The following is a 57,671-nucleotide window of genomic DNA, read 5'->3' on the forward strand; positions in this document are numbered from 1 at the left end:
GGCACTCCCTCTGCCACTCAACCTCGTGTTTTCCGGGGCCGACCGCGACCCGGCCCCGGCCAAAGGCTGTACAGCGTGGATGGCCGGGCGGTCCGCGCACCCTGTGTGATCACGGCGAAGTGGTGAAGAGTGCTGAGCGGCGGCGCGGTGCCCGGGTGGGCGCCGCCCCGCCGCTCGGCCGCCGCTCGGCCGGCGCCGACCGACAGGACCGTCGGGTTACAGGTCGGCCGGGGTGTAGGTGAGTTCGTGGGCCTTCGCGACCGGCTCGTTCGTCAGCGCGCCCGCGTGCGTGTTCAGGCCCTTCGCCAGGTTCGGGTCCGCCCGCAGCGCACCCTCCCAGCCGTCCTCGGCGAGCCGCAGCACATACGGCAGCGTCACGTTCGTCAGGCCGTAGGTCGACGTCCTGGGCACGGCGCCCGGCATGTTCGCCACGCAGTAGAACACCGAGTTGTGCACCCGGTAGGTCGGCTCGTCGTGCGTCGTCGGCCGGGAATCGGCGAAGCAGCCGCCCTGGTCGATCGAGATGTCCACCAGCACGCTGCCCGGCTTCATCCTGGCCACGAGGTCGTTCGAGACGAGCTTCGGGGCCTTCGCGCCCGCCACCAGCACGGCGCCGACCACCAGGTCCGCCTCCAGCACGGCCTGTTCGAGCGAGAACGCGTTGGACGTCACCGTGCGGATCCGCCCGCCGAAGTCGCTGTCGATCTGCCGCAGCCGGTCGACGTTCGTGTCCAGCACCTCGACGTCGGCGCCGAGGCCCAGCGCGATACGCGCCGCGTTCAGGCCGGCCACGCCGCCGCCGATCACGACCACCCGCGCCGGATGCACGCCGGGGACACCGCCGATCAGCACGCCGCGGCCACCGCCGGGCTGCATCAGTGAGTACGCGCCCACCTGCGGAGCCAACCTGCCCGCGACCTCCGACATCGGAGCCAGCAGCGGCAGCGTCCCGTTGGGCAGCTGCACGGTCTCGTACGCGATCGACGTCGTGCCCGCCGCCATCAGCGCCTCTGTCAGCGCCCGGTCCGCGGCCAGGTGCAGGTAGGTGAACAGCACCTGGTTCGACCGCAGCCTGCCGTACTCCTCGCTGATCGGCTCCTTGACCTTCAGCACGATGTCGCCCTCGGACCACGTGTCGTCGGCAGTCGGGAGGATCTTCGCGCCAGCAGACGCGTACTCCTCGTCCCGGACCGCCGAACCGAGTCCGGCGCCCGTCTCGACGTAGACCTGATGGCCGCGCGCGGTCAGCTCGTGTGCCCCCGCCGGGGTCAGTGCAACCCGGTACTCGTGCTTCTTGACTTCCTTCGGGACGGCGATGCGCACGGCTTCCTCCTCGGTGGCGGGCGCCCGCCCGCTGGGCCGGCGCACGTCGGTTCCGCTTCCTTGTGGGAACGGATGGGAATGGTGTCTCCGACCACGGTGAACCACCCGGACGGCGGTGTCATCGTGCTGCGAGGACAATTATCCGCGGACAGTGTGGTTTTCCGATGACAAATAATTGACCTCCAGTTGGCTCGAGGTCGCAGGCTGGTCGTCATGCGAGTGGTGTGGTGGACGAAGCCCGGCGGGCCGGAAGTGCTGCAACCGGGAGAGGCGGACCTGCCGGCGCCGGGGCGCGGTGAGGTGCTGATCGACGTCGAATACGCGGGCATCACGTTCGTGGAGACACAGTTGCGTGCCGGGCTCGGGCCGTTCGCGTGGGAACCGCCGCTCATTCCGGGCAACGGTGTCGGGGGTGTGGTGTCGCGGATCGGCGGCGCCGTCGATCCTGCGCTCGTCGGTGCCCGCGTGGTGAGTGGGCTGTCGGGTAGCGGCGGCTACGCCGAGCACGCCGTCGTGGCGGCGGACCGGCTGCTGCCGGTGCCGGACGGCGTGTCGATGTCGGACGCGGTCGCAGTGCTCGCCGACGGCCGCACCGCGATGCTGCTGCACCGCGGTGCGGATCCGCGCCAGGGGGAGCGGGTGCTCGTCGAGGCGGCCGCGGGTGGAGTGGGCGGTCTGCTCGCGCAGCTCGCGGCCAACGCGGGTGCCGTCGTGGTCGCTGCGGCGGGCGGCCAGCGGAAGACCCGTCTTGCGCGCGAGGCGGGCTCGTCCCATGCCGTCGACTATCTCGATCCACAGTGGACGGATCAACTGCGGGAACGGATCGGTGGGGTGGACGTCGTCTACGACGGGGTCGGCGGGGACATCGGGCGCGCGGCGTTCGGTCTGCTCGCCCCGGGCGGCCGCATGCTCGTCCACGGCATGGCGAGTGGAGTCATGACCGACATCCCTGCCGAGGAGGCCGAGGCGCGAGGCGTCACCGTCACGGGCGGACTCGACGTCACCCCGGAGACGCTGCACGAGTGTGCACGCGATGCCCTTGCGGAAGTGGCCGCGGGCCGGCTGCGGCCCCGGATCGGCGCGATCCATCCGCTGGAACGTGCGGCCGACGCACACGCCGCCATCGATGCGCGGACGGTGATCGGCAAGACCCTGCTCGCGGTGAATCCGTGACCACGTCGCCGCGGTAGGCCGTGCTCGTCACGACCAGCGCAGGGTGAGCAGCTGCGCGATGAGTGCCAGTCGGACGTCGGGGTCGTCGAGGTCGAGACCGGCGAGGTCGAGGAGCTTGCGCATGCGGTAGCGGAGCGTATTGGGGTGCACCTGTAGCGCTGCGGCCGCACTGCGCGGATCCCCGGGATAGCGCAACCAGTGGTAGAGCGTGTCGACGTACTCGGTGCCCTGTGCCTGATCGTGCTCGAGGAGGACGCGGAGGGGGCCCAGGCCGGTCACGTTCGCGGCGCGGGCGGCGGTGGCCGTCCGGTGCAGAATGAGCGGGGTCCACACCTCGTCGAACGTGACGGTGCGCCCCGGCACGACGCCCGATCGCAGCAGGCCCAACGCTTCGTCGGCCTCGGCCCGTGACGCAGGCATGTCGCCGAGCTCGTAGGCGCCGCCCGCGGCCGCGTGGAGTTCGCCGGCCTTCGGGCCCGCCTGCATGTCGTCGAGCGCCGTTCGCAGCTGCGGCCAGGTTCCCGCGCCCCCGTGTTCCGGTACGACCGCGTACAGCAGGCCGGCGTGCTCGGCGGCGACGGGCTGACGGCCGACGCCCTGCGACAGCCGTTCGAGCAACGCCAGCCGCATGCCCTCGCCGTCGAGTGTGTCGCCGCCGGGAGTGTCGATGACGACGACGCGGTGCGGTTGCTCGGTCAGGCCCAGCTCGGCGACGGCCTTGCGGGGGCCGGCCTCGCCGTGCAGCAGTTCCCGCAGCACCTCGGCGTAGGCGCGGCGGCGGACATCGGAGTGGGCCCGGCGCCGCAACAGGTGCAGCGCTACGACGGGTGCGGTGTCGGCGAACGCGGCGGCCCGTTCGTCGGGGACGGGGCCGTCGACGACGGCCCACATCGATCCGAGCAGTTCACCGCCCATGCGGACCGGCGCGATGAGGCGTGGCAGGGTGCCGTCCTTCTGTCCCGGAACGAAGATCGTCTGCCTGCCGCGGGTGAGGTCGCGGAAGACACCACGGGACCGGAAGCGGGCGAGTACGTCGTCGGGGATGCGTCTGCCGACGATCGTGGCCACGCGCGCGGGGTCGGTGAGGTCCTGCCGTGCCGAGTAGGCCAGCACGCGGGAATTCGTGTCCTCGATGGTCACGGGCGCGTCGACGACGGAGGCCACGGCGTCGGCGAGCCGGAACAGGTCACCTGCGGCCGGGTCCGCCTCGAGCGTGTCGGACTCGTCGGCCTCGGCGTCCAGCACGGTGCGCAGCAGCCACACGAGTTGGGCCCACGCGGTCGCCTCGTGCACCTCGATCAGGCCGATGCCCGCGCGCTTCGCGGCACCGCGCACGGCGGACTGCTGCGCGATCGGTGCTTTGACCAGCACCGCCGTCGCCTCGCGGCCGGCGGAGTCCTTCAGCAGCGCCACGGCCGCGCCGGCGTCCGGTACGGCGACGCCCAGGACGAGATCGCCCGCCCCGGGAGTGGTCGCGGCGGCCGGTTCGGCGATGACGACGTCGGCGACCACGGCCGACTCGTCCGGCAGGTGCAGCGCGTGGAGCAACGTCGGCCCGACGCGGTCGACAACCGTGCGGACGGTGATCATCGGCCGGCGGACCTGCTGCTCGTCATGGGTCGGCAGCCTACCGTGAGAGCCTGCCTTCCCGACCCGAGGAGAGGAGCGGACATGGGTGTGCGCGGAGTGGCGAAGGTGATCGTCGGCGTGAGCGATCAACAGCGGGCGAAGGAGTTCTGGGTCGACAGGCTGGGCTTCACGGTCACGACGGACGCGCCGTACGACGACCAGGGAACCCGCTGGCTGGAGGTGACGTCGCCGGACAGAGAGACGATCCTGATCCTCAGTCCGGATCCGCAGGCCGAACACCGCAGGGAGTCGGGTGACGAGCGGCCCAACACGAACGTGTTCTTCTACGCCGACGACATCGAGGGCACCTACGCCGAGCTGTCGGCCAAGGGCGTCGAGTTCCCGAGCCCACCGTCCCGGCAGCCGTGGGGCTGGTGGGCCACGTTCGTCGATTCTGAAGGCAACCGCTTCGCCCTGCAGGAGCGCTGACCGGGACCTCGGCTGGCCTCGACCGGCCTAGCCTGACCGACCGTGAGCGGACACGCCAGGACCTCAGTCGAGGAGCGCCTCGGCGATCCACGGCTCCACGGGCAGGTCGCGTTCCAGGCACGCGGTCGACAGCCGCATGGTCCAGCGCAGCGCCTGCACGATGAGGCTCTCCACCTCGTCAGGGGAGGCGTTGGCGAGTGCGATCTCCAGCTGCTGGCTGGCGTCGTCGGTGTTGCCGTGGACCTCGGCCAGCAGTGTGCGGACGGCCGTGCGCACGGGCGGCTCGGCGTCGTCGATCGCGACCTCCTCGCCCTCGGAGTCGAATACCTGCACCTTGACGGGTGCGGCGCCCCCGTCGCCGAGGGTCGTGACCATCTCGCTGCAGGTGCCGAACAGCAGCAGCATGAGCGCGCGCGTGTCGTCGGTGGCGAGCGCTTCGAGCGCTGCCGCTTCGATCGCAGCGGCGTCATCGCCGAGACGCATGGCGAGCAGCGCCCGCTGGGCGGTTTCGACGAGCCGTGACGGCGTTCCTTCCTCGTGCACGGGTGTCATCAAACACCAGACGCGCCGTGATCGTCGTGCGCCCGCAGGGGTGATCATCGTCGCTGCGGCGTTACGAGGGGTTCTACTTCGCTGCGTAGAGCGCACCGAGGGCGAGCCGGGTGAGCAGTTCGGCCAGGTCCTCGTGGGGCAGGTGCCGGTTGTGCGGCGTGGAGTTGATGAGGCCGAAGACGGCGTGCGCCGCGGATCGGGCGTGGGGTTCATCCAGGCGGGGGACGGCCGCGCGTAGCGCCGTGACCCACACCTCGACGTACTGCCGCTGCAGCCTGCGGACACGTCTGCGGTCCTCGTCGGCGAGGCTCGCCAGGCTGCGTTCGTGGACGGTGATCAGCGCGGGTTGCTGCAGCGCGAAGTCGACGTGGAAGCGCACGAGACCGGCGAGGATCGTGTCGACGTCGCCGGCCCGGCGGACGCGTTCGGTGCCGCCCGCGAGCAGGTACTCGCTGATGCCCGTGAGCATTTCGCCCAACATGGCATCCTTGCTGCGGAAGTGCCGGTATAGTGCCGGACCGGTGATTCCGACGGCGGCGCCGATGTCGTCGATGCCGACGCCGCGGAATCCGTGCTGAGCGAACAGCTCGGCAGCTGCGGCGAGGATCTGATCCCGCCGGGACGGCTTCCCGCCGCCGGGCGACGTCGCTGCACTGGGGATCATGATGTCACTGTACGGGATGAAGTTAGCGAATGCTAACTTCATCCCGACTTCCGATATGAGCCGTGCGGGGTAACTCCGGCTCTTTCCCTCCTTTCCGGACCGTTTCCGCTGGTATTCGTCTACCGGCCAACGGAAAACGGAAAGGCGGCCCCAGATGGTCAATTGTTCCCGTATCGTCGGCACGGCGGTGATCGCGTCGCTGGCACTGGTCGGTGGTGCGGCCACCGCGGGTGCGGCGGAAACGACCGCCTATGACAGTTACGTCGCCCTCGGCGACTCCTACTCCAGCGGTGTCGGCGCGGGCGACTACGGCGATTCGGGCGGCTGCAAGCGCAGCGCGAACGCCTACCCGCAGCTCTACGCGGACGCCAACGGCATCAGTGACTTCCAGTTCGCAGCCTGTCTGGGGGCGCGCACGGACGACGTGCTCGCGCAGGCCGATTCGCTCTCCTCGGGTACCGACGTCGTCACGGTGTCGGTCGGTGGCAACGACGCCGGGTTCGTCGACGTCATGATCGACTGCACGACGAGCTCCGACCAGGGGTGTGTCGACCGGGTCGACGAGGCCAAGGAATACGTCGAGACCACGTTGCCCGGTCTGCTGGACGGCGTGTACGACAAGATCAGGGCCAATGCGCCGGACGCCGAGGTGTTCGTGCTCGGGTACCCGCAGTTCTACGAGATCGGCGGCTCCTGCAACGCCGGCCTGAGCGACACCAAGCGGGCGGCCATCAACTCGGGTGCCGATGCCCTCGCGGAAGCGGTCTCCGAGCGCGCCGCAGCCGCCGGCTTCACGTTCGTGGACGTCCGTGACGAGTTCGCCGGCCACGAGATCTGCTCGGACGACTGGTGGTTGCACAGCGTGAAATGGCCGATCGACGAGTCCTATCACCCGAACGTGGCCGGTCAGGAGCACGGTTACCTGTCAGCGTTGGCGGGTGCGGCCGGCTGACGTCGATTCCGGCGGGGTTTTCCTGTCGAACGCCTGGACCTCAGGGTTAGTAGCCTCTAACATCGGACACGGTGTTAACGGCTGCTAACCCTGAGGTGTGTCATGGAAGGTCCGACGCTCGCCAGCCACGCTGACCCGAACAGCGAGGCGTACTCCCGCAATGTCGCAGGGCACGGTGAGTTGGTCGAAGATCTGCGCAAGCGGCTCGCCACCGCCCGGCTGGGCGGCGCGGAGAAGGCGCGCGCCCGGCATGTGGAACGCGGCAAGCTGCTGCCGCGCGACCGGGTCGACGCGCTGCTGGATCCGGGGTCGGCGTTCCTCGAGCTGTCGCCGCTCGCGGCGACCGGGCTGTACGACGACGAGGCGCCTGCCGCGGGCATCATCACCGGCATCGGCCGGGTCTCCGGCCGCGAATGCGTGATCGTCGCCAACGACGCCACCGTCAAGGGCGGAACGTACTACCCGATGACGGTCAAGAAGCACCTGCGCGCGCAGGAGGTGGCGCTGGACAACAACCTCCCGTGCATCTACCTCGTCGATTCCGGAGGGGCGTTCCTGCCCCGACAGGACGAGGTGTTCCCCGACCGCGAGCACTTCGGCCGCATCTTCTACAACCAGGCGACCATGTCGGCGCGCGGCATCCCGCAGATCGCCGCCGTTCTCGGATCCTGCACGGCGGGTGGTGCCTACGTACCGGCGATGAGCGACGAGGCCGTGATCGTGCGCAACCAGGGCACGATCTTCCTCGGCGGTCCGCCGCTGGTGAAGGCCGCGACCGGGGAGGTTGTCACGGCCGAGCAGCTGGGCGGTGGGGACGTCCACTCGCGACAGTCCGGTGTCACCGACCACCTCGCCACCGACGACGCCGACGCACTGCGCATCGTGCGCTCGATCGTCTCGACCCTCGGGCCGCGGGAACCCAAGCCGTGGGACGTCGAGCCCGTCGAGGAACCGGCCGCTGATCCGCGCGAGCTGTACGGCGTCGTGCCCACCGACTCGCGCACGCCGTACGACGTCCGCGAGGTGATCGCCCGCGTCGTCGACGGCAGCGGGTTCGCCGAGTTCAAGAAGGAGTACGGCACGACTCTCGTCACCGGGTTCGCCCGCATCCACGGGCACCCGGTCGGGATCATCGCCAACAACGGCGTGCTGTTCGCCGAGTCCGCGATGAAGGGCGCCCACTTCATCGAACTGTGCGACAAGCGTTCGATTCCGCTCGTGTTCCTGCAGAACATCACGGGCTTCATGGTCGGAAAGGACTACGAGGCGGGCGGCATCGCCAAGCACGGCGCGAAGATGGTCACCGCCGTTGCGTGCGCCAGGGTCCCCAAGTTCACCGTGATCATCGGCGGCTCGTTCGGCGCCGGCAACTATTCGATGTGCGGCCGGGCGTACTCGCCGCGGTTCCTGTGGATGTGGCCGAACGCGCGGATCTCCGTGATGGGCGGCGAGCAGGCGGCATCGGTGCTCGCGACCGTGCGGCGGGACACCGTCGAGGGGCGCGGCGAGGAGTGGTCCGCCGACGAGGAGGAGTCGTTCAAGGATCCGATCCGAGAGCAGTACGAACAGCAGGGCAACCCGTACTACTCGACCGCGCGGCTGTGGGACGACGGCGTCATCGACCCCGCCGACACCAGGACGGTGCTGGGCCTGGCGCTGTCGGCGTCGGCCAACGCACCGCTGGACCCGGTCGGCTACGGCGTCTTCCGGATGTGACCGGTGACGGGCCGCAGGAGGCGAACAGCGCCCACTCGGAAACAGGCAGCGTTCGCCCGGAAACAGGCATTGTGAGAGAGGACGGTTCGACAGGCATGTTCGACACGGTTCTGGTGGCCAACCGCGGTGAGATCGCCGTCCGCGTCATCGCCACGCTGCGGCGCATGGGCATCCGGTCGGTGGCGGTCTACAGCGATGCCGATACCGGCGCCCGGCACACCCGCGAGGCGGACGTGGCCGTGCGTCTCGGTCCCGCGGAAGCGGCCCGGAGCTACCTGTCCGTACCGGATGTCGTGAAGGCCGCGGTCGACACCGGCGCACAGGCGGTACATCCCGGCTACGGCTTCCTCGCGGAGAACGCGGAGTTCGCGGCCGCGTGCGCCGATGCGGGGATCGTGTTCATCGGTCCACCGACCTCGGCGATCGACGCGATGGGGGACAAGATCCGGGCGAAGGCCACCGTGTCGGCCGCGGGCGTCCCGGTCGTCCCCGGCAAGTCCGATGTGGTGGATTACGCGGCGGCTGCGGACGAGGTCGGCTATCCGGTCCTGCTCAAGCCGTCCGCCGGTGGCGGCGGCAAGGGCATGCGGCTGGTCACCGAGCCGGGCGAACTGGCGGGCGCCGTCGAGGCCGCCCAGCGTGAGGCACGCGGAGCGTTCGGCGACGACCGGCTGTTGATGGAGCGCTTTGTCGACACGCCCCGCCACATCGAGATCCAGGTGCTGGCCGATGCCCACGGCACCGTGCTGCACCTCGGCGAGCGTGAGTGCAGCCTGCAGCGCAGGCATCAGAAGATCATCGAGGAGGCTCCGTCGCCGCTGCTGGACGCCGACGCCCGTGCCCGTATGGGCGCGTCCGCGGCGGAGGCGGCGAGATCGGTCGGCTACGTCGGCGCGGGCACGGTCGAGTTCATCGTGTCGGCGACCAACCCCGACGAGTTCTTCTTCATGGAGATGAACACGCGGCTGCAGGTTGAGCATCCGGTGACCGAGGAGGTCACCGGCGTCGACCTCGTCGAGTGGCAGGTGCGGGTGGCCGCGGGTGAGCCGCTCACGATCGGCCAGGAGGACGTGCGCTTCGACGGCCACGCGGTCGAGGCCAGGGTTTACGCCGAGGACCCGGCCCGCGGCTTCGTTCCCACGGGTGGCACCGTCCTGGGCCTCGTCGAGGGGGCCGGGCCGCACGTGCGCGTCGATTCCGGCATCGCCGAGGGCACTCGGGTGGGCTCCGACTACGACCCCATGCTCGCGAAGGTCATCGCGTGGGGCCCGGATCGCAGCGCCGCACTGCACCGGCTGGACCGGGCGCTGGCCGGAACCGCGGTCCTCGGGTTGCAGACCAATGTGGAGTTCCTGCGTCGCCTCGTGTCCGATGAGGACGTGCGTTCCGGAAATCTCGACACCGGCCTGGTGGAGCGGAAACTCGAGGAACTCACCGATTCCGGCGTGCCCGAGGAGTTCTTCGTGGCCGCCGCCCTCGACCGACTGCTCGCGCTGGAACCGACCGGTCCGGTGGTCGATCCGTGGGACGTGCCGAGCGGATGGCGGATGGGAGCCGCCGCCGGTGTGACCTTCCTGCTGCGCGCGGGCGATGCGGAACGGCTGGTGCGGGTCGAAGGGCCCACCTCGGGTGCGCGGGTGACGGTGGGTGACGCCGAACCGGTCGCTGCCTCGGCGAGCCGTTCCTCCCGCGGCCTCGACGTCCACTGTGGATCGCGATTTCGGCGGTACACGCGTGCGGAGGCGCCCGACGGCACCGTGTGGCTGAGCTGCGACGGCGTCGCGGTGGCGGTCGGGGAACGGCCGAACCTGCTCGCCGCGCGAGCCGACGACGTCGACGCGGGACCGGTGACGAGTCCCATGCCGGGCACCGTGCTGGTGGTCAAGGTCGCCCGCGGCGACGAGGTCACCGCCGGCACTCCGTTGCTGGTCGTCGAGGCGATGAAGATGGAGCACACGATCACCGCGCCGGTCGACGGCGTCGTCACCGAACTACCCGTGCGGGCGGGCCAACAGGTCGCGCTCGACGAAAAGCTTGCACTGGTCACCCCTCAGGAGCAGACATCATGATCGACTTCCGGCTCGGCGACGAGTACGAAGCGCTGCGCAAGACCGTCCACGACTTCGCCCAGGCCGAGGTGAAGCCGGTGATCGGGGACTTCTACATCCGTGAGGAGTTCCCTTACGAGATCGTCGCGAAGATGGGCGAGATGGGCCTGTTCGGGCTGCCGATCGCCGAGGAGTACGGCGGTATGGGCGGCGACTACTTCGCCCTGTGTCTCGCACTCGAAGAGCTCGCCAGGGTGGATTCCTCGGTGGCGGTGACGGTCGAGGCGGGCGTGTCGCTGGGGGCCATGCCGATCTACCGGTTCGGCACCGAGGAACAGAAGCGCCGCTGGCTGCCGTCACTGTGCAGTGGTGAGGCGCTCGGCGCGTTCGGGCTGACCGAACCGGGTGGCGGATCGGATGCCGGTGCGACGAAGACCCGCGCCGTCGTCGATGGGGACCGCTGGGTCATCAACGGCAGCAAGTCGTTCATCACCAACTCGGGTACGGACATCACCAGCATCGTCACCGTCACCGCCGTCACGGGCACGAAACCCGACGGCGGCAAGGAGATCTCGGCGATTCTCGTGCCGTCGGGTACACCGGGATTCACGGTGGCGCCGAAGTACTCGAAGGTCGGCTGGAACGCGTCGGACACGCACGAGCTGGCGTTCGACGACTGCCGCGTGCCGGTGGAGAACCTCCTCGGCGAACGCGGCCGTGGGTACGCACAGTTCCTGCGGATCCTCGACGAGGGTCGGATCGCGATCGCGGCGCTGAGCGTCGGCCTGGCCCAGGGGTGCGTCGACGAGTGCTTGCGGTATGTGGGCGAGCGGGAGGCGTTCGGCAACAAGATCGGCGCGTACCAGGCGATTCAGTTCAAGATCGCCGACATGGAGGCGCGGGTGCACTCCGCGCGGTTGGCCTACTACCAGGCGGCGGCGAAGATGCTTCGTGGCGAACGGTTCAAGAAGGAAGCGGCGATCGCCAAACTCGCCTCGTCGAACGCCGCGATGGACAATGCCCGTGACGCCACGCAGATCTTCGGTGGCTACGGATTCATGAACGAGTTCCCGGTCGGCCGCTTCTACCGGGACGCCAAGATCCTCGAGGTGGGTGAGGGGACGAGCGAGGTGCAGCGGATGCTGATCGCGCGTGAGCTCGGCCTGGAGTGACGCCGGGTCGACGTGTCGCCGCTGCGGGCGTGTCGTCGCACTCGACCGGTCGTGATAGAAATACCGGTATAAGTATTCGTGTTCGGCGGCGGGCGTGCGAGTCCGTGGTGGAGGCAGGCGATGGTGGAGCTGAAGACCCCCGGTGAGATCGAGGCGATGAGCGTGACCGGCACGTTCGTCGCCGAGGTGCTGGCCGACCTGGCGCAGCGTGCCGAACCCGGTGTCAACCTGCTCGACCTCGAACACCGCGCCCGCGACATGGTCAAACACCGCGGTGCCGAATCCTGCTACTGGGACTACGCGCCGTCGTTCGGCAAGGGGCCGTTCCGCAACGTGATCTGCCTCGCGGTGAACGACGCGGTGCTGCACGGCCTGCCGCACGACTACGACCTGCGCGACGGCGACGTGCTGACGATGGACATGGCGGTGTCGATCGACGGCTGGGTGGCCGACTCTGCGCGTACGGTGATCGTCGGCACCCCGCGGCCCGGTGACTTGGGGCGCGGGGACGTGCGGCTCATCGAGGCGACCGAACGCGCGCTCGACGAGGCGATCGCGGTCGCTCGGCCGGGCAACCGGCTCGGTGACATCTCGGCGGCCGTCGGCGAGGTCGCGTCGCGGTACGGCTACCCGGTCAACACCGAGTTCGGCGGGCACGGTCTCGGCCGCACCATGCACGAGGACCCGCACGTGCCCAATGCGGGGCGTCCCGGCCGAGGGATGCCGCTGCGCGCGGGGCTGACCATCGCGATCGAGCCGTGGTTCGCCGCCGGCACCGACCGCATCGTCTACGACCCGGACGGCTGGACGATCCGGTCGGCCGACGGCTCGCGCACTGCACACAGTGAGCACACGATCGCCGTCACCGAGGACGGGCCGCGTATCCTGACGCTCACGAGCTGAACCCGAGCCGGCTGGAGGTCCCGGTGATCGCGATTCCGTCGCAGCTGGCGTCGGTGGCTGCGAACGTCACCGACAAGTTCGCCAAGGGCGGCGTGGCCGACCTCCGGCCCGTGCCGCGGGTGCTGATCGACCGCGGCCCGAACCGGTCGGTCTACCGGATGACGGGACAGCAGCCACCCGCTTCGGGTGACCCGGTGCTGCTCGTCCCGCCACTGGCCGCGCCCGCGCTGTGCTTCGACCTGCGGCGCGGCTGCAGCCTTGCCGAGCACCTCACCGACGCGGGCAGGCGCACCTACCTCGTCGACTACGGCAGTGTCGCGTTCGCCGATCGCAACCTTGGCATCGAGCACTGGATCGACGACGTGCTGCCGCGCACCATCCGCAAGGTCAGCGACGACGCGGGCGGGCGGCCCGTGCACGTCGTCGCCTGGTGTCTCGGCGGCATCTTCTCCGTGCTGACGGCCGCGGACCGGCCCGAGTTGCCGATCGCGTCTCTGACCACGATCGCCTCGCCGTTCGACTACACCGCGATCCCGCTGGTGGCCCCGTTCCGACCGCTCGTGGAGTTCACCGGCGGGCACATCCTCACGCCGTTCTATCGCATGTTCGGCGGCGCGCCGTCGGCCGTGGTGACGCAGGTGTTCCGTGCGACCGGGATCGACAAGGAGATCACGAAGCCGCTCGCCATTCTGCGCAACCTCGACGACCGCGACTACCTGGCGCAGATCGAGGCGGTGGATCACTTCATGGCCAACATGCTGGCCTACCCGGGTCGCACGTTCGGACAGATTTACCACCGGTTCTTCCGCGCGAACGACCTGTCCGCGGGCACGTTCGCGCTCGACGGCCGCACGATCTCACTGTCGAAGCTGGACGTTCCGACGCTCGTCATCGCCGGCGAGAACGACAGCATCGCGCCGCGCCGTGCGGTGGAACGACTGGTCGGTCTGCTCGAGAACACGCCGGAGACGCGTTTCCGCGTCGCCCCCGGTGGGCACCTCGGTGTGCTCACCGGGCGACGTGCGCGCAGTACGACCTGGCGCCACGTCGACGAGTTCGTCGACGAACACGCGAGTCCTCGGTAGGACGATCCGTCACTCGGACATTCGGCGGCCGGGTATGGTGCAAATGGTCCGGGTACGGAAGGTCTGAGCCGAGGTTGCCGACGGGAAGGGGTGGCGCAGTGGCGAACGGCAGGAGGGCCGTGGTGGCTGACGACGAACTGCCGATTCCGCAGGAGCTGCTCGACGCACCCGGATACGTCGCACGCAGGCTCTACCAGGCGTATCTCGCTGCCTGGGTGCGCATGGTCGACGCGAGTATCACGGGCCCGCAATTCGCCGTGCTCGTGGCCGTCAACGATTACCCGGGCGAGGATCAGCGATCGTTGGGACACGTCGCCGCACTGGACCGATCGACGATGGCCGACGTCGTGCGCCGTCTCGAGGTGCGCGGACTCATCACGCGGGAAACGGCCGAGAACGACGCGCGCCGCAAGCTCCTGTACCTGACCGAGGAGGGTCGCGAGCAGTTGGCAGGCGTGAACCGCCGTGCTCGTGATCTGGACAAGAAGCTCGTTCAAGGTAACGACGTCACCGTCACCGAGCAATGGCTGGCCGAGCTCAACGCCCTTGCCGAGCATTGGGAATCCCTGGTCGAGGACTGACCTTCGGCTCCGCCGCCGCTTCGCCGGTCGCGGCCGTCGAAGATCGACGTTGGCCGGATCTTCACGTCGTGGCCGGTCCACGATGCCGGATCGATTCCGCGGGCCGCTCGCGGATACGTCCGTGCTACCCGCCTGTTTCCCGCGTATTAAACCTTCGTCCCCCTATTGACTTTCGGAGTTAGTCCGTGTTCGGATCAAATCAGTCCGAACGCGGATGGTTTTTCCGGCCGCGTGGCCACGGCGATGTGGAGGCGTTGTGCACGCTAGTCAGTCCTATGAGGTCACGATCGTTGGCGGCGGGCTCGGCGGCCTGACCGCCGCACTCGCCCTGCGGCAAAAGGGTCTCCGGGTGACAGTGCTGGAGCAGGCTCCGCAGCTCGGCGAGGTGGGTGCAGGAATTCAGACCGCGCCCAACGCCAGCCGGGTGCTCACGAGTCTGGGACTGCGCAGGCAGCTGGAGGCGATCCACACGGAGCCGCTCGACCAGGTGCGCCGGCGCTGGCAGGACGGCAGCGTCATCGGTCTGACCTCGCTCGGCGAGCATTGCAAGCGGACCTACAACGCTCCGTATTGGCACTACCACCGGGCCGACCTGCACAAGGTTCTGCTCGAGGCTTGCCTCGACGAGCAACGTCCCGGTCCTGCTGTTGCGGTACACACCGGAAGTCGCGTGACCACAGTGGACACAGAACGGCGACATCGGCCCGTTGTGCTGACCGAATCCGGTCAGCGGTACGAAAGCGACGTCGTGGTCGGCGCGGACGGTATCCGCTCGGCGGTACGCGATCTGATCGGAATGCCCGACACTCTCGAATTCTCCGGTGAAATGGCCTACCGTGTGCTGATTCCGGGCGACAAGATCGCTGCTGACCCGGCGACACGGTGGCTGGTGGATCGGTTCCAGAGCACCATCTGGTACGGCCCCGGCAGGCATCTTGTGCATTACATGATCCGGGGCGGCGAGTATCTCAATGTGGTCGCCCTCGTGCCGTGCAGTGACGAGGTCGCCGAGAAATGGAGCGCGCCCGTCGGATCGGACGAACTCGTCAATGCGTTTCCGGGTTGGGATGACCGAGTGCCTGCGATGTTGTCCAAGACCGAAGGTGACGCGATGGCTTTCGCCCTCTACTACCGGCGGCCGGATCCCGTGTGGATCGACGGTCACGTCGCGCTACTCGGCGATGCGTGCCACGCGATGCTCCCGTATCAGGCTCAGGGTGCCTCGCAGGCGATGGAGGATGCGGCCGTGCTTGCCGAGGAGCTCGGATCGGTGCCGGTGGCCGGCGTCGAAGAGGCGCTCACCCGATATGTGTCGCGGCGCGCGAAACACGCGGCCATGGTGCAGGATGCCTCACTCGAGAACAAGCGGTTCTATCACCTTCCCGATGGGCCGGATCAGCGGGAACGGGACGCGAAGCTGAAGAACTTCACCGGAGAGTCCCACGTTTCCTACCAATGGTTGTGGAGCGGAACCCCGTTGAACGATCCGGACGCCGAATCGTTCGCCTATCAGTTCCCCCGATGAGCTGCTTCCCCTGAGGAACGTACTGCCGGCGGTAAGCGGCGCCGATGCACACTTCCCGTCCCCACTCACGGAAGAAAAGGCAGGTCTGCAATGAAAACGGCCGAGCAGATCGTTCAGGACCTACCCTGGAAGTGGTCCGTCCAAGGAAAGATCTTCATCATCGGCGGCCTCGGGTACATGTTCGATGCCTGGGACGTCATCCTCAACGGCTTCCTCACGCCCCTCGTCGGGGACCACTTCGGACTGACCACCGGCGAGCGGGGCTTGGTCGCCACGGCCAACCTCGTCGGTATGGCGGTTGGGGCGGTCATGTGGGGCACCATCGCCGACCGCATGGGTCGCAAGAAGGCGTTCAGCATCACGTTGGCGCTGTTCGCGCTGTTCTCGGTACTCGGGGCAGTTTCGCCGAACTACGAGATCTTCTTGCTGTTCCGGTTCCTCGCGGGCGTGGGTCTGGGTGGGTGTATCCCGGTCGACTACGCGTTGGTCGCGGAGTTCTCGCCGCGAAAAGTGCGCGGCAAGGTGCTCGCCGCGATGGACCTCTGGTGGCCGATCGGCGGCACGCTGTGCGGCCTTTCGGCGACTTTTCTCTCGCCGCTGGACGGTAACTGGCGCTGGATGCTCATGATCATGGTCGTGCCGGCGCTGTTGTTGTTCTGGATTCGGCGTGGGATTCCTGAGTCGCCGCTGTATCTGGCGAATGTCGGCAGGGAAGCCGAGGCTCGCGTCGTGGTCGACCGGCTCGTCGCGCAGACCGGGGCGACGGCACAGGATTACTCGGTCACCGCGGACGAGCCGAAGAAGGAGGGGCCTGGTGGCGTGCGCGCCGCGCTGGGTCAGTTGCGGATGATCTGGACCTTCAACCCGAAGATCACCTCGGTCGCATGGGTCCTGTTCATCACGGTCATGACCGTCTACTACGTCGCACTCACCTGGATGCCGTCGATCCTGAAGGAGGAGGGCTACGACACCTACGCCGCGTTCGCGAACACGACCCTGATGACCGGCATCGGCATTCTCGGTGTGACCACCTCGGTGTTCCTCGTCGAATGGATGGGCCGCAAGTGGGTGCTGGGTTTGTCGGCACCCCTGGCGTCCGTGGTGCTGGTGGCATTCTCGCTGACTCTCGGTATGGAGACCGTGGGCTTGATCTGGCTCGGTATCTTCGGATTCGTCGTTCAGCTCGCCATCCCGGTGCTGTACGCCTACGTCTCGGAGCTGTACCCCACTCACCTCCGTGCGAGTGGATTCGGCTGGGCGTCCTCGATGAGCCGGGTCTTCAGCGGATTCATTCCGCTCATCTTCGGCAGCCTGCTCTGGCCGGTTCTGGGGCTGACGAACACGTTCATCCTGCTCGGTGCGGTCGTCGTGGTCGCCGTGGTGTGGATGGCCGTGGCTGCGCCCGAGACGAAGGGCAAGGAATTGGACCGGGTCGAGGAGGAAGCGCCGGATCCCGACCCCACGCCGGCGGCCTGAGCGAGATCCCGCACGCAGGGAGGAGCGGACACAAATGAAGCCACCGCCGTTCACGTACCACCGGGCACGCGACGTCGCGGGTGCAACCGACCTGGTCGCCGAGCTCGGAGAGGATGCCAAGTTCCTCGCGGGCGGGCAGAGCCTGATCCCGATGATGAACTTCCGGCTCGCGAGACCGGAGCACCTCATCGACATCGGCCGACTGGGCGAGCTGTCCTTCGTGGATGTGGGCCCGGAGTCCCTGCGGGTGGGATCGCTGAGTACCCACCGGGCGGTGGAAACGGCCGATCTCGGTGCGGGTTTCGAGGTCGTGCGGGACACGATGCGATGGATCGGTCACCTGCCGATCCGGACCAAGGGAACCGTCGGCGGGAGTCTCGCGCACGCCGATGCGACCGCGGAGTGGTGCCTGCTCGCGGTGCTGCTGGACGCGGACATCGTTGTCGCCGGCGCCGGTGGCCGACGACGCACGATCGCCGCGAGTGAGGCGTTCCTCGGTTTCTACACGACGGTGCTGGAGGAGGACGAATTGATCGTGGAAGTCGCGTTCGGCAGGCCGGCACCACACGCCGCCGTTACAGAGTTCGCCGAGCGCAAAGGCGACTTCGCGCTCGTTTCCGCCGCCGTCGACCTCGACGTCAGCTCCGGCACCGTGTCCGGCGGCCGGGTGGCGCTCGGCGGAGTAGGCCCCGCCGTGGTGCGGGTCCCGGAAGCGGAGCGGGTGCTGCATGCGGGCGGACGCGCGGGCACCGACCTGTTCGAGACGTGTGCCCAGGCGGCCGCGCAGGCCGTCGAACCGCCGGGGGACGACGATGCGGGCACCGGGTACCGCAAGGCGCTGGTGCGCAATCTCGTGGTCCGTGCGTGTGAGGAGGCGGTGGCCCGGTGACATTCGGAACGGCGACAGGAGACGGAGAGCGGGGAGCGGGTTTCCGCGTCGACGGCACGTGGGTCGGTGCTCCGGTGACGCGCAAGGAGGATCCACGGTTGCTGACCGGTGGCGCGCGGTTCGTCGACGACATCCATCTTCCGCGGATGTTGCATGCGGCGTTCGTGCGCAGCACGGTCGCGAGTGGACACGTCACGTCGGTCGACCTGTCACGGGTACTGGAGGTACCGGGCGTCGTGGCCGCGTTCACCGCCGAGGATCTCGACCTCGGGGACATCACGCCGCGACTCGATCGGCCGCCGGAGGAATACACCGAGACGTCGATGCCGATCCTGGCGCGCGATCGGGTGCGTTTCGTCGGCGAACCCGTGGCGGTGGTTCTTGCGGAGGACCCGTACGCGGCCGAGGACGGGATCGAGGCTGCCGACGTCACCTACGACGTCACGCCGCCCGTGCTGTCGGAGGAGCAGGCCCTTGCCCCGGAAGCGAACGCGGTGCATGAGCAGGCGCCCGGCAACGTGCTGCTGGACGTGTCGATGTTCGCCTCCGACGGCATCGACGACGTCTTCGCCGAAGCGCCGTGTGTGGTGCAGGTGCACACCCGGACGGGCAGGCAGAACGCGTTGCCGTTGGAAACCAGGGGTGTCGTTGCCGGCTGGGATTCGCGGGCGGAGCAACTGCTGGTGCAGACCTGCACGCAGGTTCCGCACCAGGTGCGCACGGTGCTGGCTGGTTCGCTCGGCATGGCCGAGAGCACGGTGCGGGTGCTCGTGCCGGACATGGGCGGTGGCTTCGGCATCAAGTGTGTGGTGGGCCGTGAGGAGATCGCCGTCGCCGCCGCGTCGATCCGCGTGCGCAGGCCGGTGAAGTGGATCGAAGACCGCAAGGACGCGTTGTCGGCGTCCTTCCTCGCCCGCGAGCAGCGCTACGACGCACGGGCTGCGTTCGACGAGACCGGGCGCATCCTCGGCCTGGACGTCGACGTGCTGTGCGACATGGGTGCCTATTCCTGCTATCCGTTCACCGTCGGTATCGAACCGCTGATGGCGTCGTCCGAGATGCCGGGCGTGTACCGGGTGCCCGCCTATCGGGTGCGCGGGCGTGCCATCGCGACGAACAAGGCGCCGACGGCCCCCTACCGCGGGGTGTCCCGTCCGCAACACGTGATGGTGATGGAGCGGCTCGTCGAGCGTGCCGCCAGGGAACTCGGACTCGACCCACTCGAGGTGCGCCGCCGGAACCTGATCACGGTGTTTCCGTACACGGGTGTCAACAACGTGACCTACGATCCGGGCTCATACCTCGAGTCACTCAACCTGTGCGAGCGCGTGATCGCCGACGAGGGCTGGTACGAAACCCGGCGTGCCGCCGCGGATCAGGGAAGGGTCCTCGGGATCGGCTACTCGTGTTTCAACGAGCGCACCGGCTACGGCTCCGACGCGTTCGCCAAGCGCAAGATGCAGGCCGTCCCGGGCTTCGACATCTCCGAGATCCGGATGGACACGGCCGGCGCAGTCGTCGTCACCACGGGCACGATGAGTCACGGCCAGAGCCACGAGACGACCATGGCGCAGATCGTGGCCGACAAGCTGGGCCTGCCCCTGGACAAAGTGAAGATCCAGCAGGGTGACACGGACCGGGTGGCCTACGGTTGGGGCTCGTTCGCCAGCCGGTCGATCACCATCGGCGGGACGGCGGTGGCCCTCGCCGCGGGCAACCTGGGCGGAAAACTGCTCGATCTGGGTGCACACCTGCTCGAAACCCCGCGTGACAACGTCGAACTCGGTGACGAGGGAGTGCGGCAGCGGGACGATCCCGCCCGTGGTCTGTCCTATCGGGACATCGCCGACGTGGCCTACCTGAAGTCTCACCTGCTACCGAAGGAGACCGAGCCGGGACTGCAGGCGAGCGCGAGCTTCGACGGCGTCGGTGACGGTACGTTCTCCAATGCCAGCCATGGTGTGGTCGTCGAGTTGCATCGTGACACCGGCCGCGTGGAGATCCTGCGTTACGTGTGTGTCGAGGACTGCGGGGTGGCGATCAACCCGCAGGTGGTCGACGGTCAGGCCAGGGGCGGTATCGCCCAGGGTATCGCGGGCGCACTGTTCGAGAAGGTCACCTACGACGAGAACGGGGAGCCCTCGGCCGCGAGTTTCCTCGACTACAAGGTGCCGACGGCCTGTGAGATCCCGGACGTCGGGATGCACCACATCGAGACGCCGTGCCTGTTCACCGACAACGGCGCGAAGGGTGCGGGCGAGGGCGGCACGATCGGCGCGCCCGCGGCCGTGCTCAACGCCGTCAACGACGCACTGCGCCCGACGGGCGTGGAGCTCAACGACACGCCGATCACCCCGCAACAGGTATTCGACGCGCTGACCGGCGCACTGGAGGTCGCCCCGTGACCGAACCCGACAAGGTCCTGCTGACCCTGAAGGTCAACGACGCCGTTCACGAGGTGGCGGTCGAGGCGCGCCGCACGCTGGCGGACACGTTGCGGCACGACCTCGAATTGACCGGGACTCACGTGGCGTGCGAACACGGCGTGTGCGGTGCGTGCACCGTGCTGGTCGACGGGGACCCGGCTCGTTCCTGTCTCATGTTCGCCGCACAGGCGGAGGGCAGCGAGATTCGCACCGTGGAGTCCCTTGCCGGTGACGACGGATCGCTGTCCGACCTGCAGACCGCGTTCTCGGCGAATCACGGACTTCAATGCGGCTTCTGCACACCGGGATTCCTCATGCTCGCGGAAGGATTCCTCGCCGAGCGGCCGGATGCCGACCGCGAGGAGATTCGGGAGGTCGTGTCGTCCAACCTCTGCCGCTGCACCGGTTATCAGACCATTGTGGACTCGATCCAGGACTGCGCCGAGCGCAGGCGCAACGCGAAGGAGGCCAGCGCATGATCCTCGAACACGAGATCTCGGTAGCGGCACCGCCGCGAGAGGTGTTCGCCCTGCTCGGCGACGTCGAGCGGGTGGCCGGATGCGTGCCCGGGGCGGCGATCGAGGGGCGGGATGCGGACACGGGCGGCGAGGCGTATCGCGGCCGTGTGAAGGTGAAGGTCGGCCCGATCTCCGCCGAGTACGCAGGGGTGGTGCGGTTCCTGGACGTCAATGACGCGGAACTCTCGCTGCGGCTGCAGGCACGCGGCGCCGACGCACACGGCAACGGCGACGCCGAGGCCGAGGTGCTGGTGACGTTGGCCGAGTCCGGCAAGGGCACCACGGTCTCCCTCAAGACGGACCTGGTGATCCGTGGCAAGATCGCGCAGTTCGGCAAGGGCGCGATCAACAAGGTTTCGGATCGCATTCTCGAACAGTTCGCGGTGAATCTGTCGGCTCTGCTGGCGGGGGACGAGCCGCCGGGACGGCAATCGGGAACGGGCGGCGTGGGTCCGCAGCAGCACGTCTCCGCGGCGCCCACGGCAGCGGCATCCGGCCCGTCGGAACTGGACGGACTCGCGTTGGTCGCCGGACCCCTCACGAAGTACCTGCCCGTGGTGGGCGCGTTCGCAGTCGGGATAGCGCAGGGCTGGCTGCTGGCCACCGTCCGTTCGCAGGCCAAGCAGCTCAAGGAGGTACGCCGTGTACGGAACTGACACCGACGAGACGTACGCCGAGGCGGGTTTCGGTGCACCGGTCCGCCGTGGTGGGCGACCGGCGATCATTGTGGTGGACCTGACGAACGGGTTCACCCGTGACGAGTACCCGACGGGTGCCGACCTGACCGAGGTGGTCCGTGCGACCGGGGCGCTGGTCGAACGTGGGAAGGCGAACGGCGTACCGGTCGTGTACACAACGATCGCCTACACGCCCGCGGAAGCGCGCGGTGACGCATTGCCGTGGCTCGACAAGGCATCGGGCATGCGGTCACTGGTGGAGGGCGGCGCCGAGGTCGCTATCGACGACCGGCTTCCGTTCGGCGAGAACGACTACCTGGTGACGAAGAAGGGCGCGTCGGCCTTCTTCGGGACGTCGCTTGCCCCGATGCTGGCGGCGGCCGGATGCGACACGGTTCTGGTGTGCGGTGCGACCACGAGCGGCTGTGTGCGCGCGACGGCGGTCGACGCCGTTCAGTCCGGCTTCCCCGTGCTCGTGCCACGGGAGTGCGTCGGTGACCGTGCCCCGGGCCCGCACGATGCGGCCCTGTTCGACATCCATGCCAAGTACGGCGACGTGATCGATCTCGCCGATGCCCTGGACTACCTCACGAACCCGGAACCGGTGAGCACATGATGACGCGACGCCTTCTCGCCCAATCCGCCTTGGCCGACCTCGCGGACGTTCCCGCCACGAGCCGGTGGGTGGTGACACGGGACGGCCTGCGCCTGCACGTCCTGGACTACGGCGGCGACGGGGTGCCCGTCGTGGTCCTGCCGGGCATCACCAGTCCGGCGATCACCATGGACTTCGTGGCCCGTCGGCTCACCGATCTCGTGCGCCCGGTCGTGGTGGACGTGCGCGGTCGTGGCTTGTCGGACGACGGGCCGTCGGCGACGCTGCGCGACTACGCCGACGACACCGCCGCGATCATCGACGCGCTCGGTCTGCGTCGGCCGATCCTGCTCGGGCACTCGATGGGCGCGCGGATCGCGGCGATGATCTCGACCACTGTGGATGTCGAGGGCGCGCTGCTGGTGGATCCGCCGATGAGCGGGCCCGGTCGTGGACCGTATCCCACCACGCTCGAGGTGTTTTTGACCCAGCTGGAACAGGCACAGCGAGGGACCGACGCCGACGAGGTGGCCGGATGGTGGCCCACGTGGCCACGGCGGGAACACGAGCTGCGGGCTCGCTGGCTGGCCAGCTGCGGGGTGGACGCGATCACGGCGACGCACCACGGCTTCGAACACGAGGACTTCTTCGACACGTGGCCTTCGGTGACGGCCGCGCCGGTGCTGCTGTACGGGGCGAAGAGCCCCGTCGTGACGGCCGACGGGGCGCGTGAGGCCGCGGAGTCCAATCCGGACGCCCGATTGATCGAGATTCCGGACGCCGGGCACATGGTGTTCTGGGACAACCCGGAGGGCGCACTGAACTCGGTGCGCACCGCCCTGCAAGCCATGACGAGCGCAAGTTCGCCGACACGATGAATGTGGAGGACCAATGAATCCCAACCAGCTCAACGACATCTGCCTCCGGCAGCTCACGTTCAGCGGGGTGCACGAGGCGGAGACCGTCGCGGTGCTCTCCCGCGGAGCGGAACGTGCGGACTACGCGGACTCGTTCATGTTCGCCGCGCAACAGCTCGGCGCGAGCACGTACCACATGCGACTTCCCGATGCGACGGACGCGGCGGGAGCATGGGCCGTCGGCGAATCCGGGCTGGCGGGCAACCCGCTCGCGGTGGACGCACTCAAGCAGGCGGACATGCTGGTGGACCTGACGTTCCTGCTGTTCAGCAAGGAGCAGTTCGCGATCCAGGACGCCGGTACCCGGATCCTCACGTGCGTCGAACCGGCCCCGTTGCTGGCCAAGCTCATGCCGACCAAGGAACTGCGCGAACGGGTGGAGGTCGGCGACGAGATCCTCAAGAAGGCCTCGACGATGCGGATCACGAGTCCGCACGGGACGGACGTGACGTACCAGCTAGGCGTTTACCCGACGATGACCGAGTACGGCTACACCGACACCCCGGGCCGCTGGGACCATTGGCCCGCAGCCTTCGTGTTCACCGGCGGCGCCGACGACGGTGTGGACGGCACCATCGTGCTCGCTCCGGGTGATGTGCTCCTTCCCTTCAACACCTATGTGCAGAACCCGGTGAAGCTGACCATCGAGAAGGGGTTCATCACCGACATCCGGGGCGTCGACGGTGCTTCGAGCCTGGATGCGGACCTGCTCGCGGCGTACATCAAGTCGTTCGACGACCCGCGTGGCTACGGCATGTCGCACGTCGGTTGGGGCCTGGACGAGCGTGCGCAGTGGCACGGACTGACGCAGTTCCCCGGCGGCATGGGGATGGAACTGCGGAGCTTCTACGGCAACGTGATGTTCTCCATCGGACCGAACAACGAGCTCGGCGGACCGAACGACACGCCCTGTCACTTCGACATCCCGATGCGCGGCTGCTCGCTGTTCCTCGACGACGAGCCGATCGTGGTGGACGGCGACATCGTTGTGCCGGACATGCGGCCGGGCGGGAAGTGCTCGCCGTGACAGATCACCACATCGGACTGATCGTGCCGAGCTCCAATCTGACGATGGAGACCGAACTGCCCCGGATGATGCGGGCGCGGGAGGAGGCCGATCCGTCGGAGCGGTTCGTGTTCCACAGCGCGCGGACCCGGATGCAGCAGGTCACCGAGGAACAGCTGCGGGCGATGAACGCCCAGTCGGAACGCGCGGCCGCCGAGCTGGCGGACGCGCGGCCCGACGTGGTCGCCACGGCGTGTCTGGTGGCGATCATGGCGCAGGGCCCCGGCTACCACTGCACCGCCGAGGAGGCGATCACCTCGGCCATGCACGCCGAGGGTGCGAAAGCTCCGGTGGTTTCCAGCGCGGGTGCGTTGCTCGACGGCATCGACGCTCTCGGCGCGCAGCGGGTCGCCATCATCACGCCGTACCTGAAACCGCTCACGAAGATGGTCGCCGACTACATCGAGGACGCCGGCATCGAGGTCGTCGACGCGCTCAGTCTCGAAGTCGCCGACAACCTCGCCGTGGGCAGACTGGATCCGGCGGACCTGCGGGAACACTGGAAGAAGCTGGACTTGTCGAACGCGGACGCGCTGGTGTTGTCGGCGTGTGTGCAGATGCCGTCGCTGTCGTCGATCCAGGCGGTCGAGGACGCGGCGGGGCTGCCCGTGCTCTCGGCGGCGACGGCGACGACCTATCGCATCCTGACCGAACTCGGCGTGCCCGCGACGGTGCCGGGCGCGGGCAGGCTGCTCGCTCAGACGTCGAGCTGACCGAGGTTCGCCAGCTGCTGTTCGAAGGGGACGAAGTCCGAGAAGCCGTCGCTCGCGCGGCGGCTTCTCGGCGTTCCGGCCATGGCGTCGGCCAGTTCTCCCGCCGCACGGTCGATGCGCGTGTGGAGTTCGCTCGCGTCCTCGCCGCCCCAGTCCTGCGACGCCGCGTACACGCCGGTGGGCATCACCGTGGCGCGCAGGTAGGACAGCAGCGGGCGCAGGGCGTGGTCGAGGGCCAGCGAGTGGCGGGGCGTGCCGCCGGTGGCCGCGATCAGCACGGGCAGCCCAGCCAAGGCGCCGCCATCGATCACGTCGAAGAACGATTTGAACAGCCCGCTGTAGGACGCGCTGTAGACCGGGGTCACGGCGATGACGCCGTCGGCGCCGGTCACGGCGTCCAGTTCGGCCTGCAGTGCCGGACTCGGGAAGCCCGTCACCATGTTCTTGGCGATGTCGACGGCCACGTCGCGCAGTTCGACGACGTGAACCTCCAGCTCCTCGCCGTCGCCGTCGCCGAGCTGTTTGGTGAGCGACTCCGTGAGCCGGTCGGCCAGCAGCCGGGTCGACGACGGCGACGTGGTGCCCGCGGACACGATCGTGAGTTTCATCGGGCCTCACCCGCAGTCACGGTCTCGGTGTTCTTGGCGGCCAGCAGCGACGCGTGCGTCGGGGCGTCCGGCACGTGCGCTGGGCGGTTCTTGGCGAACTCCTCGCGCAGGACCGGCACGACCTCCTCGCCGAGCATGTCGAGCTGCTCGAGCACGGTCTTCAGCGGCAGGCCCGCGTGGTCGACGAGGAACAGCTGGCGCTGGTAGTCACCCACGTTCTCGCGGAACGTCAGCGTGCGGTCGATGACCTGCTGCGGGCTGCCCACCGTGAGCGGGGTCTGCTCGGTGAATTCCTCCAGCGACGGTCCACCGCCGTAGACAGGGGCGTCGTTGAAGTACGGCCGGAACTCGTTCACGGCGTCCTGCGAGTTCTTGCGCATGAACACCTGCCCGCCGAGCCCGACGATCGCGCGGTCGGCGGAGCCGTGACCGTAGTGCTCCCAGCGCTGCCGGTAGAACTCGACCATCCGGCGCGTGTGCTCGAACGGCCAGAAGATGTGGTTGTGGAAGAAGCCGTCCCCGTAGTAGGCGGCCTGCTCGGCGATCTCGGGGCTGCGGATCGAACCGTGCCAGACGAACGGCGGCACGCCGTCGAGCGGCCGCGGGGTCGACGTGAAGCTCTGCAGCGGTGTGCGGAACTTGCCCTCCCAGTCGACGACGTCCTCGCGCCACAGCTTGTGCAGCAGGGCGTAGTTCTCGATGGCCAGCGGGATGCCCTGGCGGATGTCCTTGCCGAACCACGGGTAGACCGGTCCGGTGTTGCCGCGGCCCATGATCAGGTCGACTCGGCCGTCCGCGAGGTGCTGCAGATAGGCGTAGTCCTCGGCGAGGCGCACCGGGTCGTTGGTGGTGATGAGCGTCGTCGCCGTCGAAAGGATGATCCGCTCGGTCTGCGCCGCGATGTTGGCCAGCAGCACGGGCGGGTTCGGCGGGGCGGCGAAAGGCGGGTTGTGGTGCTCGCCGGTGGCGAAGACGTCGAGCCCGACCTCTTCGGCCTTGCGCGCGATCCGCACCGTGGCCTTGATCCGCTCGTTCTCGGTCGGTGTCGTGCCGTTGGTCGGGTCCGTGGTGACGTCCCCGACGGAGAAGATCCCGAACTGCATCGCTGTCACCCTGCCTCAGGTAGTTGTGCGTTCAACTAACCACCCTAACGGCAGGTGGTCGGGCACTATTCCCGCCCCCGCGAGCACCCGAGACGTGCAGCTCCGCGCTCGCTCGTATGGGTGAGGAGCGGTGTTGCGGAGCTCGTCGCCGCCCGGCCCCTGATTGCCTTCACGGCAACCAGAGGCCCGGGGACGAGGGTCGGGTCGGCTCACACGTGGGCGGGTTGGGCGTCCTGCGGGGTGATGATGAAGTCGGGCTCACGCCGCTTGTTCGGCATGGCGACCAGGGTGCCGACCGCAGCCACCGCCGCGAGTCCGGCCGCGGCGAGCATCGCCCAGTTCATGCCGGTCATCCACGCGTCGGTGGCCAGGCCGACGAACCGTTCCGTCACGGCCGGACCCGCCTGCTGCTCCAGCGCGGGCGCCACGCCTTGCACCGCCGCGGGGAAGCTGGTCTCCGCGGCCGCGGCGGCCTCCGGCGGCAGCCCCCTGGTCGCCTCACCGATACCGCTGCTGTAACCCCGTGCGATCAGCGAACCGAGCACGGCAATGCCGATCGAGACGCCGAGCTCACGCACCGTGTCGTTCATCGCCGACCCCATGCCCGACCGGTTCTTCGGAACCGACGCGATGATCAGGTTAGTGGCGGGCGGCATCACGAACACCATCCCGAAGATCACCACGAACAGGGGCAGCAGGATGCCCCAATAGCCGGTGTCGCCGTCCCACGTCGAGCAAAGCAGGAACCCGGCCGCGATGATCGCCAGTCCGGACCCGACCGTGAACCGCGATCCGATCGCTGCCGCGACCTTCGGGACCAGTGGCGACAGCAGCAGCATCGGCAGCATGATCGGCAACGTCGCCAACGCCGACTGCAGTTCGCTGTACTCGAGCACCAGCTGGAACAGTTGTGCCAGCAGGAAGAACGATCCGCCGAGCGCGAAGAACGCGATCGTCACCGCCGCCGACGACGACGAGAACAGCGGGTTGCGGAACAGCTTCATGTCGAGCATCGGGTGCGGCGTGCGCTGTTCCCACCAGATGAACAGCCCGATGCCGACGACCGCGGCCGCGACGGCCACGAGCACGCCCGGCTGGGTCCAGCCGTCGTGCGGGCCCTCGATGATCGCGTAGACGAGCCCGAGCACGCCCACCGTCGACAGCATTCCACCGAGCCAGTCGATCGGTGTCTGCTTCTCGTCCTTCGACTCGTGGGACAGGATCTGATTCGCGACGAAGGCAACGAGGCCGAACGCCACGCTCATCAGGAACGCCGACCGCCAGCTCCAGAACTCGAGCAGTACGCCGGAGAAGACCGTGCCCAGGCCGGCACCCGCACCCGCGACGCCGGTCCACACGGCGATCGCGCCCGCTCGCTGGCCGCGGGGGAACGTCGTGTTGATGATCGACAGTGTCGAGGGCATGACCATCGCGGCACCGATGCCCATCACGCCGCGCGCGACGATCAGTTCGGCGCCGCTGTCGGCGATGAGCCCCGCGTACAGCGACGGCACCGTGAACAGCACCATGCCGATCTGCAGGACGAGCTTCCGGCCGTAACGGTCACCGATGGCACCCGCGGTGAACAGCAGCGCCGCGAACACCAGCGAGAACAGGTCGACGATCCAGGTCTGCTCGGCCTGGGTGATGCGCAGGTCGCTCGTCATCCCGGGCAGCGCGAGGTTCATGCTCGAGTTCGCGAGCATCACGGCCAGCAGGCTCGTGCACATCGCGGCGACGATGATCCAGCGCCTGCGGAACACGTCGAGGGGGATGCCCTCGGCGATCGCCTCGTCGAGCTGTCGCTGTCGTCGATCCGATGTCGACTCGGCCGCCGTGGCGGACGCGCCGGACTGGCTCATGGGTCTCCTTCGGGCGGTCGGCGGATCCTCCGTTCGGCGGCGAGCGGAGGTGGTCGGTGCGGGGAGCGGCGGTGCTCAGTGCTGCGGGCGGATGCCGTCGCGGAGCAGGTCGACGACGGTGTCGACGTGACCTCGGGGGTCACCGCCGCGGGCGGCCCAGGTTCGGCTCGCGACGCGCAAGGCCACGCCCGCCGTCTCGAGGACGAGTTGGGGGTAGACGTCCCGGTCGGGGTCGCCGCCGGTGAGGCGGGCGATGTGGGCCTTCCCCCGGCGGAGCAGCTCGGGAGCGCTCGGTTCGTCGGGCGCGTGCGCCTCGGTGGTGAGAACCATGGCGGGCGAGGCGGTGACCAGGGCGTCCGCTGCGGCGATGAGCGCCGGATCAGCCTCCGGGACGGTCAGCGCCGCGTGCAGTGCGTGGCGGACGGCCTCCCACGCGGGCTCGCCGTCCGGGCGTTCGGCGAGGGCGTGGGTGAACGCGGCGCCGAGGGCGTACAGCGGCCGGACGAACGCGGCGTCCTTGGTGGGGAAGTAGTTGAAGAACGTGCGTCGGGATGTCTGCGCTCGTTCGGCGATCGCCTCGACGGTCACCTCCTCGGTGCCGCCGGCCTCGGTGGCGAGGTCGACGGCCGCGCGGCACAGCGCGAGTCGCGTCTGCACGCGTTTCGTCTCCCGAAGTCCCGGCTGCATGCCCTCCAGCCTACGCCGCAAACATGCACTCGAGTGCAAAATTCCGGCGCCGTGTAAGCGACGACACAGGCTCGCCGTCGACTCACCGTTGGGTGCGGAAGACCGGGAATGTGCGTCCGCGGTGACCTCGTTGCACGGCGTATGAAGGCGATCGTTCTCAACCGATACGGCGGACCCGACGAAGTGACCGTGGCCGACCACCCCGACCCGAAGGTGGCGCCCGGTGAGGTGCTGGTGCGGGTGAAGGCGGCCGGCGTCAACCCCGTCGACTGGAAGCTCGCCGCAGGCGGGCTCGACCCGCTGATGGAGGCGCGTTTCCCGTTGATTCCCGGCTGGGACGTGGCGGGCATCGTCGAAGCGGTCGGCCTGGACGTCGAGGAGTACGCAGTCGGTGACGAGGTGATCGGCTATGTCCGTAAGGACCACGCGGAACTCGGTTCGTACGCGGAGCTGGTCTCGGCCAACGTGCGGCTGCTGGCCCCGAAACCGGCCGCGCTCGACTGGGCGCAAGCGGCCGGGCTGCCGCTCGCGGGGCTCACGGCGTACCAGGCGCTGCGCAGGCTCGGCGTCGGCGCCGGGGACACGGTCCTGATCCACGCGGCCGCCGGCGGGGTCGGTGCACTGGGTGTCCAGTTGGCGAAGGAATTCGGTGCGCGGGTGATCGGCACGGCGAGTGAACGCAACCACGCGTTCCTGGACGAGCTCGGCGCGGAGCCCGTTTCCTACGGTGAAGGGCTGGCCGACCGGCTGCGTGAGGTCGCGCCGGACGGGGTCGACGCGACGGTCGATTTCGTCGGCGGCGAGGAAGCGGTCGACGTGTCCCGGCAGGTCACGAAGGACCGGACGCGTGTGGCGTCGATCGCCGACCCCGCTGTGACCGAGTACGGCGGTCGGTACATGTGGGTGCGGCCGAGCGCCGAGGACCTCACCGAACTGAGCAAGCTGGCCGACGCCGGGAAGTTGGGTGTGCACGTCGACCGCACCTATCCGCTCGCCGAGGCCGCCGTTGCGTGGCGAGTGAGTCAGGCAGGCAACGTTCGGGGCAAGCTCGTGCTGACGGTCGGCTGATCGCGGCGTCGCAGCGCGGGCGGCAGGGGGACGTACTCGCGGCCGCACTGCGCGGTGGCCCGCCCGTTGTCGCGAGTGGACCGCCGAGCTGGCGCGGCGACGGGTGGCGCGAGCGCTGCCACGGTTTCGTGTCGGTCCACGCCGTGGCCATCGTCGACGAGGCGTGAGCATTGTGGTGTGGGCATTATGGCGTGAGCATTGTGGCGTGAGTTACCGACGCACGACCTGTTTCTGCAGGTGTGCTGCCGTACGATCGGACGCCGATTGTTCCCCGACGACGAGGCGTCAGGAGGCCGACAGGTGATCACCACGACCGCCGTGGCCGGAGTGGCGCTCCTCGAGTTGGGAATGGCGATGACACCCGGACCGAACATGGTCTACCTCGCCTCTCGCGCGCTGACCCAGGGGCGCAGGGCGGGTCTGGTCAGTTTGGCCGGTACCGGGGTCGGATTCGTCTGCTACCTGGTGGCCACCGCTGCCGGTTTGTCCGCACTGTTCGCCGCCGTGCCGGTCGCGTACACGGTCGTCAAGTTGGCGGGTGCCGTCTACCTCGGCTATCTGGCCTGGGGAATGATCAAGCCGGGTAGCCGTTCGCCGTTGGACCCGGCTCAGGATCTGACTCCGGACTCCGATGTGCGGTTGTTCTCGATGGGGATGGTCACCAACCTGCTCAATCCCAAGATCGCGTTGCTGTACGCCGCACTGTTGCCGCAATTCCTGGACCCGCACGCCGGTCCCGCATGGACACAGCTGTTGCAGCTCGGGGCCGTGCAGATCATTGTGGGTCTTGCCGTGAATGCCGTGGTCGTCCTGGGGGCTGCGCGGGCCTCGCGATTCCTGGCGGCCCGACCTCGCGGCATGGCTGCCGTGCGTTACACGGCAGGAGGCGTGCTCGGTGCCTTCGCGCTGCGCACTGCGCTGTCCCGAACCCCGGCGTCCGCGTGACACCGACTGCCTCCGGTATGACGCCGCCGGCCCTGGCGTGGCATGTTACTGCGGCATGGGACCGAGCCGAGCGTCGGTGAATTTCGCGTTCACGCTGCCCGCGATTCACGATGCCGTCGAGCGGGCCGAACGTCGCGCGACGCCTGGAATCGAGGACATCGCCAGGTTTCATGCGGCGCAGGTCACCGATCGGGCGCACCGCGAGGTCGTCGGACCACTGTTGCCGGGTGGCGGTCCGAGCGGCCTGGTGAGCTTCCGGGGTGCGGTTATCGCCGAGTGGGGCGACGTCGATCGGCCCGAGATGTGTTTCTCGGTCACCAAAACGGTCCTTTCCGCGGTCGCGGGTGCGGCGTCCGACCGTGGCCTGCTCCCCGACGTGCACGCTCCGGTCGAGGACACGGTCGACCTGCCGGTGCGACTCGGCCCGGATCTGACGTGGCGTCATCTGCTGCAGCAGACGAGCGGATGGGCGGGTGAGCTGTGGGGGAAGCCGGCTCACGTCGACGCGCAGAGCCTCCGCGACGGTGGTTCTGCCGCCTACGCCGAGCCGGGTGCGGCGTGGGCGTACAACGATGTTCGGGTCAACCTGCTCGCACTCGCTCTGACAGCGCTGTGGCGTAGGCCGTTGGCCGAGGTGGCCCGTACGGAGCTGTTCGACCCGATCGGTGCATCGCCGACCTGGTCGTGGCACGGCTACCGCGAGGCGACGATTGCGGTGGACGGCACGGAACTGTCGGTGGTCTCGGGTGGTGCGCACTGGGGTGGTGGACTGTGGATGTCCACGGCGGACCTGCTGCTACTGGGCGAACTGTTCCTCGAACGCGGGTCATGGCACGGAAAGCAGGTGCTGAGTACCGAGTGGATCGATGCGAGCTGGCGTCCCTGCTCGGTCAACCCGGATTACGGCTACCTGTGGTGGCTGAACGATCGGCTGCATGTGTTCGCCGACGCTCCTGCCACCGGCCGGTGCGCCAGGGGATGCGGCGACCGTCATCTGTTGTGGGTCGATCCGGCCCGCGAACTGGTCATCGTCTCGCGCTGGTCCGACTCGGTCGGACTGCTCGTTCGCGACATCTCCGACGCCATCCCGGTGTGACGGCGCCTGGCGTGCGTTCGGCGACTGTAGGCGGTGCTGCCCACCGGAAACCGTCGAACGGTGATCGACCGCCGTCGATGGACGACCACGCCCGGCCAGAGAGACACCGAGTGAGACAGGCACCGAGCGAAAAACCGCCCGGCTGCAGGGGTGAGGGCAGCCGGGCGGTCGTCGGGAAGGGTTCTACTTCAACTCGGCGCTGGACTTGCCGAGCAGGCGCCGGGCGATGATGAGCTGCTGGATCTGCTGGGTGCCTTCGAAGATGTCGAGGATCTTCGCGTCGCGGCTCCACTTCTCGAGCAGCGACTCCTCCGTGTAGCCGTACGCACCGGCCAGCTCGACGCAGCGCAGCGTGATGTCCACACCGGACCGACCGGCCTTGGCCTTGGCCATCGACGCCTGCAGCGAGTTGGGCTTGCGGTTGTCGGCCATCCACGCCGACTCCAGCGTCAGCAGGTACGCGGCCTCGTAGTCGGCCTCGAGTTGCAGGAACGTGGCGGCCGCCGCGCTCTGGGCGTTCGCCGGCTTGTCGTAGTCGATGTCGACACCGGCGTCTTCGAGCACGCGCCGGGTCTCCTCGAGCGCTGCCCGTGCCACGCCGACCGCCATCGCGGCGACCATGGGACGGGTGTTGTCGAAGGTCTGCATGACCCCCGCGAAGCCCGTCTTCGTGTCGACCTCCGGGCTGCCGAGCAGGTTCTCCTTCGGCACCCGGCAGTTCTCGAACCGCAGCACCGCCGTGTCCGAGGCGCGGATACCGAGCTTGTGCTCCAGTCGCACCACTTCGAACCCGGGCGTGCCCTTCTCGACGACGAACGACTTGATCGCGGCGCGGCCCTTCGACTTGTCCAATGTGGCCCACACGACGACGCAGTCGGCCCGCTCGCCCGCGGTCACGAAGATCTTCTCGCCGTTGATGATGTACTCGTCGCCGTCGAGTTCCGCGGTGGCACTCACGGCTGCCGAGTCGGACCCGAAGCTCGGCTCGGTGATCGCCATGGCGGCCCACTTGCCCTTGAACCGCTCCAACTGTTCGTCGTTGGCCACGGAGGCGATCGCCGCGTTGCCGAGGCCCTGCCGCGGCATCGACAGCAGCAGCGCCACGTCGCCCCAGCACATCTCGATCGCGCCGAGCACAGTGGACAGGTTGCCGCCGTTGCGGTTCCCCTTGTCCTCGTTGTTGTCGTCCTTGCGCACCCCGGAGGCGCCCGCGCCGCCCTCGCCGGACGAGTTCAGACCGTCCAGCAGGGACGCCAGCATGTCCAGTTCGGTGGGATACGCGTGCTCGGCCCGGTCGTACTTACGGGAGTTCGGGCGGAACACTTCCGCGGCCGCCTGGTGCGCCTGGTTGACCAGCGCCTTGGCCTTCTTGGGGATCTCGAGGTTGATCACAGCAAGCCCTTTCTGCGCTGCTCTACAGGAGAACGATGCCGTCGACGGCGCCGATCGCGCGCAGGTCGCGATACCAGCGCTCCACCGGGTGTTCCTTGGTGTAGCCGTGCCCGCCGAGCAGCTGCACACCCGCGCTGCCGATCTGCATGCCCTTGTCCGTCGCGAGCTTGCGGGCCAGCGCGACCTCGCGCGCGTAGGGCCTGCCCTGTTCGGCCCGCGATGCGGCACGCAGCATCGTCAGCCGCATGCTCTCCAACTCGATCGCGATGTCCGACACCTGGAACGCCACGCCCTGGCGGTGGCTGATCGGCTCCCCGAACGCTTCCCGCTCGTTGACGTACGGGATGACGTAGTCGAGCACCGCTTTGCCCGTACCGCAGGCCAGCGCGGCCCAGCCGATCCGCGACAGGCGCACGACGTCGGCGAACACCTCGCGGCTGCCGCCGCCCAGTAGTGCGCCCGCGGGCAGCGTCACGTCGCTGAGCACGAGCTTCGTCGTCGCGGCGCTGCGCAGGCCCATCGCGGGCTCGGCCTCGACCGACACGCCCGCGGTGGCCCCCTCGACGATGAACAGGGCGGGCCCGCGGCCTTCGAGGTCGGCCGAAACGATGAACAGTTCGGCGTCCGCCCCGCGCGGCACGAGCGACTTCACGCCGTCCAGCCGATAGCCGTTCGGGGTGCGCTTCGCGCGCGTCTTCGGGGCGAACGGATCGAACAGCGGGGTGCGTTCCTGCAGTGCCAGCGCCGCGGCCGGCACGTGTTCGCCCGCGAACGCGGGCACGTAGGTCGCCTGCTGGTCGGCATCGCCCCACTGCACGAGTGCGTTGCTCACCGCCGACGGCGCGAGCACGGCCACGGCCAGGCCCATGTCGCCGTGGGCCAGCGACTCGGCGACGAGCGCGTTGGTGACGACCGAGCGCTCCGAGCCGACGCCGCCGAGCTCGTCGGGAATGCCGATCTGGGTCACGCCCAGTTCTGCGGCCCGGTCCAGCAGGCCGTCCGGGGGTGCGAGCTTGTCGTCGGCCTGAGCCGCCGTGGGTCGGAGCTGTTCCGCCGCGAACTCGTCGACCGTCTCGACGATCATCTGCTGCTCGTCGGTGGGTTCGAGGTCGAACAGTCCCGAATCGGGAGCCTTCTCGAGGCGCGCGGGCTTGCCGAGCCGCGTCGTCGCCTTGAACGTGCGATTCGCCGTGCCCGCCGCCTGGAAGCCGGCACGAGTGGCCGACGAGACGAGGCCCTCCACGGGCTTGCGCAGGCCCGCGCGGTCGATCAGCTTGCTGCCTGCCAGCCGGTTCAGCGCGGCGAGGCCGAGGCCCATGGCGTCGCGCCCCTGCTGCGGATTCTCTCGAGCCACAGTCATCCCCTTCGGTTACCTACTCGCGAGTAGGTTAACGCGAATGACGGTGACTCGCCAGTAGGGGGCGGGAAGTGCGGAGGTGGCGCCGCGCACGGCGAGCGTGGTCGGTCGAGGTGGGGAGCAGTGTCCGGCGGGACAACCGACTGCCCGGCCGCACGGATACCGCGACAGGTGAGCCGTCAGTGTTCCCCACGCCGACCCGCGCGAGCCGGTCCACAGGGCCCACCCGGCGGGTCCCAGGTGGTCCGCGACGGCCCGATTCTCGGTCCTTGCTGCCCTACCAGGCTCGGCCTGTCATCGTCCTGTGTATCCGGAGCGACCGTCCTGTCCGGCAACGTCCGGTGTCGACGACTGCCGGGCCGGGGCCGTGTCGCGGCCGCCGGCGCCCAGCACGGTGCTCATGAGGGTGAGCAGCTCGGCGGGCAGGTTGGGCCTGCGGTTCACCCGGCGGGTGCGGGTGAGGTCGTTGGCCACCGTCAGTGCGGCGTGCACGGTGATCTTCGCTTCGCGGGTGTCGAGTTCGGGACGCGCGGCTTCCAGCAGCCGGACCCAACGAGAGACGTACTCGCGCTGGATCCGCAGCAGCTCGGGGCGGTCGCGTTCGTCGATGTGCACGCGGTCCACGGAGAACGACACGAGGAGTTCAGGCTGGCCGGTCAGCGTCGCGACGTAGGACTCGGCGAGCCGGTGCAGCGCGGGCCACTCGCCGTCGGAACGCAGCGCATCCTCGGCGCCCAACAGGAGCCGGTCGCCCGCCCTGCGGCCGATGGCGCCCAGCAGGCTCGCCTTGCTGGGAAAGTGCCGGTACACACTCGGCCCCGCGATGCCGGCCGCGCGGCCGATGTCGTCCATGCTCACGGCGCTGAACCCGTGGGAGGCGAACAGCTCGGTGGCCTCGGTGAGGATCTGTTCTCGGCGGGACGGTGTCGTGAGCGGCTCGGACGCGGGTCCGGCACCCACGGCACCGGCGGCAAGGTCGGGTGTCCCCGTCGCACCGGACGCGACCGCACCGGACGTCACCCCACCGGGCGGGACCGCACCGGGCGGGACCGCACCGGATGCCGCCGCATCGGACGCCGCCGCGTGGGGGATGCCGGTGGCCGGCGCGTCGGGCCCGGAGGGGGCGGAGCCGGTAGGCAGGCCGGCCCGCAGGACGCGGGTGGCGATGTCGACGAGCAGCTGCTCGAACCGCCGTTTCGGCACGCTCGTGCGATGGACGGACACGCTGCCGAACACCGAGAGCACGGCCCAGCACAGCAGTTCGGCGTCCTCAGGGGGCAGCTCCGGGCGGACCCTCAGCAGCACCTTGGTCCACGTCGCGAGCATCGCCCCGGATCGTTCCCGCAGGTCGCGCTGGGTTTCGGCGTCGAGGTGCCTGCCCTCCCAGCGCCACAGGGCCGCGGCGTCGCGCCGTTCCACCGACTTGCCTGCCAGCTCGGTCAGCAGGGTGTTGAGCTGGTCCGGTGAGGGGTGGGCGCCCGCCAGGGACGCCGCGCCGGTGGCTTCCTCGATCTCTTCCAGGCCGGCGCGCAGCACGTGCGCGAGGATCGCCTGCTTGTCCTTGAAGTGGCGGTACAGCGCCGGTCCGGTGATGCCGGCGGCGGCGGCGATGTCGTTGATGCCCACGCCGTGGTAACCGCGCGCACGGAACAGCTCGGCCGCGACGGCGGCGAGCTGCGTCTTGCGGTCACGGGGCCGCTTGTCGCCTGTGCGGGGCCCTTTGCCGCTGGGTGCTGTCCGTGCCATAGGTGAGACAACTTTAGCGTGGCCGGTTCAGCTGACAACCCATTGACACCATGGGAATAAGGCGGATTATGTTAGTAGCGATTAGCACCGAATCTACACGCATGGGCACTGTCGACCATGTCGGCTGCATGCTTGCCGTCAGCCGCGAGGAAGGACCGTTGGTGTGAGTACAGAGGCGTTCATCTACGAGGCGATCCGCACGCCTCGTGGCAAGAACAAGGGCGGAGCCCTGCACGGGACGAAGCCGGTCGACCTGGTCACGGGTCTGATCGACGAGCTCAAGAGCCGGCACCCGGGTCTCGACCCGGCCAAGATCGAGGACATCGTCCTCGGCGTCGTCTCGCCGGTCGGCGACCAGGGCGCCGACATCGCGCGTGCCGCCGCGATGGCGGGCGGCCTGCCCGACACCGTCGCGGGCGTGCAGCTCAACCGGTTCTGCTCGTCGGGCCTCGAAGCCGTCAACCAGGCCGCTGCGCGGGTGCGCTCCGGCTGGGAGGGCCTGCTGCTCGCAGGCGGCGTCGAGTCCATGTCGCGGGTACCGATGGGCAGCGACGGCGGGGCGATGTTCACCGACCCGGCGACGAACTACGACACCTACTTCGTGCCGCAGGGCATCGGTGCCGACCTGATCGCGACCCTCGAGGGCTTCTCCCGTGAGGACGTCGACCGCTTCGCCGTCCGCTCGCAGGACAAGGCCGAGGCGGCGTGGTCCGGCGGCTACTTCGCCAAGTCCGTCGTGCCGGTCAAGGACATGAACGGCGTGACGATCCTCGACCACGACGAGCACCGCAGGCCCGGCACCACGGTCGACGACCTGGCCAAGCTCAAGCCCGCCTTCGAAGGCATCGGCGAGATGGGCGGTTTCGACGCGGTGGCGCTGCAGAAGTACCACCAGGTCGAGAAGATCGATCACGTCCACACCGGCGGCAACTCGTCGGGCATCGTCGACGGCGCCGCAGTGGTGCTGATCGGCAATGAGCAGGTCGGCAAGGACCTGGGGCTGACGCCGCGTGCGCGCATCGTGTCGGCCGCGATCACGGGGTCGGACCCGACGATCATGCTCACGGGCCCGACGCCCGCCACCGAGAAGGTGCTCGCGCAGGCGGGCATGACCACCGACGACATCGACTTGTTCGAGCTGAACGAGGCGTTCGCTTCGGTCGTCATGAAGTGGATGAAGGACCTGAAGCTCCCCGAGGAGAAGGTCAACGTCAACGGCGGCGCCATCGCGATGGGTCACCCGCTCGGCGCCACCGGCGCGATGATCCTCGGCACGATGGTCGACGAGCTGGAGCGGCGCCAGGAGCGGCGCGCGTTGCTGTCGCTGTGCATCGGCGGCGGTATGGGTATCGGCACGATCATCGAGCGTGTGTGAGGGCGAGCGAAAAACAATGACTGAAGCCAAGACCATCCGCTGGGAGCAGGACTCCGACGGCATCGTCACGCTGACGATGGACGACCCGAAGCAGTCGGCCAACACGATGAACGCGGACTACCGCGAGTCGATGGGCGTCGTGCTGAACCGTCTCGAGTCCGAGAAGGACTCGATCACCGGTGTCGTGCTGACCTCGGCGAAGAAGACGTTCTTCGCGGGCGGAGACCTGAACGACCTGATCAAGGCGACGCCCGACGACGCCGCCGAGGTCACGGAAGCGAGCAACGAACTGAAGGGGCAGCTGCGCCGGCTGGAGACCCTGGGCAAGCCGGTCGTCGCCGCCATCAACGGCGCGGCGCTCGGTGGCGGCCTGGAGATCGCGCTGGCCTGCCACCGCCGGATCGTCGCCGACGTCAAGGGCACGGCCATCGGCCTGCCCGAGGTGTCGCTGGGCCTGCTGCCCGGTGGCGGCGGCATCGTCCGCACGGTCCGCCTGCTCGGCATCCAGAGCGCCATCATGAACGTGCTCGTGCAGGGCCAGCGGCACAGGCCCGCCAAGGCGCTCGAGCTCGGTCTGGTGGACGAGCTGGTGTCCAGCGTGGACGAACTGCTGCCGAAGGCGAAGGCCTGGATCAAGGAGAACCCCGAGGGCGGCGTGCAGCCGTGGGACCAGAAGGGCTTCAAGATCCCGGGCGGCAGCCCGTCGAACCCGAAGTTCGCCGCCAACCTGCCCGCGTTCCCCGCGAACCTGCGCAAGCAGCTCAAGGGCGCGCCGATGCCGGCGCCGCGGGCCATCCTGTCCGCCGCCGTCGAGGGGGCACAGGTCGACGTCGAGACGGCGGGTCTGATCGAGACGCGCTACTTCGTCAGCCTCGTCACCGGGCAGGTCGCGAAGAACATGACCAAGGCGTTCTTCTTCGACCTGCAGGCCATCAACGCCGGTGAGTCGCGCCCGGACGGCCACGAGCAGTACCAGGCCAAGAAGGTCGGCGTGCTCGGCGCGGGCATGATGGGTGCGGCGATCGCGTACGTGTCGGCCAAGGCCGGCATCGACGTGGTGCTCAAGGACGTCTCCCAGGAGAACGCCGAGAAGGGCAAGGGCTACGCGGTCAAGCTCGAGGAGAAGGCACTCAAGCGGGGCAAGACCACGCAGGAGAAGTCGGACGCGCTGCTCGGCCGCATCACGCCGAGCGCCGACCCGGCCGATCTGAAGGGCGTCGACTTCGTCATCGAGGCCGTGTTCGAGAGCACCGAGCTCAAGCACAAGGTGTTCCAGGAGATCGAGGACGTCGTCAACCCCGACGCCGTGCTCGGCTCCAACACCTCCACGCTGCCCATCACCGGCCTGGCCGAGGGGGTGCAGCGGCAGGAGGACTTCATCGGCATCCACTTCTTCTCGCCGGTGGACAAGATGCCGCTCGTGGAGATCATCCGCGGCGAGAAGACCTCCGACGCCACGCTGGCGAAGGTCTTCGACTACACGCTGCAGATCAAGAAGACGCCGATCGTCGTGAACGACAGCCGCGGCTTCTTCACCTCCCGCGTCATCGGCACGTTCATCGCCGAGGCCGTGGCTGCGCTCGGTGAGGGGGTCGAGCCCGCCACCATCGAGCAGGCCGGTTCGCAGGCCGGATACCCGGCGCCGCCGCTGCAGCTGATGGACGAGCTGACGCTCACGCTGCCGCGCAAGATCCGTCTCGAGACCAAGGAGGCGATCGAGGCCGCGGGCGGTACGTGGGATGCGCACCCGTCGGAGGCGATCATCGACCGGATGATCGACGAGTACGACCGCAAGGGCCGTTCGACGGGATCGGGCTTCTACGACTACGACGACGAGGGCAACCGGACACAGCTGTGGCCGGGCCTGCGCGAGGCATTCAACAGCGGAAGCGGCGACGTGCCGTTCGAGGACCTCAAGGAGCGTATGCTCTTCGCCGAGGCACTCGAGACCGTGAAGTGCTTCGACGAGGGCGTGCTCAACACCGTCGAGGACGCCAACATCGGCTCGATCATGGGCATCGGATTCCCGCCGTGGACCGGTGGCGTGATCCAGTACATCAACGGCTACGAGGGTGGCCTCAAGGGCTTCGTGGCGCGTTCGAAGGAACTCGCCGCGCGGTACGGCAGCCACTTCGAGCCGCCGGCCTCGCTGGTCGCGAAGGCCGAGAAGGGCGAGATCTACGAGTGATCGCCTGCGCCTGAACCAGGCGTGAACGCTCGCCGGTTGAATCGGGCGTGAACGACACGGCCCCGGGTCGCGAACTTCCGCGACCCGGGGTCGTGTTGCGTTTCCCGGGGCCTGTGTTGCGTTTCTGGGCGGCCGTGTTGCGGGTTCCGGGGATCGCGTTGTCGATTCCAGGGCCCGTGTGGTCGATTCCGGCGGGTCGCGGTGTGGCTCAGCCCCTTTCGGGCGCCTGCGACGTCGGCCATCGTCCGCCGCGCCGCAGTGCTTCCGCGTTGCCGCGCGTCGTCGGTGTCGTCTTGCAATCCGGCGGGCCACAACACGGGCCCCGGGATGCACAACATGGGCCCCTGGATCGACAACACACGGGTTCGGGACGCTCGGAGGTGGGCGCGCGGGGTCACAGCAGCGGCGGGATGCGGGCGTCGATCAGGTTCGGGCCGGGCTCGGCGAGCGCCCGGCGGAACCGGTCGGCGAGTTCCTCCGCGGTGGTCGCCGTCGTGGCAGGCACGCCCATTCCCTCGGCGATCCTCGCGAAGTCGATGTCCGGAGTGGACAGGTCGAACAAGCCGGCCTTGGCGGGATCGACGTCGCCCGCGCCGGTGCGCTGCAGCTCCATCCGCAGGATCGCGTACGCCCGGTTGTTGAGGATCACCGTCGTCACGTTCAGTCCTTCGCGGGCCTGCGTCCACAGTGCCGAGATCGTGTACATCGCACTGCCGTCGGCCTGCAGGTTGATCACCGGCCGCTCCGGCGCCGCGACGGCGGCCCCCGTGGCGACGGGGATGCCCTGTCCTATGGCGCCGCCGGTGAGCGACAGGACGTCGTGGCGGGGTGCGCCAGCGGTGGCCGCGGCGACCAGCAGTCCGGAGGTGTTGGTCTCGTCGACGACGATCGCGTCGTCGGGCAGCAGCGCCCCGATGACGTCGGCCCAGTTCGCCACGGTCAGTTCCCCGGACGGCAGGTCCGGCCGGTGCGCGGGCGCGAGCGCGGGTTCGGTGTCGCGAGCGACCAGCTCGGCGAGCTCCTCGAGGGCGCCGGTGACGTCGTCACCCGGCTCGGCGAGCGTGTGCAGGGTGGCCTGCTCCGGTACGAGGTCGCCCCGTTTCCCGGGGTAGGCGAAGAACGTGGCGGGCGGTTTCGCGCCCGCGACGATCACGTGCCGGGTACCATCCAGCTGCTGCTCGGCCTGTTCGGCGACGTATCCGAGCCGTTCCACGGTGGGCAGGCCCGCGCCGCGTTCCAGCCGGGCCGGGAATGTCTCGAGGAGCAGCCGCGCGCCCGTGGCCTCGGCGATGCGGCTCGCGGCCCGCAGCCCGCGTTCCCGGCATGCGACGCCGCCCAGCAGCAGGGTCACGGCCTCACCGCTCCGCAGTACGTGGGCGATGGGATCCACAGTGGACACCGGAGCCGGGGCACGGGGTGCGACCGGAGCGGAGGGGATTCCGCCGTCGCTCCACGAGGCGTCGGCGGGCAGGACCAGCGTCGCCACCCCGCCGGGAGCGTCCTGGGCCGCCGCGAGCGCCGCGGCGGCGTCCGGTCCCACGTCGGCGGGATTCTCGGAGCGCAGCACCCGGCCGAGCGTGCCCGCCACGGCGTCGATGTCGGATTCCAACGGTGCGTCGAACAGCTTGTGATACGTGGCGTGGTCGCCGACGACGTTCACGACGGGCGAGTGTGCACGCCGTGCGTTGTGCAGGTTGGCCAGGCCGTTCCCGAGTCCGGGACCGAGGTGCAGCAACGTCACGCCGGGAGTGCCGCTCATCCGCGCGTAGCCGTCGGCCGCACCCGTGACGGCGCCCTCGGCGAGCCCGAGTACGCCCCGTACCCGCGGATCCGCCTCGAGTGCCGCGACGAAGTGCATCTCGGACGTGCCCGGATTGGCGAACACCACCTCGACCCCGGCACCGGCCAACGTGGCCAGCAACGCCTGTGCGCCGGTCATGCTCTCGCCCATGCGTGTCCTGCCGCCTTCCTGGAACGCTCGGTCAACCGGACTTGGCCAATGCCTCGCCCGCACGCTTGCCGGTGAACAGGCAGCCTCCGAGGAACGTGCCCTCGAGCGAGCGGTAGCCGTGCATGCCGCCACCGCCGAAGCCCGACGCCTCGCCCGCCGCGTACAGGCCCGGCACCGGCTCGCCCGTGTCGCCGAGTACGCGGCCGTCCAGGTCGGTCTCCAGGCCGCCGAGCGTCTTGCGGCTCAGCACGTGGAGCTTCACCGCGATGAGCGGGCCGGCCTTCGGGTCGAGCATGCGGTGTGGCGAGGCGACGCGCACGAGCTTGTCGCCGCGGAACTTCCGCGCCCCGCGCAGCGCAGTGATCTGCATGTCCTTGGTGAACTCGTTGCCGATCTCGCGGTCGCGGGCCACGACTTCGCGTCGGATCTGCTCGACCGACAGCATGTCCTCGTCGGTCTTGGCGTTCATGCCGCGGACCAGGTCGTCGAGGTTGTCGGCGACCACGAAGTCGGGGCCCTTGTCGAGGAACGCCTGCACGGGGCCGGGTGGACCGGGCTTGACGCGCTGCAGTGTCATCCGCAGGTCCTTGCCCGTCAGGTCGGGGTTCTGCTCCGAACCGGACAGTGCGAACTCGCGCTCGACGATCTTCTGCGTCAGCACGAACCACGAGTGGTCGTGTCCGGTGCGGCGCAGGTGCGCCAGCGTGCCGAGTGTGTCGAACCCGGGGAACAGGGGAACGGGCAGCCGCTCGCCGGTCGCGTCGAACCACAGTGACGACGGCCCCGGCAGGATGCGGATGCCGTGCTGCGGCCAGACGGGCGAGTGGTTGTCGATGCCCTCGACGTAGTGCCACATGCGGTCGCGGTTGATCAGGTGCGCGCCCGCGGCCTCGCTGATGCCCAGCATGCGGCCGTCCACGTGCTCGGGGACGCCGGAGAGCATCGACCGCGGCGCTTCACCGAGGCGGCCGGGCCAGTTCTTGCGGATGAGGTCGTGGTTGCCGCCGATGCCGCCGCTGGCGACGAGCACGGCCTGGGCGCGGAGCCCGAACTCGCCGGTCACCTCGCGGGAACTGCTCTCGCCGCGGGCGACGTCGCTGGGGGCGAGTACCGAACCGGTCACACCGTCGACGGCTCCGGCGGAGGTGGTCAGCTCGTCGACGCGATGCCGGAAGCGCAGCTCGACCTGTCCGCGGCCGACGGCCTCGCGAACCCGTCGTACGAACGGGTCGAGCACGCCGGGCCCGGTGCCCCAGGTGATGTGGAAGCGGGGCACGGAGTTGCCGTGGCCCATGGCGCCGTAACCGCCGCGCTCGGCCCAGCCGACCACCGGGAAGAACTTGATGCCCATCGCGGCGAGCCACGCCCGCTTCTCGCCGGCGGCGAAGTCGACGTAGGCCTCGGCCCAGCGGCGCGGCCAGGCGTCCTCGTCGCGGTCGAAACCGGCGGTGCCGACCCAGTCCTGCCAGGCGAGTTCGTGGGAGTCGCGGACACCGAGCCTGCGTTGCTCGGGGCTGTCCACGAGGAAGAGGCCGCCGAACGACCAGAAGGCCTGTCCGCCGAGGGAGGCCTCGGGTTCCTGTTCGACGACGATGACGCGCTTGCCCGCGTCGGCCAGCGTGGCCGTTGCGACCAGCCCGGCCAGTCCCGCGCCGACGACGATGACATCCGCGTCCATGGACACCTCCGCTCCGAGTCGCCTGCAGGTTACCGCTGTGCCGCCGTTCCGAGACAGGGCCGCGGCGGATTTGCGGGCGGGCCGTCGGGAGCGGAGATCATGCGCGACGGCCGGTCATCGTGTGGCGGCGGATCACAGCTTGGCGGCGGATCAGGGCACTGCGACGGCGGAGCGCCGGCCCGTGGAGGTGTCACCGGGCCGGCGCCGGGAGAGAGCCGAAGGGGCCGGTCCGCGCCAACGATACCGGCCCCTCGGTCACTCTCGGTGTCCTAGCAGGTGGTTCAGACCAGCCAGCCCAGCAGGTGCGAGAGGTTGGCCAGAACCGACGTGATGATGTCGCCGCCGTGCATGGCAAAGTGCTGCATTTCGAGGGGCTCCTTCGTACTGGAGTGATTCGTTGACATCCGTGTGTTCGCGACGCACACGTTGCTTTCGAAAGCACGGCAACGTTTTCAGCGCCCCCGGCCGCTGTCAAAAGGCCGCTCGAACCCTCGTCATGAAACGTGAAATCTTCTCATTCTAAACATGTAAGGCTTTCGTGTTTTTGTCTGGGTGGAGCGCGGGGTGGCGGGATCACGATGTGTGATGACAACGGACGTCGTCACGCTCGGTAATAACGATCATGAACCACGGTAGTGGCGTGTCGCCTCCCCGAAGGGTGACGCGAGATCACGTCACGTGAGTTCGATCGAACCACTCGTTCGAGGGAATGCCGGACCGGCTGCACGGCTCGTCGTCGCCCCGGCATGCCGGGGTCGGACACGCGGCAGGGGCGGAACCGGGAACGGGTGGCACCGACTCGGCAGCGGGTAGGACGCGGGTGAAACAGGGACACGGGTGAGGGACACGACAGCGGCGCGGACGACGGCGGCGCGGACACCACAGTGGCGCGGATACGACGGTGGCGCGTGGCTGCGGCGGGTCCGCGTCCGCCAGGCGCGCGGACACGACAGTGGCGCGGACACGACACGTGGCACTGATACGACAGCGGGGCGGGCACGCCGTGTCGGCATGCCCGCCCCGCTGGTGGCGGCTACGCGCGTGTCAGGCGCGCGCGTACGTCATCGTCTCGCCCTCGACACCGCGTAGCCACATGTCCTGTGCGGCCGTGGCCATGGCGTCGAGGCCCTCCTCGATCGTGGCGAACACGTTGCCCGGCACCCAGCCCGCGTCGCCGTTGATGAGCAGATTGTTGCGGCCGTAGAAGATCGCCAGGTCGGTGGCGCCCCGGTCGCTGTGTGCCTCGCTGTCGGTGTCGTAGCCGTAGGCCGGGTTGCCGATCTCCCACGGTTCGAAGCCGAAGTAGCAGACGTCGCCGGGGATCGGGGTGATCGTCGGGTTCTCCCGTCCCGGTTTCGGGTCGGCGAACGGCGGCACGAGCGTGTAGATCTCGTTCCTGGCGTACTTCGCGTGATACGCCGACCCGCTCTGCGGCAGCGCGTCCCACACGGCCTGGCACGTCCGCGGCGCCTCGTCGTCCAGCAGGCGCGCGCGGCAGGACACGCCGCGTTTGTCCAGTGTGATCGTGATGTACCTGCTCACTGTGCGCCCGCCCGCTACTTCGTCACCTCGGCCACGACATCGGCCCAGATCTCCAGTGCCTCGTCGACCTGTTCGGAGGTGACGACCAGCGGCGGGATCATGCGGACGACGTTCATGTACGCCCCGCACGTGAGCATCAGCAGACCCCGTTCGGCCGCGAGCTTCTGCGCCGCCTGCGCCGTCGCGTTGTCCGGCTTGCCGTCCGCGGTCGTGAACTCGGAGCCCACGAGCAGACCGAGGCCGCGCACGTCACCGATCGCCGGCGTCTTCTCGGCGACCGCCCGCGCACCGGCGAGCAGCTGCTCGCCCCGCTCGGCCGCGTTGGCGACCAGGTTCTCGTCGCGGATGACGTCGAGGGTCGCGACGGCCGCCGCACACGAGACGGCGTTGCCGCCGTAGGTGCCGCCCTGCGAACCGGGGAACGCCTTCGCCATCAGGTCCGCGCTCGCGGCGATGCCGGACAGCGGGAAGCCGCTGGCAAGGCCCTTGGCGATCGTGATGAGGTCGGGCCGGACGCCGAAGTGGTCGTGGCCCCAGAACTTGCCGGTGCGGCCGAACCCGGTCTGGATCTCGTCGACCACGAGCAGGATTCCGTGCTCGTCGGCGCGCTCGCGCAGGCCCGCCATGAACTCGGGGTTCGCCGGGACGTAACCGCCCTCGCCGAGCATCGGCTCGATGAAGAACGCCGCCGTCTCGCCGGGCGCGGTGGCGGTGGCGAACAGGTAGTCGAGCTCGCGGAGTGCGAAGTCGGTGGCGGTCTTCTCGTCCCAGCCGTAGTGGTAGGCGAACGGGAACGGCGCCATGTGCACGCCGCCCATCAGAGGTGAGATGCCCGCGCTGAACCGCGTGCCTGACGTGGTCATGGTGGCGGTGGCGACCGTGCGGCCGTGGAACCCGCCCTGGAACACCACGACGTTGGGCCTGCCGGTGGCCTGCCGGGCCAGCCGTAGCGCGGCCTCGACGGCCTCGCTGCCGGAGTTGGCGAAGAACAGCGAGTCGAGGCCTGTCGGCAGCACGTCGCCGAGTCGCTCCGACAGTTCGAGCAGCGGCTTGTGCATCACGGTCGTGTACTGGCCGTGGACGAGCTTGCCGACCTGCTCCTGCGCTGCGGCCACGACGCGCGGGTGGCAGTGTCCGGTGCTGGTGACACCGATACCCGCGGTGAAGTCGAGGTGCCTGCGGCCGTCGGTGTCGTACAGATACGCACCTTCGCCGTGGTCGACGACTACCGGGGTCGCCTGCTTGAGCAGAGGGGACAGCGTGGCCATGACTGGGGCTCCTTCTCGGGTTCCGGGGGCTGACCTCGTCCGGCGTCGGTGTCACCGGTTGCCGGACGCGGTGGTTCCGGTCCAGGCTCGAACCCGGCGCCATCGGGCCGTGGTTCCGGGTCCGGAGTCCGCGGCCGACGGGGTTGTAGATTGTCAACAATGTTCGTAGCATAGCCATGCGGGCGGCGCAATGACGCCTCGTGGGAACGGAGCCGATGCCCGTGACGGGCAGGAGTTCCGGCGAGAGGCACGACTCGGTTATGGGTCGTCTGTGCGCGGGCCGGGAACCCCGATCACACGTGGGATCTTCGACGAACTTGGGAGCTGTGGCATGAGCACGGTCAGTGAAGCCGGTGTCGTCTCGGCGGTGAACAAGGAACTGTTCATCGGCGGCAAATGGGCCCCGGCGGCCGGAAACGCGACGTTCGACGTCCACGATCCGGCGACGGGCGAGGTGTTGTGCGCGGTCGCGGACGCCTCGCCGCAGGACGGCATCGCCGCACTCGAGGCCGCGTCCGCCGCGCAGGCCGACTGGGCCGCGTACCCACCGCGGGAACGTGGCGAGATTCTGCGGCGGGCCTACGAGAAGCTCATGGCGCGGCAGGACGAACTCGGACTGCTGATGACGCTCGAGATGGGCAAGCCGCTCGCCGAGGCCAAGGGGGAGATCGCCTACGCGGCCGAGTTCTTCCGCTGGTTCGCAGAGGAAGCGGTGCGGATCGACGGCGGCTACGCCGTCGCACCCAACGGCAGTGGGCGGTTCCTCGTCACCAAGCAGCCGGTCGGCCCGTGCCTGCTGATCACCCCGTGGAACTTCCCCATGGCGATGGGCACGCGGAAGATCGGTCCCGCCGTCGCCGCGGGCTGCACGATGGTCATCAAGCCCGCCGCGCAGACGCCGTTGTCGATGCTGGCGCTCGCGGGCATCCTCGCGGAGGCCGGTCTGCCGGACGGCGTGCTCAATGTCGTCACGACCACGCAGGCGGGCGGCGTGATGGAGCCGATGATCCGCGACGGGCGCGCGCGGAAGCTCTCGTTCACCGGCTCGACGGGCGTGGGCCGCAAACTCCTCGAACAGTGCGCCGGAACCGTCATGCGGACGTCGATGGAGCTGGGCGGCAACGCGCCGTTCGTCGTGTTCGACGACGCCGATCTCGACGCGGCCGTCGACGGCGCGATGCAGGCCAAGATGCGCAACATCGGCGAGGCGTGCACGGCGGCCAACCGGTTCTACGTGCACAGCTCCGTGGCCGACGAGTTCTCGCGCAAGCTCACCGAGCGTATGGAAGGCCTGCCCATCGGTCGTGGCACCGAGGACGGCATCGTGGTGGGCCCGCTGATCGACTCCGCCGCGATCGAGAAGGTGTCGGCGCTCGTCGGTGACGCGGCGCAGCGGGGGGCGACCGTGCTCACCGGTGGTGCCACTGTGGACGGTCCCGGCAACTTCTACCAGCCGACGGTCCTGAAGAACGTGCCGCAAGAGGCCCGGATGACGTCGGAGGAGATCTTCGGCCCGGTGGCGCCGGTCTCGACCTTCGATACCGAGGACGAGGCGATCGCGGCGGCCAACGACACCGAGTACGGCCTCGTCGGCTACGTCTACACGCAGAACCTCACCCGGGCGATCCGCGTCAGCGAGCGGCTCGAGACGGGCATGGTCGGATTGAACCAGGGCGTGGTGTCGAACCCCGCTGCGCCGTTCGGCGGCGTCAAGCAGTCCGGGCTCGGGCGCGAGGGCGGCACGGTCGGCATCGACGAGTTCCTGGAGACGAAGTACATCGCGGTGGGTGGCCTGTGAGCACGTACCGCGTCGCGTCGATCCCCGGCGACGGCATCGGGGTCGACGTCCAGCGTGAGGCATGCAAGGTCCTCGACACCGCCGCGCAGCGGTTCGGCTTCGGGCTGGAATGGACCGAGTTCGACTGGAGCTGCGAGCGCTACGCCGAGACCGGAGCGATGATGCCCGCCGACGGCATCGCGACGTTGCGGTCGTTCGACGCCGTACTGCTCGGTGCGATCGGGTTCCCCGGCGTGCCGGATCACGTCTCGCTGTGGGGGCTGCTGATCCCGGTGCGTAGGGCGTTCGAGCAGTACGTCAACCTGCGGCCGGTGCGCCTGCTGCCGGGGACCGCGTCCGCGCTCGCCGGCCGCGGCGCCGACGAGCTGGAGATGGTGATCGTCCGGGAGAACTCCGAGGGCGAGTACTCGGAGGTGGGCGGCAGGCACAACGCGGGCCGCCCCGGCGAGTTCGTGCTGCAGGAGTCGGTGTTCACCCGGGTCGGCGTGGAACGCGTCGTCCGCTACGCCTTCGAGCTGGCGCGTACGCGGCAGCGCAGGGTGTGCTCGGCGACGAAATCGAACGGGATCATCCACACGATGCCGTTCTGGGACGAGATCTTCGCCGAGGTCGCTGCCGAGTACCCGGACGTCGAGGCCGAGCAGATGCACATCGACGCGCTGGCCGCACGGATGGTGCAACGGCCGGACCTGCTCGACGTCGTGGTCGGGTCGAACCTGTTCGGCGACATCCTCAGCGATCTCGCAGCGGCGATCACCGGCGGGCTCGGCATGGCCCCGTCCGGCAACCTCAACCCCGAGGGCCAGTTCCCGTCGATGTTCGAGGCCGTGCACGGCAGCGCACCGGACATCGCGGGGCAGGGCATCGCGAACCCGGTGGCGCAGATCCTCGCCGCGGCGATGATGCTCGACCAGCTCGGCGAGAAGGCGGCGGGCGAGGCGGTCCGCGGTGCGGTGCAATCGGTGCTGGCGGCCTCCGAGGTACTCACCCCCGACCTCGGCGGCGGTGCGACGACCGCCGAGCTGGGTTCCGCCGTGGCGGAGTCGCTGTAGCGGGTACCGAGTCGCTGTAGCGGGTACCGAGTCGCGACGCGAAGCCGGACCCGCTCCGGGAGCGGTGGCGCGATGCGGCCGCGGCCGCCGGGATGCCGACGTCTGCACCGTCGGCGGCCCGGCGGCCGCTATGCTCGGTGAGGCGGTCCGTTCGGACCGTCTCGGCCGGGAATCAGGCGGTCAGGACCTGTTGTGATGTTCGACACGAGGCGAAAGGCCGGGTTGTCGCGGATGGTGTGGTCATGCTCGATGCTCTGAAACGTTCGGTCCCTCCGTTCGTCTCCGCGGCCGTCCGCAACCCGAAGGCCGTCGGTGCCGCTGCGCCGAGTTCGCGCGCGCTCGCGGCGCGGATGGCCTCCGCCGTGCCCGACGGGGTCGACACTCCGACCGTGGTGGAGATCGGCGCGGGCACCGGTGCGTTCACCCGGGTGGCGAGCGAACGCGTGGCCGGTGGCGGCCGCTACATCGCCATCGAACAGGACGAGCGGATGGCGGATCATCTCGAACGCACCATCCCGGGCGTCGAGGTCGTGAACGGTGACGCCGCCGAACTGGGGAAGATCCTCGCCGACCGCGGCGTGACCAGCGTCGACGCGGTGCTGTGCGGCCTGCCGTGGTCGCTGTTCACCGTGGAGTTGCAACGCCGGATCCTCGGTGAGATCTCCACGGCCATGGCGCCGCACGCGGTGTTCACGACGTTCGCCTACGTCCACGCCGCGCGGATTCCGGGGTCGAAGCGGTTCCGCAGCGAGGTCGAGGCCGTGTTCGAGGAGGTCGAGGTGCAGTCGCCGGTGTGGCGGAACCTGCCGCCCGCGATGACCTACCTGTGCCGCGGAGCTCGCGGCACCGACTGACCGGGCCGCAGCTCGCGGCGGTCTCCCGGTTCAGGCGTTGTCGGCCGCGTCGTCGCCGGAACCCGGCGCGAGGCGGCGCACGGCGTCGGCCATGTGCTCGTCGAGCAGCCGCAGCAGTTCCGGTTCGTCGCCTGCGCGCACGGCCGCGATGATCGCGTGGTGTTCGGCGATGCGCTCGTCGGTCTCGTAGTCGTCGGTGGGGTAGGTGCGCTGCAGCGCCGTCAGGCACATGCGGGTCTCGATCATCAGCGTGCGGGCCATCCGGCGCAGCCTGGGGCTGCCGGAGGCCTCGATGAGCGCCTCGTGGAACTGCAGGTCCGCTTCGGACAGTGCGGTCGGGTCGCCCTGGGCGTCCGCGTCGGCCATCCGTGCCACGGCCTCGTCCAGTACCGCGGCGATCGCGTCCCGGTCGGATGCGTGCACGACGAGTGTCGCCGCCGCGCGTTCCACCGCCGAGCGCGCGGTGTAGATGTCTTGGATGTCGCTGGGTTCGAGGTCGATGACGAACAGGCCGCGGTGACGTTCGCTGCGCAGCAGGCCCTCGGACACGAGTCGCTGCATCGCCTCGCGCAGCGGTCCGCGGGAGACCTGGAACCGGGAGGCCAGATCCGCTTCGCCGAGCTGCGTTCCCGGGGCCAGCGTTCCCGCCATGATCGCCTCGCGCAGCCTGCGGGCGATGATCGCGGCCGTGGATTCCCGGTTGACGGGTTCGATGTCGGCGATCATCGGCGGCCCTCGGTGCGCAGCAGTGTGCCCAGCCCGTCGTAGGCGCGGGTGACGCCGGCGATGCGCAGGCCCTCCCACACGGTGACCTGGTTGGCGGTCAGCACGGGTTTGCCGAGTCGGCGCTCGATGTCGTCGACGAGCGAGAGGGTGCGCATCGCGGTGTCCGGCACCAGTACCGCATCGGCCTCCGGGTGATCGTGGCTCACCGCCAGCTCGACGACCCGTTCCGGCGGCAGGTTCCCGACCTCGGCGGCGGTGTCGATCTCGGCGGCCGAGGCCGACACCACGTCGATCCCGCCGCGGCCGAGGAAATCGGCGAACAGTTTGGCCACGTCGTCCGGGTAGCTGGCCGCCACGGCGACGGTGCGCAGCCCGAGGGTCTGGGCGGCGTGGACGAACGCCAGCGACGTGCTCGACGCGGGCAGTCCGCCTGCGGCCTCCGACAGTCCGGCGACCTGCTCGGCGGCGCCGTCCCAGCCGTAGACGAAGCTGCCGCTGGTGCAGGCCCAGACGACGGCGTCGGGTGCGTGCTTCGCCAGCAGCGCGGCTCCACCGGACAGGCGCGCGGGTGAACCCAGGTCGAGCAGTTCGGGCACCGCGTGCAGGTCGGTGCCGTAGATGTGCTCCACGGGAAGCGTGGTGCCGTCACCGAGTATCCGTTCGGCCAGCGGATAGTCGTCCTCCGCGGCGTGATCCGGGTAGATGAAACCGATCGTGGGCACGAGGCACCTCCTCGGCGTCCGTGGGGTCCACGGTGGACACGGCCGTCGGCCACTGCCCGAGTGACGGCGGCTGCCTGCGTGGCGGCGGTGGGATCCGAGGAGTGCCCCGGATTGTTGACAATCTTACGACCCACTCCTAGCGTGTCAACGGTGAATGCGGTGACCGAGACCGGCACACCCGTGCTGGCCGTGCTGACAGGTGACGCCCCGCCCCCGGACATGACGGCCGTCGAGCAACAGGCCGAGGTCCGGTACACGGATGCCGCCGGGCTCGCCGACGCGCTGCGGGGAGCCGACGCGCTGTTCATGTACGACTTCCTGTCCACGGTGTTGCCGGCGGCGTGGCATGCCGCCGACCGGTTGCAGTGGCTGCACATCGCCGCGGCCGGCGTCGACCCCGTGATGTTCCCGGAACTGCAGGAGAGCGACGTCGTGCTCACCAACGCGCGCGGCGTGTTCGACGACTCCATCGCCGAGTACGTGCTCGGCCAGGTGCTCTCGTTCGCCAAGGACATGCCGCGCTCGCTGCGCCTGCAGGACGCGCGCACCTGGCGGCATCGCGAGACCGAACGGATCGGCGGCGCCTCGGCCGTCGTCGTCGGCACCGGTCCGATCGGCAGGGCGATCGCGCGGCTGCTGCGCGCGGCGGGACTGCGGGTGTCGGGTGCGGGCAGGCGCTCGCGTTCCGACGACCCGGACTTCGGCACCGTGCACTCGACGGAACGCCTCGCCGAGTGCGTGGCCGACACCGATTACGTCGTCGCGGTCGCACCGCTGACCGACCAGACGAAGAACATGTTCGACGAGGCCGCGTTCGCGGCGATGAAGCCCTCCGCGCGGTTCATCAACGTCGGCCGGGGCGAGCTGGTGGTCACCGACGACCTGGTCGCCGCGCTGCGGTCGGGGGCGATCGCGGGCGCGGCACTCGACGTGTTCGACACCGAGCCGCTGCCCGCCGACCATCCGTTGTGGACGATGGAGAACGTGCTGATCTCCCCGCACATGTCAGGTGATGTCGTGGGCTGGCGCCGCGAACTCGTCGGTGTCTTCACGGACAACTTCCGCCGTTGGCGCGCAGGCGAATCGCTGCGCAACGTCGTCGACAAGCAGCTGGGTTACGTGCCGTCCGGGAGCTGATCGCGCATGTGACGCGCGATCAGCTCTCCGGTAGCCGTTCGAGCGTGCGCACCTGCTTGCTGGTCAGCGTGACCAGGGTGACGACAGCCACCAGCACCGCCCCACCGACGAGCGTCGCGGGCCTGCCGAACTGCGCAGCCAGCGGCCCGGCGGCCATCTCGCCGACCGGCAATGCGATGAACGAGCCGAGCATGTCGTAGGAGTAGACCCGCGCGAGCCGGTCGGGCGGGATGTTCTCCTGCAGGGACACGTCCCAGGCGATGGTGAACTGCTCGACCGCCATGCCCGCAAGGAACATCACCGCCATGAGGGGCACGAGTTCGGGCAGGTGTGCCAGGAACACGAGCGGGACTGCCTCGGCGAGCGTCACCCCGACACCGATGCGCAGCGCGTGGCTGGGTCGCCATCGTGCGGCGAGGAATCCGCCCGCGAATGCCCCCGCGGTCTGCGCGGCAAGGACGAGGCCCCAGCCGCTGCGCCCGATGCCTTCGTCCGCGATCATCGGTCCCAGGACCACGAGGCCGCCGGAGACGACCGCGTTGACCACCATGAACTGCAGCACGACGAGCCACACCCAGCGGCGTGCCGTGAACTCGCGCCAGCCTTCGGCGAGCTCGCGCAGTGGGGAACTGCGTGAGCCGTCGCCTGCCGCCGGGGCGTGCACGCCGTGGTACGCGACCGCCGACAGCGCGAAGAGGGCCGCGTTCATCCCGAGTGTCCATCCGGGACCGCTGACTGCGACGAGGAGGCCACCGAGCGCCGCGCCGCCGATGCGCCCGGCGTTGGCCGCGGCACGGACGAGCGCGTTGGCCTGGGTGAGCAGCGACGACGGCACGGTTTGTGGGGTCAGTGCCGCCGCCGCGGGCAGCGAGATCGCGGCCACCGCTCCGTTGGCGACGCTCAGCGCGACCAGCAACGGCACGTTGGCGAATCCGCAAAGGACACTGGCCGCGATGGCCGCCTGGGTCAGCGCCGCCGCGGCGCCGGTTCCCTGGAGGATCACCGCCCGTGGGAACCGGTCTGCGAGGACACCGGCCAGCAGCAGGAACGCGACGTTGGCCAGCGACCGTGCCCCGACCACGAGGCCGAGCTGGATGGGTGAGCCGGTGAGATCCAGGACGGCGAAGGCCAGTGCGACCGGAGCGAGCGCGTTGGCGAACTCGTCGAACGTGCGGCCGACGAACAGGTTGCGGAAGTCCGGCAGGCGGAGCGGAGCCGTCAGCCCCACGGGGTTCGGCGCGGGCTCGCGCGGCGGCGTCGCCGTCATCGCTGTTCGAGCCGGAACAGCGCGACCGTGGCGCTGATCCGGTGAGTGCCGGGGGTACGGGGTGGCTTCGCACCGGCGTGCAGCAGCTCGCCGAGCTCGCCCGCCAGCGCGCGGGCACGTTGCCACACCCGCTCGTCGACCCACACCTCGGCGTCCGTGGTCGAGTACTTGGCCCCCTGCTTCCGCTGCGCGGACCTGCGTGTGAGCTCGTCGGCGAGTGCGCTGAGCAGGATGCGTTCCTCCTCGGGTTCCCGGTCGAGGAACGGGCCGGCGCTCGCCGGGTCGTGCCGGTAGCGCTTGGCGCGCCCGCCGCGGATCACTGCTTCCCCTGCGGGCTCCACGAGTCCGGCCGCGTGCAGGCGGCGCAGGTGGTAGCTGACGTTGGCCTGTTTCTCACCCAGCTCGCGGGCGGCTTCGGCCGAGCTCATCGCCGCTCCGGTCAGCAGTGAGAGCAGCCGCATGCGCAGCGGGTGGGCGAGTACGCGCAGGCGGTCGAGGCTGTCTTCGGTCACGGAGCGGCAGTCTCCGCGCGCGTCACGCCGACTGTCAAACAGTTATTTTGGGGTCGTTCGCCGCACCCTATTCCCGTCGCCGAGGTGGAGGACCTCACGGTGCGGGCAGGGTCGACGCGGGGTACCCCTGGAGGCATGCAGACGATCACATTGGGCAGGAGTGGCCTCGACGTCTCGCGCATCTGCTTCGGGACGTGGCAGATCGGCGGTGACTGGGGTTCGTTCGATTCGGACACGGCGATCGAGGCCATCCGGCAGGCGCGCGAACTGGGCGTGACGTTCTTCGACACGGCACAGGCGTACGGCTTCGGCGCGTCCGAGGAGCTGCTCGGCAAGGCGTTGCGGCCGGACCTTGACCGCGACCGCGACAGTGTCGTCATCGCGACGAAGGGCGGCATCGAACCGGGCAGCGACCGGCCGCGGAAGGCGACGCGGGAGTTCCTGCGCAGCGGCGTTGAGCAGAGCCTGCGCCACCTCGGTGTCGATCACATCGACCTCTACCAGGTGCACTGGCCCGACGATCGGACGCCGGCGGAGGAGACCGCGTCGGCGCTGCAGGAACTCGTCGACGAGGGCAAGATCCGCCACGCGGGAGTGTCCAATTACGACAGCGAGCAGCTCGCGGCGTTCGACCGGACGCGGCCCGTCGAGACGCTGCAGCCGCCGTATCACCTGCTGCGCAGGGACATCGAGGCCGATCCGCTGCCGTACGCGCGGTCTCACGACATCGGCGTGCTGGTCTACAGCGCACTCGGCAGTGGCCTGCTGACCGGCGCGCTGACGGCCGACGCCACGTTCGAGACGTCGGACTGGCGGTCGCAGTCCTCGGCGTTCCAGGGCGAGAACCTCAAGCGGAACCTGGCTGTGGTCGAGGAGCTGAAGGAGTTCGCGGCCAGCAAGAACGCGAGCGTCAGCCAGCTCGCCATCGCGTGGACGCTCGCGCAGCCGGGCGTGCACGTGGCGATCGTCGGTGCGCGCAGGGCACGCAACATTGCCGACAGCGTCGGCGCGGCCGACCTCGAGCTGACCGCGGGCGACCTGGCGGAGATCGAGCGCATCACCGCGGCGGGCGTCCCCGTGACGGGTGCCAGCCCCGAAGGCATCGCCTGACGCCACCGGCGGTGCATGCCCCCAAGGGCACTTTGGTTGCACTCAATGCAACCAAAGTGCCCTTGGGGCTTTTGCAGGCCGAGGCGTCGGGGCGTCCAGCTACCGCGGGTGGCCGGGCGTTGGCGTCAGCGGGTCGCCTTCTCCAGGTCCGTCAACGCGGTGTCGAGGTGCGTCAGCAGCCGCTGCAGGTGCGGGACGCTCCGGCGGCAGCCCGTGATGCCGACGTCGAGGTTGTCTCCCGACGTTGTCAGCGTGATGTTCAGCGCCTGCCCGTCCAGCAGCACCGACGCCGGGTAGATGCCGTCGAGATGCGCCCCGTTCCAGTACATCTGCTTCCTCGGGCCCGGCACGTTCGAGATCACCAGGTTGAACGGCGGACGGGTGTTCCCCGCGACTCCCGGCACGGGGCTCGCTGCGAGGGGAGCGACGTTCAGCGCCGACAGCAGTAGTGCCTGCAGCGGGGTGAGCTCGCGGAACACCCGCTTGGCCTCCGCCGTCGACCGGGCGACCGTCGTAAGCCGTTCGTCGGCATCCTGCAGGTCGGTGCCCAGGTTCGCCAGCAGCGCGCCGATCTGATTGCCGGAGGATTCGCCGGTCTCGCGCGCCGACCGCATCGACACCGGCACCATCGCCGTGAGCGGCGCGGTCGGCAGTGCATGCCGTTCGATCAGGTACTCGCGGAGCGCACCGCCGCACATGGCGAGTACGACGTCGTTACGGCTCACCCCGGCGGCCGAGGCGACCATCCTGATCCGTTCCAACGGCCACGACTGGGCGGCGAACCGCCGGGCGCCGCCGATCGGCACGTTGAACATCGTCCGCGGAGCTTCGAGCGGCAGCGTGAGGGTGCGCTCGCGGAACGCCTCGCGAGCGATCGACAGCGCCGCGCCGGGGGCGCCGGCGAGTTGCCGCGCGGTTCCCGCTGCGGTGCGCAGCACGTCCATCGGGTCCGGCGCGCTGCGCGGAGCGCGTTGCCGGGTGTCGCGTTTGCCCCACGGCGGCGGGCACGAGCGGTCGTCCGGGTCGTCCGACAGCACGCCGGTCGCCTGCCGCAACGCGGACACGCCGTCCATCATCGCGTGGTGGATCTTGCTGTACACGGCGAACCGGCCGTCGGCGAGCCCTTCGACGAGGTGCACCTCCCACAGCGGCCGGTGCCGGTCGAGCAGCGTGCTGTGCCAGCGGGACGTCAGTTCGAGCAGTTCACGGATGCGGCCTGGACCGGGCAGTGCCGAATGCCGGAAGTGGTAGTCGAGGTCGAGCTGAGGGTCCCGCTGCCATGCCAGATATCCCGCGGTGTTGACCGGTCTGCGCAGCCGCCGCTGGAAGGTCTCGCGGACGGTCGTGCGCTGCAGCAGCGTTTCCCGGATCTCGCGCAGGTACTCGGGTCCGGCGTCGTCGGGCGGCGTGAACAGCTGCAGTCCGCCCACGTGCATCGGGTGTTCGCGGGTCTCGATCGCCAAGAACATCGAGTCGGTCACTGGCATCAGCGACATCGGCGCCACCTCCCACGGGTCGGGGACCGCCGCCACGAGCGTGCGGTGGCAGGAGTGTACGCACCGGGGTCGGTGACATGGCCATCCCGACGGGCCCGGCGA

At 69.3% G+C, this 57,671-nt stretch carries 50 protein-coding genes; 29 read left to right on the forward strand and 21 right to left on the reverse strand.

Annotated elements, in window-relative coordinates; translation table 11 throughout:
* Positions 1–216: 216 nt before the first annotated feature.
* On the reverse strand, positions 217–1,323 hold the full coding sequence (gene ald / locus LY40_RS00230; RefSeq protein ID WP_258935594.1) for an alanine dehydrogenase: 1,107 nt from the start codon (positions 1,321–1,323) through the stop codon (positions 217–219).
* 213 nt (positions 1,324–1,536) lie between these two features.
* On the opposite strand from ald, the gene LY40_RS00235 reads away from it, so the two are divergent.
* A complete protein-coding gene (locus LY40_RS00235; protein ID WP_258935549.1) occupies positions 1,537–2,496 on the forward strand; it encodes a zinc-binding dehydrogenase in 960 nt (319 codons plus the stop codon).
* A gap of 27 nt (positions 2,497–2,523) precedes the next feature.
* Here the strand turns inward: LY40_RS00235 and LY40_RS00240 are convergent, their stop codons facing one another.
* Complete coding sequence (locus LY40_RS00240; protein ID WP_258935550.1) at positions 2,524–4,086, reverse strand: PucR family transcriptional regulator; 1,563 nt, start codon at positions 4,084–4,086, stop codon at positions 2,524–2,526.
* Positions 4,087–4,167: 81 nt separating this feature from the next.
* Between LY40_RS00240 and LY40_RS00245 the strand changes: the two genes are divergently transcribed.
* Positions 4,168–4,554 carry a glyoxalase superfamily protein gene (locus LY40_RS00245; protein WP_258935551.1) on the forward strand — a complete coding sequence of 129 codons (387 nt, stop codon included), beginning with the start codon at positions 4,168–4,170 and terminating at the stop codon, positions 4,552–4,554.
* A gap of 63 nt (positions 4,555–4,617) precedes the next feature.
* Here the strand turns inward: LY40_RS00245 and LY40_RS00250 are convergent, their stop codons facing one another.
* Both LY40_RS00250 and LY40_RS00255 read right to left on the reverse strand, forming a co-directional pair.
* Positions 4,618–5,106, reverse strand: coding sequence for a hypothetical protein (locus tag LY40_RS00250; protein WP_183783406.1), 489 nt, complete (start codon positions 5,104–5,106; stop codon positions 4,618–4,620).
* Positions 5,107–5,179: 73 nt separating this feature from the next.
* Positions 5,180–5,770 carry an SACE_7040 family transcriptional regulator gene (locus LY40_RS00255; protein ID WP_183783408.1) on the reverse strand — a complete coding sequence of 197 codons (591 nt, stop codon included), beginning with the start codon at positions 5,768–5,770 and terminating at the stop codon, positions 5,180–5,182.
* A 154-nt stretch (positions 5,771–5,924) separates the two neighbouring features.
* On the opposite strand from LY40_RS00255, the gene LY40_RS00260 reads away from it, so the two are divergent.
* The 17 genes from LY40_RS00260 (at position 5,925) to LY40_RS00345 (ending at position 25,029) form a co-directional block, all read left to right on the forward strand.
* Entirely contained in the window at positions 5,925–6,722 is a 798-nt protein-coding gene (locus tag LY40_RS00260) for an SGNH/GDSL hydrolase family protein (protein WP_258935552.1), read from the forward strand.
* 102 nt (positions 6,723–6,824) lie between these two features.
* Complete coding sequence (locus LY40_RS00265; RefSeq protein ID WP_183783413.1) at positions 6,825–8,438, forward strand: carboxyl transferase domain-containing protein; 1,614 nt, start codon at positions 6,825–6,827, stop codon at positions 8,436–8,438.
* 95 nt (positions 8,439–8,533) lie between these two features.
* A complete protein-coding gene (locus LY40_RS00275; protein ID WP_307876496.1) occupies positions 8,534–10,507 on the forward strand; it encodes an ATP-binding protein in 1,974 nt (657 codons plus the stop codon).
* On the forward strand, positions 10,504–11,658 hold the full coding sequence (locus tag LY40_RS00280) for an acyl-CoA dehydrogenase family protein (RefSeq protein WP_258935553.1): 1,155 nt from the start codon (positions 10,504–10,506) through the stop codon (positions 11,656–11,658). Before LY40_RS00275 ends, LY40_RS00280 begins: the two co-directional genes overlap by 4 nt.
* A gap of 120 nt (positions 11,659–11,778) precedes the next feature.
* Positions 11,779–12,561, forward strand: a complete 783-nt coding sequence (gene map / locus LY40_RS00285) for a type I methionyl aminopeptidase (protein WP_258935554.1) — start codon at positions 11,779–11,781, stop codon at positions 12,559–12,561.
* 23 nt (positions 12,562–12,584) lie between these two features.
* Positions 12,585–13,646 carry an alpha/beta fold hydrolase gene (locus tag LY40_RS00290; protein WP_183783420.1) on the forward strand — a complete coding sequence of 354 codons (1,062 nt, stop codon included), beginning with the start codon at positions 12,585–12,587 and terminating at the stop codon, positions 13,644–13,646.
* 122 nt (positions 13,647–13,768) lie between these two features.
* Positions 13,769–14,227: a MarR family winged helix-turn-helix transcriptional regulator gene (locus tag LY40_RS00295; protein WP_258935555.1), complete on the forward strand. Its 459-nt coding sequence runs from the start codon at positions 13,769–13,771 to the stop codon at positions 14,225–14,227.
* A gap of 256 nt (positions 14,228–14,483) precedes the next feature.
* A complete protein-coding gene (locus tag LY40_RS00300) occupies positions 14,484–15,752 on the forward strand; it encodes an FAD-dependent monooxygenase (protein ID WP_183783421.1) in 1,269 nt (422 codons plus the stop codon).
* A gap of 90 nt (positions 15,753–15,842) precedes the next feature.
* The gene (locus LY40_RS00305) at positions 15,843–17,228 is read left to right on the forward strand and encodes an MFS transporter (protein WP_258935556.1); all 1,386 of its coding nucleotides are present in this window, start codon (positions 15,843–15,845) and stop codon (positions 17,226–17,228) included.
* 34 nt (positions 17,229–17,262) lie between these two features.
* A complete protein-coding gene (locus LY40_RS00310) occupies positions 17,263–18,117 on the forward strand; it encodes an FAD binding domain-containing protein (protein WP_183783423.1) in 855 nt (284 codons plus the stop codon).
* The gene (locus LY40_RS00315; RefSeq protein ID WP_258935557.1) at positions 18,114–20,522 is read left to right on the forward strand and encodes a xanthine dehydrogenase family protein molybdopterin-binding subunit; all 2,409 of its coding nucleotides are present in this window, start codon (positions 18,114–18,116) and stop codon (positions 20,520–20,522) included. Before LY40_RS00310 ends, LY40_RS00315 begins: the two co-directional genes overlap by 4 nt.
* Positions 20,519–21,022 (forward strand): (2Fe-2S)-binding protein, encoded by a 504-nt coding sequence (locus LY40_RS00320; protein WP_183783425.1) that lies wholly within the window; start codon positions 20,519–20,521, stop codon positions 21,020–21,022. Before LY40_RS00315 ends, LY40_RS00320 begins: the two co-directional genes overlap by 4 nt.
* Positions 21,019–21,717: an SRPBCC family protein gene (locus LY40_RS00325; RefSeq protein ID WP_183783426.1), complete on the forward strand. Its 699-nt coding sequence runs from the start codon at positions 21,019–21,021 to the stop codon at positions 21,715–21,717. Before LY40_RS00320 ends, LY40_RS00325 begins: the two co-directional genes overlap by 4 nt.
* Complete coding sequence (locus LY40_RS00330; RefSeq protein ID WP_258935558.1) at positions 21,704–22,354, forward strand: isochorismatase family protein; 651 nt, start codon at positions 21,704–21,706, stop codon at positions 22,352–22,354. The genes LY40_RS00325 and LY40_RS00330 overlap by 14 nt, the downstream gene beginning before the upstream one ends.
* Positions 22,351–23,211, forward strand: a complete 861-nt coding sequence (locus LY40_RS00335) for an alpha/beta fold hydrolase (RefSeq protein WP_258935559.1) — start codon at positions 22,351–22,353, stop codon at positions 23,209–23,211. The genes LY40_RS00330 and LY40_RS00335 overlap by 4 nt, the downstream gene beginning before the upstream one ends.
* A gap of 13 nt (positions 23,212–23,224) precedes the next feature.
* Positions 23,225–24,277 carry a 2,5-dihydroxypyridine 5,6-dioxygenase NicX family protein gene (locus LY40_RS00340; RefSeq protein ID WP_258935560.1) on the forward strand — a complete coding sequence of 351 codons (1,053 nt, stop codon included), beginning with the start codon at positions 23,225–23,227 and terminating at the stop codon, positions 24,275–24,277.
* Positions 24,274–25,029 (forward strand): maleate cis-trans isomerase family protein, encoded by a 756-nt coding sequence (locus LY40_RS00345; protein WP_183783433.1) that lies wholly within the window; start codon positions 24,274–24,276, stop codon positions 25,027–25,029. Before LY40_RS00340 ends, LY40_RS00345 begins: the two co-directional genes overlap by 4 nt.
* Here LY40_RS00345 and LY40_RS00350 read toward each other — a convergent pair.
* From LY40_RS00350 to LY40_RS00365, 4 genes are all read right to left on the reverse strand, one after another.
* Positions 25,014–25,637, reverse strand: coding sequence for an FMN reductase (locus tag LY40_RS00350; protein WP_183783435.1), 624 nt, complete (start codon positions 25,635–25,637; stop codon positions 25,014–25,016). The genes LY40_RS00345 and LY40_RS00350 overlap by 16 nt on opposite strands.
* Complete coding sequence (locus LY40_RS00355; RefSeq protein WP_183783437.1) at positions 25,634–26,740, reverse strand: LLM class flavin-dependent oxidoreductase; 1,107 nt, start codon at positions 26,738–26,740, stop codon at positions 25,634–25,636. The genes LY40_RS00350 and LY40_RS00355 overlap by 4 nt, the downstream gene beginning before the upstream one ends.
* A 209-nt stretch (positions 26,741–26,949) precedes the next feature.
* Positions 26,950–28,602: an MFS transporter gene (locus tag LY40_RS00360; protein WP_258935561.1), complete on the reverse strand. Its 1,653-nt coding sequence runs from the start codon at positions 28,600–28,602 to the stop codon at positions 26,950–26,952.
* 75 nt (positions 28,603–28,677) lie between these two features.
* Positions 28,678–29,289, reverse strand: coding sequence for a TetR family transcriptional regulator (locus tag LY40_RS00365; RefSeq protein ID WP_183783440.1), 612 nt, complete (start codon positions 29,287–29,289; stop codon positions 28,678–28,680).
* 141 nt (positions 29,290–29,430) lie between these two features.
* Between LY40_RS00365 and LY40_RS00370 the strand changes: the two genes are divergently transcribed.
* The 3 genes from LY40_RS00370 (at position 29,431) to LY40_RS00380 (ending at position 32,398) form a co-directional block, all read left to right on the forward strand.
* Positions 29,431–30,357 carry an NADP-dependent oxidoreductase gene (locus LY40_RS00370; protein WP_258935562.1) on the forward strand — a complete coding sequence of 309 codons (927 nt, stop codon included), beginning with the start codon at positions 29,431–29,433 and terminating at the stop codon, positions 30,355–30,357.
* A gap of 300 nt (positions 30,358–30,657) precedes the next feature.
* Positions 30,658–31,302, forward strand: coding sequence for a LysE family translocator (locus tag LY40_RS00375; protein WP_183783442.1), 645 nt, complete (start codon positions 30,658–30,660; stop codon positions 31,300–31,302).
* A gap of 55 nt (positions 31,303–31,357) precedes the next feature.
* Entirely contained in the window at positions 31,358–32,398 is a 1,041-nt protein-coding gene (locus LY40_RS00380) for a serine hydrolase domain-containing protein (protein ID WP_258935563.1), read from the forward strand.
* A gap of 183 nt (positions 32,399–32,581) precedes the next feature.
* Here the strand turns inward: LY40_RS00380 and LY40_RS00385 are convergent, their stop codons facing one another.
* The 3 genes from LY40_RS00385 to LY40_RS00395 form a co-directional block, all read right to left on the reverse strand.
* Positions 32,582–33,790, reverse strand: coding sequence for an acyl-CoA dehydrogenase family protein (locus LY40_RS00385; protein ID WP_258935564.1), 1,209 nt, complete (start codon positions 33,788–33,790; stop codon positions 32,582–32,584).
* Between the two features lie 22 nt (positions 33,791–33,812).
* The gene (locus LY40_RS00390) at positions 33,813–35,108 is read right to left on the reverse strand and encodes an acyl-CoA dehydrogenase family protein (RefSeq protein ID WP_258935596.1); all 1,296 of its coding nucleotides are present in this window, start codon (positions 35,106–35,108) and stop codon (positions 33,813–33,815) included.
* Positions 35,109–35,441: 333 nt separating this feature from the next.
* Complete coding sequence (locus tag LY40_RS00395) at positions 35,442–36,893, reverse strand: TetR/AcrR family transcriptional regulator (RefSeq protein WP_258935565.1); 1,452 nt, start codon at positions 36,891–36,893, stop codon at positions 35,442–35,444.
* 163 nt (positions 36,894–37,056) lie between these two features.
* On the opposite strand from LY40_RS00395, the gene LY40_RS00400 reads away from it, so the two are divergent.
* Positions 37,057–38,268, forward strand: coding sequence for an acetyl-CoA C-acetyltransferase (locus tag LY40_RS00400; protein WP_183783445.1), 1,212 nt, complete (start codon positions 37,057–37,059; stop codon positions 38,266–38,268).
* A gap of 16 nt (positions 38,269–38,284) precedes the next feature.
* Positions 38,285–40,456 (forward strand): 3-hydroxyacyl-CoA dehydrogenase NAD-binding domain-containing protein, encoded by a 2,172-nt coding sequence (locus tag LY40_RS00405; protein WP_183783447.1) that lies wholly within the window; start codon positions 38,285–38,287, stop codon positions 40,454–40,456.
* Positions 40,457–40,850: 394 nt separating this feature from the next.
* Here LY40_RS00405 and LY40_RS00410 read toward each other — a convergent pair whose 3' ends face one another.
* From LY40_RS00410 to LY40_RS00430, 5 genes are all read right to left on the reverse strand, one after another.
* Positions 40,851–42,395 (reverse strand): acetolactate synthase large subunit, encoded by a 1,545-nt coding sequence (locus tag LY40_RS00410; protein WP_258935597.1) that lies wholly within the window; start codon positions 42,393–42,395, stop codon positions 40,851–40,853.
* A 43-nt stretch (positions 42,396–42,438) separates the two neighbouring features.
* Positions 42,439–44,085, reverse strand: a complete 1,647-nt coding sequence (locus LY40_RS00415; protein WP_258935566.1) for an FAD-binding dehydrogenase — start codon at positions 44,083–44,085, stop codon at positions 42,439–42,441.
* A gap of 281 nt (positions 44,086–44,366) precedes the next feature.
* Complete coding sequence (locus tag LY40_RS00420; RefSeq protein WP_258935567.1) at positions 44,367–44,489, reverse strand: hypothetical protein; 123 nt, start codon at positions 44,487–44,489, stop codon at positions 44,367–44,369.
* A gap of 640 nt (positions 44,490–45,129) precedes the next feature.
* On the reverse strand, positions 45,130–45,627 hold the full coding sequence (locus LY40_RS00425; RefSeq protein ID WP_183783450.1) for a DUF3830 family protein: 498 nt from the start codon (positions 45,625–45,627) through the stop codon (positions 45,130–45,132).
* 14 nt (positions 45,628–45,641) lie between these two features.
* On the reverse strand, positions 45,642–46,895 hold the full coding sequence (locus tag LY40_RS00430; RefSeq protein WP_258935568.1) for an aspartate aminotransferase family protein: 1,254 nt from the start codon (positions 46,893–46,895) through the stop codon (positions 45,642–45,644).
* A 331-nt stretch (positions 46,896–47,226) separates the two neighbouring features.
* On the opposite strand from LY40_RS00430, the gene LY40_RS00435 reads away from it, so the two are divergent.
* The 3 genes from LY40_RS00435 (at position 47,227) to LY40_RS00445 (ending at position 50,599) form a co-directional block, all read left to right on the forward strand.
* On the forward strand, positions 47,227–48,693 hold the full coding sequence (locus tag LY40_RS00435; protein ID WP_183783452.1) for an NAD-dependent succinate-semialdehyde dehydrogenase: 1,467 nt from the start codon (positions 47,227–47,229) through the stop codon (positions 48,691–48,693).
* Positions 48,690–49,745, forward strand: coding sequence for a tartrate dehydrogenase (locus LY40_RS00440; protein WP_258935569.1), 1,056 nt, complete (start codon positions 48,690–48,692; stop codon positions 49,743–49,745). Before LY40_RS00435 ends, LY40_RS00440 begins: the two co-directional genes overlap by 4 nt.
* Before the next feature lie 242 nt (positions 49,746–49,987).
* On the forward strand, positions 49,988–50,599 hold the full coding sequence (locus LY40_RS00445; RefSeq protein WP_183783454.1) for a class I SAM-dependent methyltransferase: 612 nt from the start codon (positions 49,988–49,990) through the stop codon (positions 50,597–50,599).
* A 30-nt stretch (positions 50,600–50,629) separates the two neighbouring features.
* Here the strand turns inward: LY40_RS00445 and LY40_RS00450 are convergent, their stop codons facing one another.
* Both LY40_RS00450 and LY40_RS00455 read right to left on the reverse strand, forming a co-directional pair.
* Complete coding sequence (locus LY40_RS00450) at positions 50,630–51,325, reverse strand: GntR family transcriptional regulator (RefSeq protein ID WP_258935570.1); 696 nt, start codon at positions 51,323–51,325, stop codon at positions 50,630–50,632.
* Positions 51,322–52,047: a maleate cis-trans isomerase family protein gene (locus tag LY40_RS00455; RefSeq protein WP_183783456.1), complete on the reverse strand. Its 726-nt coding sequence runs from the start codon at positions 52,045–52,047 to the stop codon at positions 51,322–51,324. The genes LY40_RS00450 and LY40_RS00455 overlap by 4 nt, the downstream gene beginning before the upstream one ends.
* Positions 52,048–52,206: 159 nt before the next feature.
* Here LY40_RS00455 and LY40_RS00460 point away from each other — a divergent pair, with 159 nt between their 5' ends.
* The gene (locus tag LY40_RS00460; RefSeq protein ID WP_183785556.1) at positions 52,207–53,184 is read left to right on the forward strand and encodes a D-2-hydroxyacid dehydrogenase; all 978 of its coding nucleotides are present in this window, start codon (positions 52,207–52,209) and stop codon (positions 53,182–53,184) included.
* Between the two features lie 19 nt (positions 53,185–53,203).
* On the opposite strand, the gene LY40_RS00465 is transcribed toward LY40_RS00460, so the two are convergent.
* Together LY40_RS00465 and LY40_RS00470 are read right to left on the reverse strand one after the other, a co-directional pair.
* Entirely contained in the window at positions 53,204–54,451 is a 1,248-nt protein-coding gene (locus tag LY40_RS00465; RefSeq protein WP_258935571.1) for an MFS transporter, read from the reverse strand.
* A complete protein-coding gene (locus tag LY40_RS00470) occupies positions 54,448–54,963 on the reverse strand; it encodes a helix-turn-helix domain-containing protein (RefSeq protein ID WP_258935572.1) in 516 nt (171 codons plus the stop codon). Before LY40_RS00470 ends, LY40_RS00465 begins: the two co-directional genes overlap by 4 nt.
* A gap of 135 nt (positions 54,964–55,098) precedes the next feature.
* On the opposite strand from LY40_RS00470, the gene LY40_RS00475 reads away from it, so the two are divergent.
* The gene (locus LY40_RS00475; protein ID WP_183783460.1) at positions 55,099–56,073 is read left to right on the forward strand and encodes an aldo/keto reductase; all 975 of its coding nucleotides are present in this window, start codon (positions 55,099–55,101) and stop codon (positions 56,071–56,073) included.
* Positions 56,074–56,198: 125 nt separating this feature from the next.
* Here the strand turns inward: LY40_RS00475 and LY40_RS00480 are convergent, their stop codons facing one another.
* Complete coding sequence (locus LY40_RS00480) at positions 56,199–57,569, reverse strand: WS/DGAT/MGAT family O-acyltransferase (RefSeq protein ID WP_183783461.1); 1,371 nt, start codon at positions 57,567–57,569, stop codon at positions 56,199–56,201.
* Between the last annotated feature and the right edge of the window lie 102 nt (positions 57,570–57,671).

It is taken from the genome of Prauserella salsuginis (assembly GCF_024648885.1).
GTDB lineage: Bacteria > Actinomycetota > Actinomycetes > Mycobacteriales > Pseudonocardiaceae > Prauserella > Prauserella salsuginis.

Bases quoted from the DNA above. Each gene is read 5' to 3' on its own strand.
- LY40_RS00350 (WP_183783435.1), bottom strand. From the start codon at position 25,637: ATGAAACTCACGATCGTGTCCGCGGGCACCACGTCGCCGTCGTCGACC.
- LY40_RS00280 (WP_258935553.1), top strand. From the start codon at position 10,504: ATGATCGACTTCCGGCTCGGCGACGAGTACGAAGCGCTGCGCAAGACC.
- LY40_RS00390 (WP_258935596.1), bottom strand. From the start codon at position 35,108: ATGGGCCTCGGCCTCGCCGCGCTGAACCGGCTGGCAGGCAGCAAGCTG.
- LY40_RS00265 (WP_183783413.1), top strand. From the start codon at position 6,825: ATGGAAGGTCCGACGCTCGCCAGCCACGCTGACCCGAACAGCGAGGCG.
- LY40_RS00415 (WP_258935566.1), bottom strand. From the start codon at position 44,085: ATGGACGCGGATGTCATCGTCGTCGGCGCGGGACTGGCCGGGCTGGTC.
- LY40_RS00360 (WP_258935561.1), bottom strand. From the start codon at position 28,602: ATGAGCCAGTCCGGCGCGTCCGCCACGGCGGCCGAGTCGACATCGGAT.
- LY40_RS00355 (WP_183783437.1), bottom strand. From the start codon at position 26,740: ATGCAGTTCGGGATCTTCTCCGTCGGGGACGTCACCACGGACCCGACC.
- LY40_RS00245 (WP_258935551.1), top strand. From the start codon at position 4,168: ATGGGTGTGCGCGGAGTGGCGAAGGTGATCGTCGGCGTGAGCGATCAA.
- LY40_RS00365 (WP_183783440.1), bottom strand. From the start codon at position 29,289: ATGCAGCCGGGACTTCGGGAGACGAAACGCGTGCAGACGCGACTCGCG.
- LY40_RS00325 (WP_183783426.1), top strand. From the start codon at position 21,019: ATGATCCTCGAACACGAGATCTCGGTAGCGGCACCGCCGCGAGAGGTG.
- LY40_RS00305 (WP_258935556.1), top strand. From the start codon at position 15,843: ATGAAAACGGCCGAGCAGATCGTTCAGGACCTACCCTGGAAGTGGTCC.
- LY40_RS00370 (WP_258935562.1), top strand. From the start codon at position 29,431: ATGAAGGCGATCGTTCTCAACCGATACGGCGGACCCGACGAAGTGACC.
- LY40_RS00380 (WP_258935563.1), top strand. From the start codon at position 31,358: ATGGGACCGAGCCGAGCGTCGGTGAATTTCGCGTTCACGCTGCCCGCG.
- LY40_RS00255 (WP_183783408.1), bottom strand. From the start codon at position 5,770: ATGATCCCCAGTGCAGCGACGTCGCCCGGCGGCGGGAAGCCGTCCCGG.
- LY40_RS00335 (WP_258935559.1), top strand. From the start codon at position 22,351: ATGATGACGCGACGCCTTCTCGCCCAATCCGCCTTGGCCGACCTCGCG.
- LY40_RS00480 (WP_183783461.1), bottom strand. From the start codon at position 57,569: ATGTCGCTGATGCCAGTGACCGACTCGATGTTCTTGGCGATCGAGACC.
- LY40_RS00395 (WP_258935565.1), bottom strand. From the start codon at position 36,893: ATGGCACGGACAGCACCCAGCGGCAAAGGGCCCCGCACAGGCGACAAG.
- LY40_RS00310 (WP_183783423.1), top strand. From the start codon at position 17,263: ATGAAGCCACCGCCGTTCACGTACCACCGGGCACGCGACGTCGCGGGT.
- LY40_RS00260 (WP_258935552.1), top strand. From the start codon at position 5,925: ATGGTCAATTGTTCCCGTATCGTCGGCACGGCGGTGATCGCGTCGCTG.
- LY40_RS00240 (WP_258935550.1), bottom strand. From the start codon at position 4,086: ATGATCACCGTCCGCACGGTTGTCGACCGCGTCGGGCCGACGTTGCTC.
- LY40_RS00430 (WP_258935568.1), bottom strand. From the start codon at position 46,895: ATGGCCACGCTGTCCCCTCTGCTCAAGCAGGCGACCCCGGTAGTCGTC.
- LY40_RS00445 (WP_183783454.1), top strand. From the start codon at position 49,988: ATGCTCGATGCTCTGAAACGTTCGGTCCCTCCGTTCGTCTCCGCGGCC.
- LY40_RS00235 (WP_258935549.1), top strand. From the start codon at position 1,537: ATGCGAGTGGTGTGGTGGACGAAGCCCGGCGGGCCGGAAGTGCTGCAA.
- LY40_RS00420 (WP_258935567.1), bottom strand. From the start codon at position 44,489: ATGTCAACGAATCACTCCAGTACGAAGGAGCCCCTCGAAATGCAGCAC.
- LY40_RS00405 (WP_183783447.1), top strand. From the start codon at position 38,285: ATGACTGAAGCCAAGACCATCCGCTGGGAGCAGGACTCCGACGGCATC.
- LY40_RS00275 (WP_307876496.1), top strand. From the start codon at position 8,534: ATGTTCGACACGGTTCTGGTGGCCAACCGCGGTGAGATCGCCGTCCGC.
- LY40_RS00340 (WP_258935560.1), top strand. From the start codon at position 23,225: ATGAATCCCAACCAGCTCAACGACATCTGCCTCCGGCAGCTCACGTTC.
- LY40_RS00465 (WP_258935571.1), bottom strand. From the start codon at position 54,451: ATGACGGCGACGCCGCCGCGCGAGCCCGCGCCGAACCCCGTGGGGCTG.
- LY40_RS00435 (WP_183783452.1), top strand. From the start codon at position 47,227: ATGAGCACGGTCAGTGAAGCCGGTGTCGTCTCGGCGGTGAACAAGGAA.
- map (WP_258935554.1), top strand. From the start codon at position 11,779: ATGGTGGAGCTGAAGACCCCCGGTGAGATCGAGGCGATGAGCGTGACC.
- LY40_RS00475 (WP_183783460.1), top strand. From the start codon at position 55,099: ATGCAGACGATCACATTGGGCAGGAGTGGCCTCGACGTCTCGCGCATC.
- LY40_RS00250 (WP_183783406.1), bottom strand. From the start codon at position 5,106: ATGACACCCGTGCACGAGGAAGGAACGCCGTCACGGCTCGTCGAAACC.
- LY40_RS00410 (WP_258935597.1), bottom strand. From the start codon at position 42,395: ATGACCGGCGCACAGGCGTTGCTGGCCACGTTGGCCGGTGCCGGGGTC.
- LY40_RS00450 (WP_258935570.1), bottom strand. From the start codon at position 51,325: ATGATCGCCGACATCGAACCCGTCAACCGGGAATCCACGGCCGCGATC.